General features: G+C 46.8%; 57 protein-coding genes (1 of these 57 running past the window's edge). 36 read left to right on the top strand and 21 right to left on the bottom strand.

The features are described from left to right. The first annotated feature begins 568 nt into the window (after positions 1-568). On the top strand, positions 569-1,117 hold the full coding sequence (locus tag TW81_RS12820) for a gamma carbonic anhydrase family protein (protein WP_045956127.1): 549 nt from the start codon (positions 569-571) through the stop codon (positions 1,115-1,117). Here TW81_RS12820 and TW81_RS12825 read toward each other — a convergent pair. From TW81_RS12825 to tsaC, 4 genes are all read right to left on the bottom strand, one after another. Then, complete coding sequence (locus tag TW81_RS12825) at positions 1,110-1,376, bottom strand: DUF1488 family protein (protein ID WP_045956128.1); 267 nt, start codon at positions 1,374-1,376, stop codon at positions 1,110-1,112. The two genes, TW81_RS12820 and TW81_RS12825, sit on opposite strands and share 8 nt — an antisense overlap. Then, entirely contained in the window at positions 1,373-2,209 is an 837-nt protein-coding gene (gene aroE / locus TW81_RS12830; protein WP_045956129.1) for a shikimate dehydrogenase, read from the bottom strand. The genes TW81_RS12825 and aroE overlap by 4 nt, the downstream gene beginning before the upstream one ends. 75 nt (positions 2,210-2,284) lie before the next feature. Further along, positions 2,285-3,202 carry an oxygen-dependent coproporphyrinogen oxidase gene (hemF, locus tag TW81_RS12835; protein WP_045956130.1) on the bottom strand — a complete coding sequence of 306 codons (918 nt, stop codon included), beginning with the start codon at positions 3,200-3,202 and terminating at the stop codon, positions 2,285-2,287. A 21-nt stretch (positions 3,203-3,223) separates the two neighbouring features. After that, the gene (tsaC, locus tag TW81_RS12840; RefSeq protein ID WP_045956131.1) at positions 3,224-3,781 is read right to left on the bottom strand and encodes an L-threonylcarbamoyladenylate synthase type 1 TsaC; all 558 of its coding nucleotides are present in this window, start codon (positions 3,779-3,781) and stop codon (positions 3,224-3,226) included. A gap of 194 nt (positions 3,782-3,975) precedes the next feature. On the opposite strand from tsaC, the gene purE reads away from it, so the two are divergent. Beyond that, positions 3,976-4,461, top strand: coding sequence for a 5-(carboxyamino)imidazole ribonucleotide mutase (gene purE / locus TW81_RS12845; protein ID WP_045956132.1), 486 nt, complete (start codon positions 3,976-3,978; stop codon positions 4,459-4,461). Between the two features lie 4 nt (positions 4,462-4,465). After that, positions 4,466-5,599 carry a 5-(carboxyamino)imidazole ribonucleotide synthase gene (locus TW81_RS12850; protein WP_045956133.1) on the top strand — a complete coding sequence of 378 codons (1,134 nt, stop codon included), beginning with the start codon at positions 4,466-4,468 and terminating at the stop codon, positions 5,597-5,599. 48 nt (positions 5,600-5,647) lie between these two features. Here TW81_RS12850 and TW81_RS12855 read toward each other — a convergent pair whose 3' ends face one another. From TW81_RS12855 to TW81_RS12870, 4 genes are read right to left on the bottom strand one after another with little or no spacing between them, the layout of a single operon-like run. Next, positions 5,648-6,229: a DNA topoisomerase family protein gene (locus TW81_RS12855; RefSeq protein WP_045956134.1), complete on the bottom strand. Its 582-nt coding sequence runs from the start codon at positions 6,227-6,229 to the stop codon at positions 5,648-5,650. 15 nt (positions 6,230-6,244) lie between these two features. Beyond that, a complete protein-coding gene (locus TW81_RS12860; protein WP_045956135.1) occupies positions 6,245-6,724 on the bottom strand; it encodes a DUF494 family protein in 480 nt (159 codons plus the stop codon). 2 nt (positions 6,725-6,726) lie between these two features. After that, complete coding sequence (gene dprA / locus TW81_RS12865) at positions 6,727-7,845, bottom strand: DNA-processing protein DprA (protein ID WP_045956136.1); 1,119 nt, start codon at positions 7,843-7,845, stop codon at positions 6,727-6,729. After that, entirely contained in the window at positions 7,842-8,648 is an 807-nt protein-coding gene (locus TW81_RS12870) for a hypothetical protein (protein WP_052706218.1), read from the bottom strand. The genes dprA and TW81_RS12870 overlap by 4 nt, the downstream gene beginning before the upstream one ends. 176 nt (positions 8,649-8,824) lie before the next feature. Between TW81_RS12870 and def the strand changes: the two genes are divergently transcribed. The 6 genes from def to TW81_RS12900 all read left to right on the top strand — a co-directional run bounded on the left by def (position 8,825) and on the right by TW81_RS12900 (position 15,131). Next, positions 8,825-9,346, top strand: coding sequence for a peptide deformylase (gene def, locus TW81_RS12875; protein ID WP_045956137.1), 522 nt, complete (start codon positions 8,825-8,827; stop codon positions 9,344-9,346). A 27-nt stretch (positions 9,347-9,373) separates the two neighbouring features. After that, a complete protein-coding gene (fmt, locus tag TW81_RS12880) occupies positions 9,374-10,321 on the top strand; it encodes a methionyl-tRNA formyltransferase (protein ID WP_045956138.1) in 948 nt (315 codons plus the stop codon). A gap of 72 nt (positions 10,322-10,393) precedes the next feature. Then, positions 10,394-11,674 (top strand): 16S rRNA (cytosine(967)-C(5))-methyltransferase RsmB, encoded by a 1,281-nt coding sequence (rsmB, locus tag TW81_RS12885; RefSeq protein WP_045956139.1) that lies wholly within the window; start codon positions 10,394-10,396, stop codon positions 11,672-11,674. Between the two features lie 55 nt (positions 11,675-11,729). Then, positions 11,730-13,106: a Trk system potassium transporter TrkA gene (gene trkA, locus TW81_RS12890; protein ID WP_045956140.1), complete on the top strand. Its 1,377-nt coding sequence runs from the start codon at positions 11,730-11,732 to the stop codon at positions 13,104-13,106. Between the two features lie 9 nt (positions 13,107-13,115). Continuing rightward, positions 13,116-14,561, top strand: a complete 1,446-nt coding sequence (locus tag TW81_RS12895) for a TrkH family potassium uptake protein (RefSeq protein WP_045956141.1) — start codon at positions 13,116-13,118, stop codon at positions 14,559-14,561. 9 nt (positions 14,562-14,570) lie between these two features. Beyond that, positions 14,571-15,131, top strand: coding sequence for a DUF3157 family protein (locus TW81_RS12900; protein WP_045956142.1), 561 nt, complete (start codon positions 14,571-14,573; stop codon positions 15,129-15,131). Here the strand turns inward: TW81_RS12900 and trhA are convergent. Further along, positions 15,128-15,781: a PAQR family membrane homeostasis protein TrhA gene (trhA, locus tag TW81_RS12905; protein WP_045956143.1), complete on the bottom strand. Its 654-nt coding sequence runs from the start codon at positions 15,779-15,781 to the stop codon at positions 15,128-15,130. The two genes, TW81_RS12900 and trhA, sit on opposite strands and share 4 nt — an antisense overlap. Before the next feature lie 90 nt (positions 15,782-15,871). After that, positions 15,872-16,669: a sporulation protein gene (locus TW81_RS12910; RefSeq protein ID WP_045956144.1), complete on the bottom strand. Its 798-nt coding sequence runs from the start codon at positions 16,667-16,669 to the stop codon at positions 15,872-15,874. A gap of 570 nt (positions 16,670-17,239) precedes the next feature. Between TW81_RS12910 and TW81_RS12915 the strand changes: the two genes are divergently transcribed. The 4 genes from TW81_RS12915 (at position 17,240) to TW81_RS12930 (ending at position 20,857) form a co-directional block, all read left to right on the top strand. After that, positions 17,240-17,506, top strand: a complete 267-nt coding sequence (locus TW81_RS12915) for a YihD family protein (protein WP_045956145.1) — start codon at positions 17,240-17,242, stop codon at positions 17,504-17,506. Positions 17,507-17,770: 264 nt separating this feature from the next. Then, a complete protein-coding gene (gene ccoG / locus TW81_RS12920; protein WP_045956146.1) occupies positions 17,771-19,189 on the top strand; it encodes a cytochrome c oxidase accessory protein CcoG in 1,419 nt (472 codons plus the stop codon). A 53-nt stretch (positions 19,190-19,242) separates the two neighbouring features. After that, a complete protein-coding gene (locus tag TW81_RS12925; protein WP_045956199.1) occupies positions 19,243-20,229 on the top strand; it encodes a serine/threonine protein kinase in 987 nt (328 codons plus the stop codon). Between the two features lie 25 nt (positions 20,230-20,254). Then, a complete protein-coding gene (locus tag TW81_RS12930; RefSeq protein WP_045956147.1) occupies positions 20,255-20,857 on the top strand; it encodes a thiol:disulfide interchange protein DsbA/DsbL in 603 nt (200 codons plus the stop codon). 52 nt (positions 20,858-20,909) lie between these two features. Here TW81_RS12930 and TW81_RS12935 read toward each other — a convergent pair whose 3' ends face one another. Further along, positions 20,910-21,794, bottom strand: a complete 885-nt coding sequence (locus TW81_RS12935; protein ID WP_045956148.1) for an acyltransferase — start codon at positions 21,792-21,794, stop codon at positions 20,910-20,912. Between the two features lie 180 nt (positions 21,795-21,974). Here TW81_RS12935 and TW81_RS12940 point away from each other — a divergent pair, with 180 nt between their 5' ends. Then, positions 21,975-22,955, top strand: coding sequence for a DUF2860 domain-containing protein (locus TW81_RS12940; protein WP_045956149.1), 981 nt, complete (start codon positions 21,975-21,977; stop codon positions 22,953-22,955). A gap of 28 nt (positions 22,956-22,983) precedes the next feature. Here the strand turns inward: TW81_RS12940 and TW81_RS12945 are convergent, their stop codons facing one another. Next, positions 22,984-24,507, bottom strand: a complete 1,524-nt coding sequence (locus TW81_RS12945; protein WP_045956150.1) for a YifB family Mg chelatase-like AAA ATPase — start codon at positions 24,505-24,507, stop codon at positions 22,984-22,986. 470 nt (positions 24,508-24,977) lie between these two features. Here TW81_RS12945 and ilvG point away from each other — a divergent pair, with 470 nt between their 5' ends. The 6 genes from ilvG (at position 24,978) to acuI (ending at position 32,444) form a co-directional block, all read left to right on the top strand. After that, entirely contained in the window at positions 24,978-26,624 is a 1,647-nt protein-coding gene (gene ilvG / locus TW81_RS12950) for an acetolactate synthase 2 catalytic subunit (protein ID WP_045956151.1), read from the top strand. Position 26,625: 1 nt separating this feature from the next. Further along, positions 26,626-26,910: an acetolactate synthase 2 small subunit gene (gene ilvM / locus TW81_RS12955; protein ID WP_045956152.1), complete on the top strand. Its 285-nt coding sequence runs from the start codon at positions 26,626-26,628 to the stop codon at positions 26,908-26,910. Between the two features lie 11 nt (positions 26,911-26,921). After that, positions 26,922-27,866, top strand: a complete 945-nt coding sequence (ilvE, locus tag TW81_RS12960) for a branched-chain-amino-acid transaminase (RefSeq protein WP_045956153.1) — start codon at positions 26,922-26,924, stop codon at positions 27,864-27,866. Positions 27,867-27,895: 29 nt separating this feature from the next. Continuing rightward, positions 27,896-29,737 (top strand): dihydroxy-acid dehydratase, encoded by a 1,842-nt coding sequence (gene ilvD, locus TW81_RS12965; protein ID WP_045956154.1) that lies wholly within the window; start codon positions 27,896-27,898, stop codon positions 29,735-29,737. 3 nt (positions 29,738-29,740) lie between these two features. Further along, positions 29,741-31,270 (top strand): threonine ammonia-lyase, biosynthetic, encoded by a 1,530-nt coding sequence (ilvA, locus tag TW81_RS12970; RefSeq protein ID WP_045956155.1) that lies wholly within the window; start codon positions 29,741-29,743, stop codon positions 31,268-31,270. Positions 31,271-31,463: 193 nt separating this feature from the next. Then, complete coding sequence (acuI, locus tag TW81_RS12975) at positions 31,464-32,444, top strand: acrylyl-CoA reductase (NADPH) (RefSeq protein ID WP_045956156.1); 981 nt, start codon at positions 31,464-31,466, stop codon at positions 32,442-32,444. Positions 32,445-32,510: 66 nt separating this feature from the next. On the opposite strand, the gene TW81_RS12980 is transcribed toward acuI, so the two are convergent. Then, entirely contained in the window at positions 32,511-33,452 is a 942-nt protein-coding gene (locus TW81_RS12980) for a LysR family transcriptional regulator (RefSeq protein ID WP_045956157.1), read from the bottom strand. A gap of 152 nt (positions 33,453-33,604) precedes the next feature. Continuing rightward, positions 33,605-33,799 (bottom strand): hypothetical protein, encoded by a 195-nt coding sequence (locus tag TW81_RS12985; RefSeq protein WP_045956158.1) that lies wholly within the window; start codon positions 33,797-33,799, stop codon positions 33,605-33,607. 135 nt (positions 33,800-33,934) lie between these two features. On the opposite strand from TW81_RS12985, the gene tusA reads away from it, so the two are divergent. Continuing rightward, positions 33,935-34,183 carry a sulfurtransferase TusA gene (tusA, locus tag TW81_RS12990; RefSeq protein WP_045956159.1) on the top strand — a complete coding sequence of 83 codons (249 nt, stop codon included), beginning with the start codon at positions 33,935-33,937 and terminating at the stop codon, positions 34,181-34,183. Positions 34,184-34,229: 46 nt separating this feature from the next. Here the strand turns inward: tusA and TW81_RS12995 are convergent, their stop codons facing one another. Both TW81_RS12995 and TW81_RS13000 read right to left on the bottom strand, forming a co-directional pair. Then, positions 34,230-34,490 carry a hypothetical protein gene (locus tag TW81_RS12995; protein ID WP_045956160.1) on the bottom strand — a complete coding sequence of 87 codons (261 nt, stop codon included), beginning with the start codon at positions 34,488-34,490 and terminating at the stop codon, positions 34,230-34,232. A gap of 160 nt (positions 34,491-34,650) precedes the next feature. Next, the gene (locus TW81_RS13000; RefSeq protein ID WP_045956161.1) at positions 34,651-35,205 is read right to left on the bottom strand and encodes a TMEM165/GDT1 family protein; all 555 of its coding nucleotides are present in this window, start codon (positions 35,203-35,205) and stop codon (positions 34,651-34,653) included. Between the two features lie 450 nt (positions 35,206-35,655). Here TW81_RS13000 and glyQ point away from each other — a divergent pair, with 450 nt between their 5' ends. The 3 genes from glyQ (at position 35,656) to TW81_RS13015 (ending at position 40,118) form a co-directional block, all read left to right on the top strand. After that, positions 35,656-36,588 carry a glycine--tRNA ligase subunit alpha gene (gene glyQ, locus TW81_RS13005; protein ID WP_045956162.1) on the top strand — a complete coding sequence of 311 codons (933 nt, stop codon included), beginning with the start codon at positions 35,656-35,658 and terminating at the stop codon, positions 36,586-36,588. Positions 36,589-36,590: 2 nt separating this feature from the next. Beyond that, positions 36,591-38,657: a glycine--tRNA ligase subunit beta gene (gene glyS, locus TW81_RS13010; protein ID WP_045956163.1), complete on the top strand. Its 2,067-nt coding sequence runs from the start codon at positions 36,591-36,593 to the stop codon at positions 38,655-38,657. A 210-nt stretch (positions 38,658-38,867) separates the two neighbouring features. Further along, the gene (locus TW81_RS13015; protein ID WP_045956164.1) at positions 38,868-40,118 is read left to right on the top strand and encodes a valine--pyruvate transaminase; all 1,251 of its coding nucleotides are present in this window, start codon (positions 38,868-38,870) and stop codon (positions 40,116-40,118) included. A gap of 215 nt (positions 40,119-40,333) precedes the next feature. On the opposite strand, the gene TW81_RS13020 is transcribed toward TW81_RS13015, so the two are convergent. The 5 genes from TW81_RS13020 to dnaA form a co-directional block, all read right to left on the bottom strand. Further along, entirely contained in the window at positions 40,334-40,768 is a 435-nt protein-coding gene (locus tag TW81_RS13020; protein ID WP_045956200.1) for an Hsp20 family protein, read from the bottom strand. A 496-nt stretch (positions 40,769-41,264) separates the two neighbouring features. Next, positions 41,265-43,682 carry a DNA topoisomerase (ATP-hydrolyzing) subunit B gene (gene gyrB / locus TW81_RS13025; protein WP_045956165.1) on the bottom strand — a complete coding sequence of 806 codons (2,418 nt, stop codon included), beginning with the start codon at positions 43,680-43,682 and terminating at the stop codon, positions 41,265-41,267. Between the two features lie 13 nt (positions 43,683-43,695). Further along, positions 43,696-44,778 carry a DNA replication/repair protein RecF gene (gene recF, locus TW81_RS13030; protein WP_045956166.1) on the bottom strand — a complete coding sequence of 361 codons (1,083 nt, stop codon included), beginning with the start codon at positions 44,776-44,778 and terminating at the stop codon, positions 43,696-43,698. 1 nt (position 44,779) lies between these two features. After that, on the bottom strand, positions 44,780-45,880 hold the full coding sequence (gene dnaN, locus TW81_RS13035) for a DNA polymerase III subunit beta (protein WP_045956167.1): 1,101 nt from the start codon (positions 45,878-45,880) through the stop codon (positions 44,780-44,782). Between the two features lie 71 nt (positions 45,881-45,951). Continuing rightward, on the bottom strand, positions 45,952-47,358 hold the full coding sequence (dnaA, locus tag TW81_RS13040) for a chromosomal replication initiator protein DnaA (RefSeq protein WP_045956168.1): 1,407 nt from the start codon (positions 47,356-47,358) through the stop codon (positions 45,952-45,954). A 397-nt stretch (positions 47,359-47,755) separates the two neighbouring features. On the opposite strand from dnaA, the gene TW81_RS13045 reads away from it, so the two are divergent. From TW81_RS13045 to TW81_RS13095, 12 genes are all read left to right on the top strand, one after another. Continuing rightward, positions 47,756-48,502, top strand: coding sequence for an amino acid ABC transporter substrate-binding protein (locus TW81_RS13045; protein ID WP_045956169.1), 747 nt, complete (start codon positions 47,756-47,758; stop codon positions 48,500-48,502). A gap of 110 nt (positions 48,503-48,612) precedes the next feature. Further along, a complete protein-coding gene (locus tag TW81_RS13050) occupies positions 48,613-49,284 on the top strand; it encodes an amino acid ABC transporter permease (protein WP_045956170.1) in 672 nt (223 codons plus the stop codon). Then, positions 49,281-50,018, top strand: coding sequence for an amino acid ABC transporter ATP-binding protein (locus tag TW81_RS13055; protein WP_045956171.1), 738 nt, complete (start codon positions 49,281-49,283; stop codon positions 50,016-50,018). Before TW81_RS13050 ends, TW81_RS13055 begins: the two co-directional genes overlap by 4 nt. Before the next feature lie 230 nt (positions 50,019-50,248). Next, complete coding sequence (rpmH, locus tag TW81_RS13060; RefSeq protein ID WP_004735800.1) at positions 50,249-50,383, top strand: 50S ribosomal protein L34; 135 nt, start codon at positions 50,249-50,251, stop codon at positions 50,381-50,383. A 45-nt stretch (positions 50,384-50,428) separates the two neighbouring features. Continuing rightward, positions 50,429-50,752 carry a ribonuclease P protein component gene (gene rnpA, locus TW81_RS13065; RefSeq protein WP_045956172.1) on the top strand — a complete coding sequence of 108 codons (324 nt, stop codon included), beginning with the start codon at positions 50,429-50,431 and terminating at the stop codon, positions 50,750-50,752. Next, positions 50,719-50,976, top strand: a complete 258-nt coding sequence (yidD, locus tag TW81_RS19080; RefSeq protein WP_084715903.1) for a membrane protein insertion efficiency factor YidD — start codon at positions 50,719-50,721, stop codon at positions 50,974-50,976. Before rnpA ends, yidD begins: the two co-directional genes overlap by 34 nt. A 2-nt stretch (positions 50,977-50,978) precedes the next feature. Then, positions 50,979-52,598: a membrane protein insertase YidC gene (yidC, locus tag TW81_RS13070; RefSeq protein WP_045956173.1), complete on the top strand. Its 1,620-nt coding sequence runs from the start codon at positions 50,979-50,981 to the stop codon at positions 52,596-52,598. A 119-nt stretch (positions 52,599-52,717) separates the two neighbouring features. Continuing rightward, entirely contained in the window at positions 52,718-54,079 is a 1,362-nt protein-coding gene (mnmE, locus tag TW81_RS13075; protein ID WP_045956174.1) for a tRNA uridine-5-carboxymethylaminomethyl(34) synthesis GTPase MnmE, read from the top strand. A gap of 53 nt (positions 54,080-54,132) precedes the next feature. After that, positions 54,133-54,567 carry an FMN-binding protein MioC gene (gene mioC, locus TW81_RS13080; RefSeq protein ID WP_045956175.1) on the top strand — a complete coding sequence of 145 codons (435 nt, stop codon included), beginning with the start codon at positions 54,133-54,135 and terminating at the stop codon, positions 54,565-54,567. Positions 54,568-55,042: 475 nt separating this feature from the next. Beyond that, on the top strand, positions 55,043-56,938 hold the full coding sequence (gene mnmG / locus TW81_RS13085) for a tRNA uridine-5-carboxymethylaminomethyl(34) synthesis enzyme MnmG (protein WP_045956176.1): 1,896 nt from the start codon (positions 55,043-55,045) through the stop codon (positions 56,936-56,938). Continuing rightward, entirely contained in the window at positions 56,938-57,570 is a 633-nt protein-coding gene (gene rsmG, locus TW81_RS13090) for a 16S rRNA (guanine(527)-N(7))-methyltransferase RsmG (RefSeq protein WP_045956177.1), read from the top strand. Before mnmG ends, rsmG begins: the two co-directional genes overlap by 1 nt. 14 nt (positions 57,571-57,584) lie before the next feature. Beyond that, positions 57,585-57,671: the 5' portion of a ParA family protein gene (locus tag TW81_RS13095; protein ID WP_045956178.1), read on the top strand. Its footprint extends 687 nt past the window's final position; only the first 87 of its 774 coding nucleotides appear in the window; the start codon lies at positions 57,585-57,587; its stop codon lies off the right edge, out of view.

Below are 57,671 nucleotides of genomic sequence, written 5' to 3' on the forward strand. Positions count from 1 at the left end.
TGCATCTGAGCCATGATCAAACTCTTCAATTTAAGATTTTGTTCGGCTCAATGAATACTGACTTCAAAACTACTAATGTAATTTTAAAGCTTATTATCGTTCCAACAGAACGATAATGAATTGACTGTGCCAAGACTAAGTAAACTTAATCTCGATTGGTCACTCAGTTCATTGAAACCTAAATTGTTTCCGAAGAAACGATTTGGATTATCATCAACGAGTGCCCACACAGATTGATAGGTTTATATTGTTAAAGAGCTTTCCGATTGAGTCCAGCTCAAATCGGACGGCCATTTTAGCGAGATAAAGTTTAGTGTCAACCACTTTTTTCAAACTTTTTCCTAGCGTTTCCGCTGGGCTAATTGACCGTGCTAACTGGGCTGCGACTCTTACGAAGCGTTCCCGTGTCAGCGAGGGGGCATTATAGAGATCGCCATCACATTGGCAAGCCCTTTTTTCAGTTTTTTTTGATTTTTTTATTGTTTGGGTATTTTCTATTCAAAACGACCTGTTTTTGCCACTTTTCTACCCGTCAAATGGCAAAATCCCCTCTAGATAAGGAGAAGAAATGAGCGCTCTACGCAGTTATAAAGGTATAAAGCCCCAACTTGGTAAACGTGTCTATATAGATAGCAGCTCTGTTTTGGTTGGCGAAATACGTATCGGAGACGACTCTAGTGTCTGGCCACTCGTTGCCGCTCGTGGAGATGTCAACCACATCCACATTGGTGAACGAACCAATATTCAGGATGGCAGCGTGCTACACGTCACCCATAAGAACGAAGAGAACCCTCACGGCTATCCCCTTATCATAGGCAATGATGTCACTGTCGGCCACAAAGTGATGCTTCATGGCTGCACAATTAAAGATCGAGTGCTGGTGGGAATGGGGGCAATTGTTTTGGACGGCGCAGTCATAGAGCAAGAAGTAATGATCGGTGCGGGCAGTTTGGTTCCACCAGGTAAAGTTTTAGAAAGTGGTTTCCTTTACGTAGGCAGCCCAGTGAAACAAGCACGTCCACTGAATGATAAGGAACGTGCTTTCTTACAAAAATCTGCTGATAACTATGTGCAGAACAAAGAGGACTTCCTACACGAGGTAAAAGAGGTTAACTAACCACCTCTATTATTCCTTCTGTATTGAACTCTTCATCTTCTATGAGCTGTTCCGCAAGCTCTTCAAGATCGAATCGATACTGAACGAATACTTCTAGAGCTTGCTGCTGATTACTAATCACTTGCCCTGATAGCTTTTCTAACTCAGTTTTACTGACCAAGCAGTGAATAAGTGCACCGGCTTGCTGTGCTGAAAACAGTACTGCTTGCTTATCCGGTACCCAGGATTGGATATCAGGGAATAAGATCGATTGGTTCATTGCAAGCCCTCTAAATTTTTTCTTAACTCGCGCAAAATCTGTTTAGTACCGGGCCTGATACCACGCCAGAGCATAAAGCTTTCTGCGGCCTGACCAACCAGCATGCCTAGGCCGTCATAGACCTTATACGCACCATGGTCTGCAGCCCACTGGTTGAAAATCGTTTTTCCCGAACCATACATCATGTCATAAACGAAGGTTTGGGGAGAAAAAATTGCCGCTGAAATTGCTGGCAGCTCACCACTTAGGCTGGATGAGGTTGAGTTAATGACCACATCAAAACTCTCGTCGACCGATGTCATCTCATGCGCGGCGACGGGACCATAAGCTTGGAACAATTCAGCCAATTGCTTCGCTTTAGAGTAAGTACGGTTGGTAATGACAATCTTAGCTGGCTGCTGATCAAGTAGTGGCTTAATCACGCCACGCGCCGCACCCCCAGCACCAATCAAAAGAATACGCGTCCCTTTGAGAGGGACCTGATATTGAAGCAAGTCTTGAACCAGTCCTTCTCCATCGGTGTTATCACCAAGGATTTCACCATCATCAAGCTTTTTCAGTGTATTGACCGCTCCCGCTAACTGGGCTCGCTCAGTCACACGGTGAGCAAAACGGTAGGCGTCTTCTTTAAAAGGCACAGTGACATTGCATCCCTTACCGCCTTGAGCAAAAAAGTCGCTCGCCGCTTGGTCAAACGCATTCTTCTCCGGACATTGCGTAATGTATGTCAGTGACTGATTGGTTTGACGAGCAAATAGTGTATGGATAAAAGGTGATTTACTTTGAGAGATTGGGTTACCAAAAACGACGTAGTTATCGACTTGCTGAGTCATTTCCTTACCTGCCACAACGAAAAAGGGTCAATGCGAGCCATTGACCCTATCACTATCTATAATATGAGGAAAGTCTTACCACTCTCTGGGTTTGAGGTAGTGAGCGTATAACTCTGCTTCAGGAGAGTTAGGTTCCACTTGGTAGCTATATTCCCATCGAGCGAGCGGTGGCATAGACATTAGAATAGATTCCGTTCTCCCGCCACTTTGCAAGCCAAATAAGGTGCCACGGTCAAACACTAAATTGAATTCGACGTAACGGCCACGGCGGTATAGTTGGAACTGACGCTCACGCTCACCGTATTCGGTATTTTTACGTCGCTCAACAATTGGCAAGTACGCTTGGGTGTAACCTTCTCCGACCGCTTTTATATAGTCAAAGCACTTATCAAATGGCCAATGATTGAGATCATCAAAAAAGAGGCCACCCACACCACGTGTTTCATCTCGGTGGGGTAGATAGAAATATTTGTCGCACCAAGCTTTATGCTCTGCGTATACCTCTCGACCAAATGGAGCACAGATATCTTTTGCTGTGTTATGCCAATAGCGCACATCCTCTTCGTAAGGATAAAAGGGGGTGAGATCAAAACCACCACCAAACCACCAAATCGGCTCTTCTCCCTCTTTCTCGGCAATAAAGAAACGCACATTAGCGTGCGAGGTTGGCACATAAGGATTGTTTGGGTGCATAACCAAAGAAACCCCCATAGCCTCAAATCGACGTCCTGCCAGTTCAGGTCGATGTGCAGTAGCAGAGGCGGGCATTTCTTTGCCTTCAACATGAGAGAAGTTAACCCCGCCCTGTTCAAAAACGGCGCCATCTTTCATTACCCGAGTGCGACCACCGCCACCGAGCTTTTCTCCAGGCTCACGATGCCATGCATCTTCAACAAAAACAGCTTTTCCATCCGCCTGTTCTAGTTGCTGACAAATTGAATCTTGCAGATCCATTAAGAACTGCTTCACCGCTTGTTTATCTATGGCTGACATACGACTTCCTATACTGCAGGGTTATCCCTGTCTTAATACTTGTAATGTTTTGGCATCACGAATTTCGCTCGGCTTTTCTCTGCCGCCAGTCTGCCCTTCTAGCACAGCAATGCGATAATGACCAAACTGTAGGTAGACTTCCTCACTTGTTCGACAAGGAGGCTGACCAGACAGATTTGCGCTGGTAGAGGTTAGCGGCTTTCCAAACGCATTACACATCTTTTGCACCAAAGGATGATCCGTCACACGAACCGCAATTGAATCATATTGACCCGTGATCCAATGAGAAGCTCGTTCGCTGCTCGGCATGATCCAAGTAACTGGACCGGGCCAGCTCTGTTTAACTCGCTGCAACTGCTCTTGAGTCAACTGCGACTCATCAATATATGGTATGAGCTGCTCATAACTCGCGGCGATGAGGATTAAGCCCTTTTCAGCAGGTCGCTGCTTTAGTGCTAGTAACTGATTTACCGCTTGAGCATCATCCGGATCGCAGCCAACACCAAACACGCCTTCCGTTGGGTAAGCAATCACTTGCCCAGCTATCAAAGCATTCAGTGCTTGATTAAAGTTGTCCACCACGTCAAACCCTATAAACTCATTGTTGCACTAAGTGTACAAAGATTCTTATCTAGAGACTAAGGCAATTTGTTGAGAAATGTATTAGCTATTCCTTTCAACCCTGCGCAAACGTTTGCTTGATATAAAAATCCCCGTATAATGCGCTCAAATTGTTTGCTCACTAATTGTAAGTAGCTTTGAAGGAGTTTGAGATGAAAGTCGGTATCATTATGGGTTCTAAATCCGATTGGCCAACCATGAAACTTGCAGCAGAAATGCTCGATAGATTCGGCGTTGAGTACGAAACCAGAGTCGTGTCTGCACACCGCACCCCTCAACTTCTTGCTGATTACGCAACCAGCGCCAAAGAGCGTGGCTTAAAGGTCATTATTGCCGGAGCTGGCGGTGCAGCGCATCTACCTGGTATGGCGGCGGCATTCACATCTTTGCCAGTACTTGGCGTCCCAGTACAATCTCGCGCACTCAGCGGAATTGACTCGCTTTACTCCATTGTGCAAATGCCGAAAGGTATTGCCGTTGGCACTTTGGCGATTGGTGAAGCTGGTGCCGCCAATGCGGGGATTCTGGCCGCGCAAATTCTCGGCACACATGATGAGACTGTGATGGCGAAAGTTGAAGCCTTCCGCGCCGAGCAAACTGAAACGGTTCTAGCTAACCCAAACCCTGCCGAGGATTAGTGCAATGCAGGTTTTAGTTTTAGGTGCAGGTCAGTTAGCTCGCATGATGTCCTTAGCGGGCGCACCACTGAATATTGAGATCTCTGCCTACGATGTCGGAAGTCAGAATATCGTTCATCCGCTCACTCAAGCGGTACTAGGTCATGGCCTAGACAATGCGATTGAACAAGCGGATGTGATTACTGCCGAGTTTGAACACATTCCGCACGATATCCTCGAAGTATGCGAGCAAAGCGGAAAGTTCCTCCCATCTTCTTCCGCGATAAAAGCCGGTGGCGATCGCCGTATCGAAAAACAACTGCTTGATGACGCTGGCGTTCGCAACGCCAAGTACTTTGTTATTCAGTCACGTGAAGACTTTGATCAAGCGATAGAACACGTGGGCATGCCTATGGTGCTAAAAAGTGCTTTAGGTGGTTACGATGGCAAAGGTCAGTGGCGCTTGAAAGAAGCCAGCCAAGTAGAAACAATTTGGGCAGAAATGGCTGAGTGCATGACTGCAAGCGACTCTCAAGCCATTGTTGCTGAAGAGTTTGTGCCATTTAAACGTGAAGTCTCCTTGGTTGGTGCGCGTGGTCAAGATGGCGCGATTGCCGTCTACCCATTAGCAGAAAATGTCCATACCAATGGTGTGTTAACTCTTTCAACCGCGATCGCTGACATCGAGCTTCAACAGCAGGCCAAACAGATGTTCACCGCCGTCGCACAGAAGCTTAACTATGTCGGCGTGCTTGCGTTGGAATTTTTCGACGTCGATGGAACGCTGTTGGTCAACGAAATTGCGCCACGTGTGCACAATTCTGGGCACTGGACTCAGCAAGGTGCAGAAACCTGTCAGTTTGAAAACCACTTACGTGCTGTATGCGGTCTAGCTCTGGGTAGCACTAAGCTCATTCGTGAAACTTCGATGATCAATATCTTAGGTGAAGACACTTTACCTGATGAGCTACTTGCTATGGATGGCGTACATATTCACTGGTACGGCAAAGAGAAGCGCACAGGACGTAAGATGGGCCACATCAACGTGTGTGGCGATTACAGCGGCGAGTTGCAACGTAAACTATGCGCTCTTGCAGACGTACTCGACAAAGACACGTTCCCTGCCGTGCACGAATTTGCTGCCAGCTTCAATCAGTAGCCTCCGCAGGTTGGATGTAAAAACGGCGCATCGAGCGCCGTTTTTTGTTTAATCTTGCTGGATATGGTGACACTTTCTGTCAGCACACTGCCGTTTATTACCGCTAGCCAGTTTCTTCTCAACCAGCAATGGGTAACCACATTTTTCGCAAACCCCGGCAATCGGAGGCTGATTCACAGCAAACTTACACTTGGGGTAGTTATCACAGGCGTAGAACAGCTTACCAAAGCGTGTTTTCCTTTCGACTAACTGACCTTTATCGCATTCGGGACAAGAAAGGCTGACGGGTTGCTGATCTTGTTTAGGCTGATCAAATGATTCGATATGGTGACATCGTGGATAATGGCTACAGCCGATAAACATGCCATAACGGCCCTGACGCAGAACCAGCTCATTACCGCACTCAGGGCAAGCGACACCGAGCTCCTTAATCACGTGGCCATCATTTTGATGCAAAGGCTTGATGTAATCGCAGACGGGATACTGATCACAACCCAGAAACGGGCCATGCTTGCCGTGGCGAAGGTGCAGCTCACCTTCGCGCTGTTCACTTTGGCATTTAGGACAAGCTTGATGCTCTAACGCCTGTTCATGGGCTGAAAACAGTTGGTGATCGATTTTGTTGCTCATATCAACTCGTGGAAATTAGTGCAGAATACCTTGCTCTTTGGTATACAACAGCTCTTCCATAAGTGTGTATTCATTCTCGTTCCCAGGCACATTAAACAGCACCATCAGAACAATCCATTTAAGATCGTCGAGTTCGAACTCGTCGGTCTCTAAACCCATAATACGGTCAATCACCATCTCACGAGTTTCTGTGGTCAGCACACTCACCTGCTCTAAGAAAGTCAAAAAACCGCGACATTCTAGGCTTAGGCGCTCACACTCTTTATTGGTGTAAATACGAGTCGAGTTCGAAGTGCTGCACACTGAAATTGCAGAGTGAGTTTCACTTTGCTGCAGTGCCGCTAGCTCTTCTAGCCAGATAAGGGCTTTATAAATGTCTTTTTGATGAAAGCCAGCACGAAGAAGTTCGTCTTCTAGCTCATCTTGATTGACTTGTAACTCTGCATCGCTATGGATGTAGGTTTCGAACAGATACATTAGGATATCCATCATCATAGCTAGCCCCTCCCCTTTCGAATATAGCCACCGGAAACTGCAACAACATGCCCTAAAAGCTCAAGCTCCAAGAGCTGCATCATGACTTCCTGTACAGGTATATTGGTCCTGTTTGCAAGAATATCAACTGGTGTAGCCTTACTTCCTACGTTAGCTAACAGCAGAGGAAATGGCAATTCTTCTTTACTATCTATTTCAGCAAACAGTTCATTTTGAATTGGTGGCTTACTCTCACTAGACCAACGCAATAGGACTTCTACTTCATCAATGATGTCCTGAACCCGCATCACCAGACAAGCCCCTTGCTTAATCAACAGGTTACATCCACGAGCATTGGGGTCATGAATCGAGCCCGGGATGGCAAATACCTCACGCCCCTGCTCCACGGCATACCGGGCGGTAATTAACGAACCACTTTTCTCGGCTGCCTCAACCACCAACACACCTAGCGAGAGCCCACTAATTATCCGATTTCGGCGTGGAAAGTGATCGGCTTTCGGCTTAGCGCTGGGGTGAAACTCAGACACTAAAGCGCCGTTTTCCGCTACTATCCGATCCGCTAGCTGGCGATGACGTGCGGGGTAAACCGTATCTAGGCCACAGCCAAGCACAGCTAAGGTGCGTCCTTTGCCTTGCAACGCTCCATCGTGCGCATAGCCATCTACCCCTAGAGCGAGGCCACTGGTCACGACAATACCGTGCTCCACTAGCGCATGAGCAAAACGGCGTGCATTGCTTAGCGCGTCGACACTGGCATTGCGGCTACCAACCAGAGCTATTTGGGGTTCAGATAGGCATGTTAGAGAGCCGCGGATAAATAGAATTGGCGGAGAGCCTACCGCTTGGTCCAATAATTGTGGGTAACAAGCGTCTTGTTTAGTCACAAGGTGATGGTGGTCACTTTGCTGCTGCCAATCCAAACAATGGGCAACGTCGCTGGAGGCCTCGGTTTTAAGATAGCGAATTTGCCGCTCATTAAAGCCAAGCGCAACTAATGCGGCCTGATTAGATTCAACGATATTGAGTGGCGAATCTCGCTCAACAAGGCGAGCAAAGGTTTTAGGGCCAACCCTAGGCGTGAAACTGAGTGCGATCCAAGCTTCAAGCTCATGATTATTCATGACCGATCACTTTTTACCGGGCGGAGTTGTGTGTCAGTCGTGATTGCATCTTGGCTATGAGTCACCACTGCTAGGCTAAAATGTGGATAGACGCGCATGACCACCAATTGGCCAATTCGACGTTGTGGTAATGGCTGCCCACTTTCTTGCAGCGCTGAAAAATCTAACAAGTCGAAGATATTTCCCCGCTCTATACCATCAAGCAGACCACGATTGAGCACCACAGTTTGGTTTTCGCCAATAAAGTGCGTCCCCTTAACGGAACCTAATATATTAACACCTATACTGGTTATTGATGTGGGCTCCAAAGGTGCAGCAATAGAGCCTGAAGATAAATTCGGCAATGCAATATCGCCGAGCAAAATCTCTTGCTGCTGAGTCACAACCTCAAGCTTAGTCAACGCATCTTGATGTGCGCCCAACTGTGCGTGGGCGATTTTTCTCACCGCCTGAACAGAATGCTCTCCGCGCGAAAATTCCGCCATCACTCGATATATTGCCCATTCCTGCTCATTATGTGTGCCCGAAATATAGATAGACTCTTGCGCATCGATTAACTGGCGACCAAGACCATTGCCCAATACGCGACTGCTCAGTCGCAATTGCTCACTGGTGAGTAACCGATCATGGTTAGGATAAGCGGGCACAATCGGTATTGGGTTCAGCTCAACAACTGGCGTTTTCTCCCGCACATGGATTGCAGGACTGAGGCTAACCACTGGCTTGCTTGGTGCAGATTGAGCATACCCGTTCACCGTCAGTAATAACGCAGCAACCACTAAAGGTTTCCAAAGGCGCAACATAGTTTCACTCCAAATAAGCTATCTATCACAGCGACTTTTCTGGCGACTCAGCGCAGTAACAACTATGAGATGGTGCTTAAAAAGCGCATTGATGCTGTCATTTGGGGTGTAAAATGTCTAGAATTGAGCCAACGAGGTTTATCCTGATTCGGCACAGTTCAACATTTCGAGTGTATATGTCTGTATTACAAGTATTAACATTTCCGGATGATCGCCTTCGCACCGTGGCTAAGCCAGTGGAAAAGGTGACTCCTGAAATTCAAAAGTTCGTTGATGACATGATTGAAACCATGTACGACGAAGAAGGTATTGGCTTGGCAGCAACCCAAGTTGATTTCCACCAACGTATTGTTGTTATCGATGTTTCTGACAACCGCGACGAGCCTATGGTTCTGATTAACCCAGAAATCATTGAAAAGCGTGGTGAAGATGGCATTGAAGAAGGCTGTCTATCGGTACCTGGTGCGCGAGCACTCGTACCTCGCGCAGCAGAAGTGACCGTGAAAGCCCTTAACCGTGATGGTCAAGAGTTCACATTTGAAGCGGATGACCTACTCGCGATTTGTGTTCAACACGAACTTGATCACTTAGAAGGCAAACTGTTTGTTGATTACCTTTCACCGCTAAAGCGTAAGCGTATTCAAGACAAACTGGCTAAGATCAAACGCTTCAATGAGAAGAACACAAGCAAAGCCTAAACTGCTAAACCATAGAAGGAAGGTACTTTGAGCAAACCTTTGAAAATAGTTTTTGCTGGTACTCCGGATTTCGCCGCCCGTCACTTGGCGGCGTTGTTGTCTTCGGAGCATGAAGTTATTGCGGTTTACACCCAGCCAGACCGCCCAGCAGGCCGCGGTAAAAAGCTGACAGCAAGCCCAGTCAAGCACATTGCCTTAGAACACGATATTCCAGTTTACCAACCAGAAAACTTTAAATCCGACCAAGCAAAACAACAGTTGGTTGATTTAAACGCCGATATCATGGTTGTGGTCGCTTACGGCCTGTTACTTCCGCAGGCCGTATTAGATACACCAAAACTGGGCTGTATCAACGTACACGGTTCAATTCTACCGCGCTGGCGTGGTGCGGCGCCGATTCAACGTTCAATTTGGGCCGGTGATGCTGAAACTGGCGTAACCATCATGCAGATGGATATCGGTCTAGATACGGGTGATATGCTCAAGATAGCTACCTTGCCCATTGAGGCGACAGATACCAGCGCGTCAATGTATGAGAAGTTGGCTGAACTTGGCCCTGATGCACTGGTAGATTGCCTCGCAGATATCGCTGACGGCAATGCAGTGCCTGAGAAACAAGATGACGAGCAGGCCAACTACGCGAAAAAACTGAGCAAAGAAGAAGCTCGTATTAACTGGAGCGACGATGCCGCTCACATTGAACGCTGTGTGCGCGCTTTCAACCCTTGGCCTATGAGCCATTTTGATGCGGCAGGCAATAGCATTAAAGTGTGGCAAAGCCGTGTCGATGAGCAATCAACCACCCAGCCTGTCGGTACTATCCTCCAAGCGGACAAAACCGGTATCTATGTTGCCACTGGCAATGGTGTGCTGGTACTTGAACAGCTCCAAGTTCCAGGTAAGAAGGCCATGCCGGTGCAAGATATTCTCAACTCACGCGCTAGCTGGTTTGAAGTCGGTACTCAACTGGTTTAAACATACTCTCCCATATGGGAAAAAGTACATTTTGAGGGTGGAGACACCCTCCCTTAATTTAAGGTATTCACCATGAATGTTCGCGCTGCTGCAGCCAACGTCCTATTCCAAGTAGTCGATAAAGGCCAATCTCTTTCACACGCCTTACCTGCGGCGCAAAAGACCATCAGACCAAGAGACCATGCGCTATTACAAGAGATCTGTTACGGCGCACTACGTTACTTGCCACGTTTAGAGTCTATCGCTAATGAGCTGATGGACAATCCATTGAAAGGGAAAAAACGTGTTTTCCACCACTTAATTCTGGTCGGTATTTACCAATTAAGTTTCATGCGCATTCCAGCTCACGCTGCGGTAGCCGAAACGGTCGAAGGCACCAAGACGTTGAAAGGCCCAAGCCTACGCGGCCTTATTAACGCCGTGTTACGTAGCTACCTGCGCGATCAAGAAGCGCTAGATGAAAAAGCCGTCAGCCACAATGCGGGTAAATATGGTCACCCAAATTGGCTACTGAACATGTTGCGTGAAAGCTATCCAGAGCAGTGGGATCAAGTGGTCGAAGCCAACAACAGCAAAGCGCCAATGTGGCTGCGCGTCAATCGCCAGCACCATACTCGTGATGAATATCTTGAGCTGCTTAAAGATGCAAACATTGAATTCAGCATCCACCCTGAAGCTGCTGATGCCATAAAACTGGCCTCTCCTTGTGATGTGACACTTCTGCCCGGCTTCGAACGCGGCTGGGTATCGGTACAAGATGCCGCCGCTCAGCTATCAGTCAACTACTTGCAGCCGCAAAATGGCGAACTGATTCTCGATTGCTGCGCCGCGCCGGGAGGTAAGACTGCGCATATTCTTGAACACACGGAAGATACCGAAGTAGTTGCCATTGATAGTGATGCCAAGCGTCTTGACCGCGTCTACGACAACTTAGAGCGCTTACAATTGCGTGCCGATGTGATTTGCGGTGACGCACGAAATCCACAAGAGTGGTGGCAAGGTGAGCAATTTGATCGCATTCTACTCGATGCGCCATGTTCGGCCACGGGTGTGATTCGTCGTCACCCAGATATCAAGTGGTTACGTCGCGCTGACGATATTAATGCGCTGGCACAACTGCAAAGCGAGATATTGGATGCGATGTGGCAACAACTAAAGCCGGGTGGAACCTTAGTTTACGCGACATGTTCAATCACCCCTCAAGAGAATAAAGAGCAAGTCAAAGCCTTTTTAGCGCGTACTGAGGATGCTCAGTTACAAGGCTCAGAGACCGAGAATCCAGGTCGTCAAATTTTGCCTGGTGAAGAAGATATGGATGGCTTCTATTACGCTGTCCTCACCAAGCAAGTGTAATTATCATGGCGACAACTGACGTTGCGCCATTTGAGTAGTTAAACGAGATTAATGTATGAAAATCATCATCCTTGGTGCAGGTCAGGTTGGCGGCACATTGGCAGAAAACCTAGTTGGCGAAAACAATGACATCACCATTGTCGACAGCAACTCGGATCGTCTGCGCGAAATGCAAGACAAATATGATCTGCGAGTCGTCAATGGTCACGCCAGTCACCCAGACGTGCTGCGTGAAGCGGGTGCTCAGGATGCTGATATGTTGGTCGCCGTGACAAACATGGATGAAACCAATATGGCGGCCTGTCAGGTCGCTTTTACTCTATTTAACACACCTAACCGTATTGCGCGTATTCGCTCACCGCAATACTTAGCAGAAAAAGAAGCGCTGTTTCAATCTGGCGCCGTCCCCGTCGATCACCTTATCGCTCCTGAAGAGCTGGTGACCAGCTATATCGAACGTCTGATTCAATACCCTGGCGCACTACAAGTGGTTAGCTTTGCTGAGCAAAAAGTCAGCCTAGTGGCAGTAAAAGCCTACTATGGCGGCCCATTGGTCGGCAATGCGTTGTCTGCTCTGCGCGAACATATGCCGCATATTGATACTCGCGTTGCGGCCATTTTCCGTCAAGGTCGCCCAATCAGACCTCAAGGTACTACCATCATTGAAGCCGATGATGAAGTATTCTTTGTTGCCGCCAGCAACCACATTCGTTCGGTCATGAGTGAGCTTCAGCGTCTTGAGAAACCTTATCGCCGCATCATGATTGTTGGTGGGGGTAACATTGGTGCGAGCCTAGCACGTCGCCTTGAACATATTTACAGCGTTAAATTAATCGAGCACAGTTACCAACGTGCGGAGAAGCTCTCCGAAGAACTCGAAAACACCATCGTTTTCTGTGGCGATGCCGCTGACCAAGAGCTTTTAGCCGAAGAGAATATCGACCAGGTCGACGTATTTATCGCCCTGACCAACGAAGATGAAACCAACATCATGTCTGCGATGCTCGCCAAACGGATGGGCGCGAAAAAAGTGATGGTGCTGATCCAACGTGGTGCTTATGTTGACTTAGTGCAGGGCGGCGCAATAGATGTCGCAATTTCACCGCAACAAGCCACGATTTCTGCGCTGCTCACTCACGTTCGTCGCGCTGACATTGTCAACGTATCATCGCTGCGTCGCGGTGCAGCAGAGGCCATCGAAGCGATCGCTCACGGTGACGAAAGTACCTCAAAAGTAGTCGGCCGAGCTGTTGGTGACATCAAGCTGCCACCGGGCACAACCATAGGAGCCATTGTGCGCGGAGAAGAAGTATTAATTGCTCACGATCGCACTGTCATTGAGCAGGACGACCACGTGGTGATGTTCTTAGTCGACAAGAAGTACGTGCCAGATGTCGAAGCACTGTTCCAACCGAGCCCATTTTTCCTTTAGGTACTGGTTATGGTCAATTTCCGCCCTGTCCTATTTGTTATTGGGCTCGTGTTATCCAAAATTGCCCTATTTATGTATGTCCCAACTATCGTGGCATTTATCACGGGTACTGCGGGATTTTTGGAGTTTGGCCAGGCGGTGTTAATTACTCACCTCGCCGCATTTATCTGCTTAACCATAGGTCGAACCAAGCAATTTAAGCTCAGCGTGCGCGATATGTTCCTCATCACTAGTTTGGTATGGACTATCGCCAGCGCCTTTGCCGCATTGCCGTTTGTATTTATCAACCATATTAGCTTTACCGATGCCTACTTTGAGACCATGTCAGGTATTACCACCACAGGATCAACCGTCCTGAGTGGATTAGATGATATGGCACCAAGCATTTTACTCTGGCGTTCAATTCTGCAATGGCTTGGCGGGATTGGCTTTATTGTTATGGCAGTCGCGGTACTGCCAATGCTTAACGTCGGCGGTATGAAATTGTTCCACACAGAATCTTCCGACTGGTCAGATAAAAGTAGCCCCAGAGCCAAAACGGTGGCGAAAAACATCGTTGCTGTCTATTTGTCACTGACCGGTCTGTGTTTCGGCGGCTATATGCTGACAGGCATGAATCTGTTTGAAGCCATAAACCACGCCTTCACAACGCTTTCTACCGGCGGTTACTCCACTTCCGATGGCTCAATGAATCACTTCCCTAAAGGCGCACATTGGATCGCAACCCTATTTATGTTCTTAGGTGGGCTGCCCTTCTTACTGTTTGTCGCTGCCCTACGAAAACGGCGCATTAATGAGCTGGCTAACGATGCTCAGGTGCGCGGGTTTAGTTATCTGTTCATTGTGAGTAGCCTGATTATTGCTACTTGGCTAGTGATCCGTGACGATTACACCATTTTAGATGCACTGCGCGTATCCATGTTCAACATAGTCTCTGTGGTCACGACGACCGGTTTTGGTTTAGAAGACTTTACCGCATGGGGTGCACTGCCAACGACATTATTTGCCTTTCTGATGATGGCGGGTGCATGCTCAGGTTCAACCTCCGGCGGGATAAAAATCTTCCGTTTCCAAATCGCACTGACTCTGCTCAATAAACAAATGATGAAGCTGATTCATCCTTCCGGTGTATTCGTTCAGCGCTACAACCAACGCCCTGTTAACGACGACATCGTCCGCTCAGTGGTGGCGTTTGGCCTGACATTTTTTATCACCATTATTGTCATTGCTGGCGGGTTGAGTGCGATGGGGCTCGACCCTATCACCAGTATCTCGGGATCGATTACCGCAGTAGCCAATGTCGGCCCGGGTATGGGTACAGTTATTGGCCCGACGGGAAACTTTGCGCCATTGCCAGACGCCGCAAAATGGCTGCTCAGTCTCGGCATGTTAATGGGAAGGCTAGAAATTTTGACTTTGCTGGTGCTGTTTTTCCCCGCTTTTTGGCGACGTTAAGGAATAAAAATGAAATCAACGCTTGGGCTACTCTGTTTATTCGCAAGTACTATTAGTTACGCAGCGCAAACCGTCACACTTGATGATGGACGCCAAATCCAACTCAATGACGACTTCACTTGGCATTACATTAGCCAGCTAGAAACGTCTAATGATCAACAAATTGCCGCTGCGGTGATCGCTACGCCGAGCATTCCTGTGATTGATAGGAAAGTCGCTACTGTGGTGGAGCTGAACAGTTCAAAGCCAGTTATGCAATTGTCAGATTCAGGAGTGGATGTTTTGTTGGGCGCTGCTCAATATGACTCGGGCCAGCTAATCATTCCAACCTCCATTACCAACCAAAGCTCACAATCTGTCGTACTGGTTGAACTAGAAGTTGAAATTCTTGATGAGTCTGGAAAAGTGATTGTCAAACAACCATATAAGATTTGGTCTGCGATCAAGCGGTTAGCCGACACCTACCTTCGACCACAGCAAGCAATTCAAGCAAAACCAATCGTGATTGATGTAGAGCAAGCAGAGCAATATCAACTGAACGCTCGAATCGTCACTATCGAGACTCGCTAAATCGGCTCAACGTACAGGTAAATCGCAAAGAAATGACAGGCACATCCCGCTAGTACGAAACCATGCCAGATCGCATGGTTGTACGGGATACGCTTTGCAACATAGAAGATAACCCCAAGCGAGTAAATCACCCCGCCTACTGCCAATAACGTCAATCCACCTAACGACAAATTCAGCGCCAATTGATAGATAACAATTAACGACAGCCAACCCATCGCCAAATACGTCACCAACGAAAGTCGTTTAAAGCGATAAACAAAGGCGAGCTTCATAATGATGCCGAACAGAGCAATACTCCAGATCACCACCATCAAACCGATCGCTAAAGGGGTGCGTAAACTCACGAGTAAGAAAGGGGTATAACTGCCTGCAATCAGCAAATAAATGGCACAATGGTCGAAGGTTTTTAACGCCCGCTTGGCGCGTTGGTGAGGGATTGCATGATAGAGGGTAGAAGCCAAAAACAGCACGATCATACTACTACCATAAATCGCCATACTGGTGATGGTCATCGCATCAGCATTACTTCGTGCCGATTTCATTAGCAGTAAAACCAAGCCAACAATACTTAACACCATTCCCAACGCGTGGGTCAGCGTATTAGCGAACTCTTCTTTCGCGCTGTATTCAGCAACAGGATTTGCAGACATGCGTGCCCTACTCTGGGTAAAAGTGGAATATTTACTCGAGAGTATGGCACATTAAGCTTACACTTGTAAGCTGAAAGTTTTAAATTTTAGTTAAGAGTGCGCATCCAAATAAGCAATCACTCGCTTACCAGCTTCTTGCGCTGATGTATGGAGAGGAATGTCCATCTGACGTTTGAGATCACCTATCCCCAACAAGCTTGCGAGCATGCCTTTTGCCCCTTCACGGTGACGATCGATCTCAAACCACATCTGCAGCTTATCATCGGTACGATACGCAACCACTTCTAACTCTCGCCAGCGACCGTGGAACGGCCCTGTTGTTGGGACAAATTCAAACTCTTGCACGAACGGCATCGCGAACCCGTCGACCTCTTCACATTCGACCTGACGAATACGCAAACCTTGTTCTTCAAGCGCAGTAAAAATACCGTCAAGCAAAGGATCAGGGCGGACAGTGAGAATATCTTTATCGGTTGGATCTTTCGCCATTGCAATATCCAGCCCGGTTTCTAACCAGACTTTGGAATCGCCGATAGTCACGGGCGTATTCCACGGCACATCAAGTTCAATTTCAAAATCACGTGTTTCGCCCGGGCTGATCGTAAAGGCATAAGGCAAAGACCACTTAGCCAAAACATAACTTTCAGGGACGCGGCGCATACGGTTCGCGTTGTGTTGGTCTTTATCGTGATTCGCTGGTACCTCTTTGATATAACGGCAATAGAGCTTGAGATCGATATTATCTATCTCTTGCGCTGTCGAACCGCCATAAACATGGATGGTGATATTAACTTTCTTCCCTGGGTGAAGAACTTCTTGCTGTAAAACGGAATCCACCTTTGCGGAGCCAATACCAAAACTGGCCAGGGTTTTCTTAAATAACGACATCAACTCCTCCTTGGCACATACAACACCATTACCGAACCATTCGATTACTTTCATACTAATCTGGTTTAGTGTCTCACTACTACAGACATCTTCACATAATTGTAGCGAATCTTAATCGATCAGATATCGACCAATTCAAATCATAATGCTAATCTGTTTATTGATATGCGTGCATATCAAAATTCCTAGTTAATTATTTGGATAGGCGTGAGCCAGAAGAGCCAAACTTCAGCGATGAAGCGCAACTCATAGTTAATTAGGCCATTACATTGGCAATGGATATGCCTGACAGTTAGGTAACTGAATGCTCCCAACAACAGTCAGGTTCTCGCACACAAATCGTAGTGCGATGCGCCGCCGCAGTGGATTCGTTTCTTCTCCAGTGGCAAAAAACTCAGCTCCTGTAATGACTTTGGTAGAACAAGCCGCTCTCATGGCCACCACTCCTGCTAAAGTAACCAAGGCAGCCTAATGCAAAAGCGCAGCACTGACTGCGCTTTTTTCTTACCTTCACTTCGTCAATTTGATACCTTTAACAACAAATCAGTATAAATTGTGTGGAGAAAGCCGATGAAATGTCACCGTATTGAGGAGCTGATCGAACTGTTGGAGCCAGAGTGGCAAAAAGATCAGCAAATGAACCTAGTTGAATTTATTGTCAAACTGGCTCAAGAAGCAGGTTACCAAGGAAAACTAGAACAACTAACCGATGATGTGCTTATCTACCATCTAAAAATGCGCAACAGCAGCAAAGATGAAATGATTCCGGGTCTAAAGAAAGATCAAGAAGACGATTTTAAAACTGCCATTTTACGCGCACGCGGTATCATAGACTAATGTGCCAAGATTCAAACCAGCGACCTCAGGTCGCTTTTTTTATATCGTCGTAACGATAAAAGCCCAAACTGTTAGGTCATTTATTTATAAAACTGTCGTAATCTTTGTTGTTAAAGGTTGATAGCGTTAAAGAAATAAAAATGTTATTGCGTATATAATCGTCGTCCATAAGAATTTACTAAAATAGTAATAACCTATAAGTAGCAATGTTTTTTAGAGTGAGAACAGCAAAAATCTCACCTTTCAGCTCAAGAAGGAAGCGTAATGAGTCAGGATAAGATCGATATCAAAGATGTGACTCCCAAAACCTTTAACCCTAAAACCCACAAGACTAAAGGGGATAGGTTTAACCCAAGCAATCGAATCTATGTTCGTGAAAGTAAAGGGACGTTTCAAAAACTTCGTCGTTACGGCGGCTGGTTTTTATTGCTATTTTTTACCCTCATTCCGTGGATTCCTTATGGTGAACGTCAAGCTATTTTGCTTGATATCGGCAATCAACAATTTAACTTTTTTGGCACCACGCTTTATCCGCAAGATCTTACCTTGCTTGCCCTACTGTTCATGATCGCTGCTTTTGGCCTATTTTTCCTCACCACCTTCCTAGGTCGTGTTTGGTGTGGCTATCTTTGTCCGCAAACGGTGTGGACCTTCATGTATATCTGGTTTGAAGAAAAACTCGAAGGCAGCGCCAACAAACGCCGTAAGCAAGACTCTGGCAAGATCACTGGCAATCTCGCCATGCGCAAAGGCGCTAAACACCTTGCATGGTGGGCAATTGCACTGGCAACCGGATTTACCTTTACTGGCTACTTTGTGCCAATTAAAGACTTAGTGATCAGTTTCTTCACCTTTAACGCCGAATTCTGGCCCGTATTTTGGGTTCTGTTTTTCGCCATTTGTACCTACGCTAATGCTGGCTGGATGCGTTCCATCATGTGTATCCACATGTGCCCATACGCTCGTTTCCAGTCAGCGATGTTTGATAAAGATACCTTCATTGTTGGTTACGACAGCAAACGGGGTGAAACTCGCGGCCCACGCTCACGTAAAGCCGATCCGAAAGCACTTGGCTTAGGTGACTGTATCGACTGTGATCTCTGTGTTCAGGTTTGCCCGACGGGCATCGACATTCGTGATGGCTTGCAATACGAGTGTATCAACTGTGGCGCGTGTATTGATGCTTGTGACAAAACCATGGATCGCATGGGCTATGAAAAAGGCCTCATCAGCTACACCACTGAGCACCGTTTATCCGGGAAACATACTAAGGTCGCACGACCTAAACTGCTGGGTTATGGTGCGATATTGCTGGTGATGATTGGACTGTTTTTCGTTCAGCTTGCCAGTGTCGACCCTGCAGGTTTAAGTGTACTACGCGATCGCAATCAGTTGTTTAGAGTCAATGGCTTAGGCGAAGTCGAAAATACCTACACACTGAAAATTATCAACAAGACTCAGCAAGAGCAGCAGTATACACTCAGCGTTAAAGGACTCAGCGATGCCTCTTGGTATGGCAAACAAACAGTGCAGGTTGATCCGGGCGAGGTCCTAAACCTCCCAATGAGCTTAGGTGTAAACCCAGATAAACTCAGCTCTCCTGTTGCGACAATTCAGTTTATACTGTCCGATAGCGAAGACTTCACGATTGAAGTAGAAAGCCGCTTTATTAAAAAGCTTTAGGCGCTCTACTCACTAATATGGAAAGAGGCTCAGCAATGAGCCTCTTTTATTTTATGACACAACAAGCATTTAACTTTGACGCCCTGACTCCAGATTTTATGTGGTACGCACTCGAAAGTGTCGGGATTCGTGCCGAGTCTGGCTTCTTGGCTCTCAATAGTTACGAAAATCGCGTTTATCAGTTTAGTGATGAAGAGCGTCAGCGTTATGTGGTTAAGTTCTACCGCCCCGAACGTTGGAGCCAAGCACAAATCCAAGAAGAACATGATTTCACCCTCGAGTTACTTGAATCGGAGATCCCCGTAGCGCCGCCAGTGGTGATTAATGGTCAAACTCTGCACCAATATCAAGGTTACTTATTTGCGCTATTTGCCAGTGTTGGCGGACGACAGTTTGAAGTAGACAACCTAGAGCAACTCGAAGGTGTCGGACGCTTTTTAGGTCGAATTCACAAGGTTGGTTCAAAGCAAACCTTTCAGCATCGCCCTACGTTAGGGCTAGAAGAGTATCTCTATCAACCACGTAAATTGCTTGAGCAGTCGCAATTTATTCCGCTGCACCTTGAGAATGCTTTTTTCAATGATCTCGACCTACTGATCAAATCATTAGAGAACCATTGGCAAGGCAACGTAGCAATGCTGCGTCTTCATGGTGATTGTCACCCAGGCAATATTTTGTGGCGCGATGGGCCGATGTTTGTCGACCTTGATGATTCTCGCAACGGTCCGGCCATCCAAGACCTATGGATGCTATTGAGTGGCGAACGATCGGAAAAACTCATGCAGCTCGACATTATCTTAGAGGCCTACCAAGAGTTTAATGACTTCAACAGTAATGAATTGAAACTAATTGAGCCTTTGCGTGGTCTACGTATGGTGCACTATATGGCATGGTTAGCAAAAAGGTGGCAAGATCCTGCTTTTCCTCTCGCCTTCCCTTGGTTTAATGATCCAAAATACTGGGAGAGTCAAGTCCTCGCTTTCAAAGAGCAGATTTCTGCGCTGGACGAACCACCTCTTTCACTTATGCCGCAGTGGTAAATGAATCGACAACATGGAGTCAATAATGAAAAAGCTGTTTGCACTGGTCGCCACACTAATGTTGAGCCTGTCGGCTCACGCCGCTCAATTTTCTGAAGGTGAACACTACACAGTACTTAACCTAGAAGCTGCTAAAAAACCTATCGTGACAGAGTTTTTCTCTTTCTACTGTCCACACTGTAATGCTTTCGAACCTATCGTCCAGCAGCTCAAAGCCCAATTACCTGAAGATGTCAAATTCCAAAAAAACCATGTCTCTTTTATGGGCGGTAATATGGGTGAATCGATGAGCAAAGCCTACGCGACTATGGTGGCTTTAAAAGTCGAGGACAAAATGACACCAGTGATGTTTAACCGTATTCACAATATGCGTAAAGCGCCTAAGGACGATGCAGAACTGCGTCAGATCTTTATTGATGAAGGTGTCGACGCGAAGAAATTCGATGCTGCATTTAAAGGCTTTGCGGTTGACTCTATGGTTCGCCGTTTCGACAAGCAGTTTAAAGACAGTGGCTTAAAAGGGGTTCCAGCCGTTGTTGTCAACAACAAGTACCTTGTCGAAGGAAGCAAACTACGCACGGTTGATGAATACTTTGCACTCGTCGACTACTTGCTGACATTGAAATAATCGTAACTAGAAGGGGGAGCAGAGGCTCCCCTTTGTGATCAATTGCTCCAAACTATTTAGCTTGATAGATGCGCTTTAAGCGCTCATCCTTTTGCTGCCAAATATCCCCCAACCATTGCTGGAACTGACGCTTATAAGGCTTGTCATTGAAGTAATCCCCTTGCACCTGATCGTCAACAGGCAACACTTGAGTGCGCACTACAATCTTAGTCATGCGCCCCATCAGCATATCTTTAAATGGCATATCCGTGTTACCAGGGTAAGCCAACGTGACATCAATGATATTTTCAAACTGATCCCCCATTGCCGCCAGCGTATACGCTATCCCACCCGTTTTAGGCTGAAGTAGGTATTGATAGTTGGCTTTGCTAGAGCGCTTTTTCTCTTCCGTAAAACGCGTCCCTTCAACATAGTTCACCACGGTTGTCGGAGCATGCTTAAACTTAGCGCACGAACGGCGAGTCGTTGCAAGATCTTGACCACGCTTCTCTGGGTGGCGAATAAGATATTCTCGCGAGTAGCGGCGCATAAATGGCATATCTAACGCCCAACAAGCCATACCAATAAACGGCACGTACAAAAGCTGTTGTTTGAGGAAAAACTTCGGCATAGGTATGCGATCTTTAAACACACAGCACAATACAACAATATCGGTCCAGCTTAAGTGGTTGCTGATCATTAAGTACCAACCATCCTTTTTAAGCTCTTCCCCACCTTGAATATCCCACTCAACGGGGTTGGAAATATTAAGAATCGCCGCGTTGACGGTTGCCCACAGCCACATAATTTTATTGGCAAGTTGGGTTCCCTTTGACTTAAGCACTGCGCTTGGCAGAACAAATTTAAAGACGGCAACAATACAGATCGCGATCGAACAGACGGCGGAGTTTAATATCACCAAACTAACATTTAGAACGAGCAGTAAATATGCCAACATACGCTTAATATTTGAGATCTAATTAAAAATTGATAACTATTCGTTTAGGAATAATAAAACGGCGTGTAATTATACAAGCCATTCGAAAGTTTGAAACTAATCTAGCTATGGTCAGAGTTGTTCGAAACACTTAGACCTTTTCCGCGTCAGTCGTTCGGCTTATGCCAAGGAGAAAACGCAATGAAGACCATCCCGACACTTGTTGCTTTCGCTGTGATGAGTTCAAGTTCTGTCAGCGCAAAACTCGCCAGTTCCGCCGGCTTGAGTGGTGAGATATCGCTCAGCGCTGGCTACATTTCGTCAACCTCTAGCTTTAACACCGATACCGATGCCAGGATCAGTGACAATACTCAAAAAGGCGCGAGTGATAGCAAGGTATTAGCTTTGCCGCTAGGAAAGCTTGCCTTTACCTTTGGCCGTCAGCTTGATAAACAGATTTACCTTGGAACGTCACGTGAAGATATTGCCATCGGTACATTAGCGCTAGAAGTGGGCTATAAGCAACAACTGGCCAATGGAACAGTGATTGATGCCTCTTTGCTGCCAACCATTATGTCGGGTGAAACTTGGGCCGATCCATTCCAAGAAGACACCGCCCGCAGTGTCACCAATGAGAAAGGCAACGCTTACCGACTTAAATTTAGCAACATTGCCAACTCGGGATTGAGTTTAGATACCGCTTACGCTGTCAAAGATATTGAGAATGAGCAGTCTGGCGGCTACAACGCGAATATCAATAACGACCTCCTTAAGCGCGACGCCAACTCTTTATATGTCAAAGGTAGCTTCCGTTTTCCGCTTAATCGCCGCACATTCCTCGTTCCTTCGCTAATCTATATCAACACCGACGCGGATGGGGAGGCAAACTCCCTGACATCTTGGGGTAGTGAACTGTCACTATTCACAGCCATTGAGCGCCACCAGCTTGCACTAACAGCAGGTTATAGCGGACAAAGCTACGATGCGTCTCACCCTGTTTACAACCAGACTCGTGAAGATGAACAATGGAAATTGTTCGCCGCGTATGAGTTTAACCAATTGATGGGATGGCAGAACTTGTCACTGATCTCATTTGCTGGCTACGGCCAAACGGATTCCAACATCGATTTTTACTACCAACAACAACTGATTTTATCCGCTGGTATCAATTACAAATTCTAACCCCATAGCCCGCAACGTGCGGGCTTATTTAGACCGCCTGCGCCGTTAGCTGACGCAGTAATCTATCCATCGCGCGATATCCGAGCGCTTCGGCAATATGACTGCGCTCGATCTGTTGTGCGCCCTCCAAATCGGCAATGGTTCTCGCCACCTTGATGATCCTATGATAAGCACGTATCGACAGACCAAGTTGATGCAGAGCCGTTTCCAAAAACTGCGCGTCTTGCTTATGTAACGGGCAATAACGCTCTATTTCTCGGCTCCCCAGTAATGCATTGACTTTGCTTGCTCGCGACAGCATTTTTTCTCGTGCAACGACTACGCGCTCGCGCACAACTTGAGTTGATTCACCTCGCTCACCTCCTTCAGCTAATGTCCCTTTAGGTAAAGCGGGGATTTCTAATGACATATCAAAGCGGTCTAACAGCGGGCCCGATAAACGGCTCAAATAACGCAAAATTGTTTGTGGGTTAACCCGAGAATGGTTACCTTCGTAGTACCCTGTCGGACTGGGATTCAACGCCCCAACTAACTGGAAACGTGCGGGAAAGCGTGTCTTTCCTTGCGCTCGTGAGATGATGATTTCACCAGACTCCAAAGGTTCGCGCAGCGAGTCGAGCACTTTGCGCTCAAATTCAGGCATTTCGTCAAGAAACAGTAAACCGTTATGTGCCAGTGAAATCTCTCCGGGACGAGGAATCGAACCACCACCAACTAACGCGGCCATTGAGCTAGAGTGATGTGGCGCGCGAAATGGGCGTTGTTTCCAGTTATGGGCATTGATCTCTTGCTGAGTCAATGAGGCAACCGAGGCTGACTCTAGCGCTTCCCTATCGGACATTTCTGGCAATAAATCGCACAAACGCGAGGCTAACATGGTTTTGCCGGTACCAGGTGGGCCAAGGAAAAGTAAGTTGTGATTCCCTGCGGCGGCTATCTCTAACGCTCTTTTGCCTTGCTGTTGGCCAATGATATCTTGCAAGTCACGCTTAAGTTCAGGCGTTGTTAGCTGATGAGCTGTTTGATGCAATGAGAGTGACTGTTGGCCACACAGGTCGGCGCACACCTCAAGCAGGCTTTGAGCTGACTTATGTTGTTCGGCGCCCACCAAAGCCGCTTGATCACCATTATTGTGTGGTACCACCAAGCTGCGTTTGGCTCGATTAGCGGCTAAGGCGGCAGGTAGAACCCCTTTAACTCGTCGCAACTCACCTGACAAAGCCAGCTCGCCAATGAACTCTTGATGGTTAAGATCATTGACAGGAATTTGCTCCGAAGCTGCAAGAATTCCCAAGGCAATCGGCAGATCGAAACGTCCACCCTCCTTAGGCAAATCCGCGGGGGCCAAATTGACCGTGATCCGTTTCGCCGGAAACTCAAAACGAGAGTTGATGATCGCGCTACGAACTCTGTCACGCGACTCTTTGACCGTCGTCTCTGGTAAACCCACCAGAGTAAACCCTGGCATACCATTACTAATATGCACCTCGACCGTCACTTGAGGCGCTTCGACTCCAACACACGCACGGCTATGTATTATGGCTAATCCCATCGCACGCTCTCTTTTTGCCTAGACATTATTTATCCCTCTGATAGTTGGCCTATTTCGTTATCAAGGATGTTATATAGCTTGGCGAGTTGCTGAGTGAATGTGAAAAAAGAATGAGTTTTTGCTTGTCATCTGGCGGAATTGTATGTTACCACTAGAGACGCAAACATTTTCGTGTCTAATTAGACACAAATAACTAAAGAAATAATAATGAACTTTAACGCCCGCTTTAACGCACTGATTTCCCTGATTATCGTGGTCATTATTGACACCGCGCGGGGTAGAGTGGGCGAAAGATAACCACAGATTCAAAAAAACCCCCGCACTGAAAAGTCCGGGGGTTTTTTACAATTAGTACGCTGAAAAATTGGCAGACAATAAATTAAAGCTCAAACCAGAGCCGTAGGAAGAATGGGAGCGCACATGACGTGCAACATAACACAACAGCAAATGATGCCTAGAGGGGGTTCACAATGACAGGTGCCGAGTTAGTCGTTGCCGCCCTTAAGCAGCAAGGAATTAAAACTGTATTTGGTTACCCCGGTGGAGCCATTATGCCAATCTATGATGCCCTGTATGATGGCGGTGTCGAACACATCCTCTGTCGTCATGAACAAGGCGCTGCTATGGCCGCGATCGGCATGGCACGTTCGACTCAAGACGTTGCCGTCTGTATGGCGACATCAGGGCCTGGCGCAACAAACTTAGTGACAGGTCTAGCAGACGCCTTCATGGATTCTATCCCACTCGTCGCGATTACCGGTCAGGTTGCCAGTTCACACATAGGTACTGATGCTTTCCAAGAGATCGACGTGATTGGTATGTCACTGGCATGTACTAAACACAGCTACCTAGTGACCGACATTAATGAACTCGCCCCAACCCTTGCCGAAGCATTTGAAGTAGCAAAAACCGGCCGCCCAGGCCCAGTCATTGTCGATATTGCAAAAGATGTTCAATTGGGCCAAGCCCCAGTAACCCTTCTTCCTCCATTTTCACCGCCAGCGATGCCTGTGGCGAGCCAAGATGACATTACCAAGGCGCAAACCCTGTTGTCGCAAAGTTCTCGCCCAGTATTTTACGTTGGTGGTGGTGTTCAGCTTGGTCATGCAACCGACGCAGTGCGTGAGTTCCTACGCTTAAATCCTATGCCTTCTGTAAGCACGCTGAAAGGGCTTGGCACAATTGAGCGTCATGACCCTCACTACTTAGGTATGCTAGGTATGCACGGCACAAAAGCAGCCAACCTAGTGGTGCAAGAGTGTGATTTGCTGATTGCTGTTGGCGCGCGCTTTGATGACCGTGTGACGGGTAAGCTGGACACCTTTGCCCCTAACGCCAAAGTGATTCATATCGATATCGATGCGGCAGAAATTCACAAGCTACGAACTGCTAATGCTCCGGTGCGCGGTGAGATCCCAGCAGTACTGCCACAGCTAGAACTAACCCAAGACATCACACCTTGGGTTAAGCACAGTGAAAGTTTACGTAGTGGATTTAAGTGGCGTTACGATCACCCAGGCGATCTTATCTATGCGCCGGGTCTGCTCAAACAGCTCTCTGATCTCATGCCTGACACATCGATTATCTCTACCGACGTTGGTCAACATCAGATGTGGGCCGCACAACACATTCAGCCGCGTGAGCCACAAAACTTCATTACCTCTGCAGGCTTAGGCACAATGGGCTTTGGTCTTCCGGCTGCCATGGGCGCATCTGTTGCTCGCCCAGATGACCAATCAATTCTAATTACTGGCGATGGTTCGTTTATGATGAACATCCAAGAATTAGGCACACTGAAACGTCGCCAAATTCCAGTCAAGGTCGTACTGCTAAACAACCAACGTTTGGGTATGGTACGCCAATGGCAATCGCTGTTTTTTGATGGTCGCCACAGTGAAACTATTTTGGATGACAACCCAGATTTTGTGATGCTAGCCAAAGCGTTCGATATTCCTGGTAAGACCATTACCAAGAAAGAAGAAGTTGAGCCTGCACTGAAAGAAATGCTAGAAAGTAAAACGTCATACCTACTTCATGTTTTAATCGACGAAGAAGAAAACGTATGGCCACTTGTACCACCTGGTGCATCAAACAATGACATGCTGGAGAACACCTAACATGGAAAGATATCTAATCGACATTAAAGCGGATGATAAACCTGTATTGTTAGAGCGTGTTCTTCGTGTGGTACGCCATCGCGGTTTTATTGTTAAGCAAGTTGCTGGAACACAGAACCACGAAAGCAAAGTCGCCAGTGTTGAAATCATCGTTGACAGTGATCGCCCAATTTCGTTTCTCACTAATCAAATCGAGAAACTGTGGGATGTACGCACTGTTGAAGTCACGCAAATTGCGAATGACGAACTCCCAAATAACAACCTACAACAAAAAATTTGTGCATAAGGAAGGCAATAATGGCTACAAAAACAGCAGATTACATTTGGTTTAACGGTGAAATGGTTCCTTGGGCTGAAGCCAATGTGCATGTTTTGACTCATGCGATGCACTACGGTACTTCTGTCTTTGAAGGCGTACGCTGCTACAACACACCAAACGGACCAATTGTCTTCCGCCATTTAGAGCACGCTAAGCGACTAAAAGATTCAGCGAAAATTTATCGCTTCCCAATCCCTTACACGATTGAAGAGATTATGGAAGCGACACGTGAGACTATCCGTCAGAATAAGCTCGACAGCGCTTATATTCGTCCACTGGGTTTTGTTGGCAATGTTGGCCTAGGCGTATGCCCACCAGTGGATACTGAAATGGATCTGATTATTGCCGCCTTCCCTTGGGGTTCTTACCTAGGTGAAGAAGCGCTTGAGAAAGGCGTTGATGCAATGATTTCAAGCTGGAACCGCGCAGCACCAAATACCATCCCAACCGCAGCGAAAGCAGGCGGCAACTACCTATCTTCACTACTGGTTGGTGGTGAAGCACGTCGCCACGGCTATGATGAAGGTATTGCCCTTAGCGTCGATGGTTACCTCTCTGAAGGTGCTGGCGAAAACATCTTTGTCATCAAAGATGGCGTGATCACAACACCACCAGCAACCAGTGCCATTCTTCCTGGTATTACTCGTGATTCAATCATGACTTTAGCGCGTGACAAAGGTTATGAAGTGCGTGAAGCCAACATTGCCCGTGAAGCGCTTTACCTCGCAGACGAAGTGTTTATGACAGGCACTGCAGCAGAAGTCGTTCCTGTTGCAACCGTTGATAAGATTGAAGTGGGTAGCGGCAAACGTGGCCCTATCACCAAAGAACTCCAAGAAACTTACTTCGGCCTATTCAATGGCACGACTGAAGACAAATGGGGTTGGTTGGATTACGTATACCCTCAAGATGCAAACCAATAACCGCACCGGCAAAATAAGGAAGTAAGCTAATGCCTAAATATAGATCCGCTACCACAACTCATGGCCGAAATATGGCCGGTGCTCGCGCGCTTTGGCGCGCAACGGGTGTTAAAGACGAAGATTTTGGTAAACCTATCATCGCCGTTGTTAACTCGTTCACGCAGTTTGTTCCAGGCCATGTCCATCTCAAAGATATGGGCCAATTGGTTGCGCGCGAAATCGAGAAAGCGGGCGGTATCGCCAAAGAATTCAACACCATTGCTGTCGATGACGGTATCGCAATGGGCCACGGTGGCATGCTCTACTCACTGCCATCACGTGAACTGATTGCCGATTCTGTCGAGTACATGGTCAACGCACACTGTGCCGATGCCATGGTATGTATCTCGAACTGTGACAAAATCACACCGGGAATGCTGATGGCATCAATGCGCCTTAACATTCCGGTCATTTTTGTCTCAGGCGGTCCAATGGAAGCAGGTAAAACTAAGCTTTCAGACCAAATTATCAAGCTTGACCTTGTTGATGCGATGATCCAAGGCGCCGATCCAAAAGTGTCTGACGAACAAAGTGAGCAAATTGAACGCAGTGCATGTCCAACTTGTGGCTCATGTTCGGGTATGTTTACCGCCAACTCAATGAACTGTCTAACAGAAGCGCTGGGGCTTTCTCAGCCAGGCAACGGTTCAATGCTGGCAACACACGCAGACCGTGAAGCGCTATTCATTAACGCGGGTAAACGTATCGTAGAGCTAACACGTCGTTACTACGAGCAAGATGACGAGTCAGCACTGCCGCGCAACATTGCGACCTTTGATGCGTTTGAAAACGCGATGGCACTCGATATCGCGATGGGCGGGTCAACCAACACCATTCTGCACTTACTCGCGGCTGCGCAAGAAGGTGAAATCGATTTCGATATGGAAGATATCGACCGACTATCTCGCCAAGTGCCTCATCTATGTAAAGTGGCACCATCGACGCAGAAATATCATATGGAAGACGTTCACCGTGCTGGCGGTGTTATGGCGATTCTGGGTGAACTAGACCGTGCAGGCCTGCTGCACAATCAAACTCGTACTGTTCTTGGCCTATCAATGAAAGAGCAACTGGCTCAGTACGACATCATGCAGACAGAAGATGAAGAAGTACTGAAGTTCTTCCGCGCTGGCCCTGCAGGTATCCGCACTACCAAGGCGTTCTCACAAGACTGTCGCTGGGACCGTCTTGATGATGACCGTAAAGAAGGTTGTATCCGCGCCAAAGACAACGCGTTCAGCCAAGAAGGTGGCCTAGCGGTACTGTCAGGCAACATAGCATTAGACGGTTGTATCGTTAAAACGGCAGGTGTCGATGAAAGCATCCATAAGTTCACTGGCCCAGCGGTGGTATTTGAAAGCCAAGAAGACGCTGTAGAAGGCATCTTGGGTGGCAAGGTAAAAGCGGGTGATGTGGTGGTAATTCGCTATGAAGGGCCGAAAGGTGGTCCGGGCATGCAAGAAATGCTTTACCCAACCACTTACCTAAAATCTATGGGCCTAGGCAAAGAGTGTGCACTGCTTACAGATGGCCGCTTCTCGGGTGGTACATCGGGCCTGTCTATTGGTCACGCTTCACCAGAAGCTGCTAACGGTGGCGCGATTGGTTTGGTAAAACAAGGCGACCTGATCGCGATTGATATTCCAAACCGTTCTATTTCTTTACAAGTTTCAGAGCAAGAGCTTGCAGAGCGCCGTGCAAAACAAGACGAGTTAGGCTGGAAACCAGTTGACCGTCAACGTGAAGTTTCATTTGCACTAAAAGCTTACGCAAGTATGGCGACCAGTGCTGACAAAGGTGCAGTACGAGACAAATCTAAGCTAGAGGGCTAGCTTATGACGGTGACGAAACAAACTGGCGCAGATTATCTGCGCCAGATCTTAAGAGCTCCGGTCTACGAAGTAGCTACGGTAACACCACTGCAAGATATGCCGCGCTTAACGGCACGCATTGGTAACAACGTGCAGATCAAGCGTGAAGATCGCCAGCCTGTCCACTCGTTTAAGTTGCGCGGCGCATACAACATGGTCGCCAGTCTTAACGAACAACAAAAAGCAGCAGGTGTCATTGCTGCGTCTGCGGGCAACCACGCCCAAGGTATGGCGCTCTCTGGCACTAAATTAGGCATCAAAACCACCATAGTGATGCCCAAAACCACGCCTGACATCAAGGTCGATGCTGTACGCGGATTTGGCGGCAACGTAGTCCTGCATGGCAGTAACTTTGATGAAGCAAAAGCCGAAGCTGAGCGTTTGTCACAAGAGTGCGGCTATACCTTTGTTCCGCCATTCGATCATCCATTGGTGATCGCGGGCCAAGGTACTATTGGTATGGAAATGCTGCAGCAAAATGGTCATTTGGACCATATTTTCGTTCCTGTTGGCGGTGGCGGACTCGCGGCTGGCGTTGCGGTGTTAGTCAAACAACTCATGCCAGAGATCAAAGTAATCGCTGTCGAGCCCGAAGATTCTGCCTGCCTAAAAGCGGCTTTAGATGCGGGTGAGCCTGTGGTGCTAGATCAAGTCAGCATGTTTGCCGATGGTGTTGCGGTTAAACGCATTGGTGAAGAGACTTTCCGTTTATGTCAAAAGTACATTGATGGTCACATCGCGGTATCCAGTGATGAAATCTGCGCGGCAGTCAAAGATATCTTCGAAGACACCCGAGCAATCGCAGAGCCTTCAGGTGCGTTGGCGCTCGCTGGACTTAAAAAGTACGCCGAGCAGCAGCAGCTTAAAGACTGCAACCTAGGCACCGTTCTCTCTGGGGCTAATACCAACTTCCACGGTTTACGTTACGTATCGGAACGTTGTGAATTAGGTGAAAAGCGCGAAGGTTTACTTGCGGTGACGATTCCTGAACGTCAAGGTGCATTCTTTGAGTTTTGTAACTTGATTGGAGGACGTGCCGTCACTGAGTTTAACTACCGCTATAACGACGACGCGCTGGCTAATATCTTTGTTGGTGTCCGCCTACAAGGAGGCCAAGAAGAACTGGAACACATCATTCATGACCTACGAGAAGGTGGCTACCCAGTGGTGGACTTGTCTGATGATGAAATGGCGAAACTGCACATACGCTACATGATTGGTGGGAAACCATCTAAGCCACTCAAGGAGCGCTTGTACAGCTTTGAGTTCCCAGAATACCCAGGCGCACTGCTTAAGTTCTTAAGCACACTCGGTACTCATTGGAATATTAGCTTGTTCAACTACCGCAATCACGGCGCTGATTATGGTCGTGTGCTGTGTGGTTTTGAGTTGGACGAGTCCGATTTATCGCGCTTCTCTGCTCATCTGCGCGAACTCGGCTATCAATGCAAGGATGAAACCGACAATCCGTCATACAAGTTCTTCCTTTCCTAATGCCATATAAGCCCTTAACTCGTTCGATTAAGGGCTTTTTATTTTCCCGCCACCCACAACTCATTCAACGACAACACTTTGGTAAAATGCGTGATATGCATAGATATAATGCTAAAGTTTCATTTTTGTCATACAGAATATCAGTCTACACTCTACTGAGTTTTTAATTTGCAGCCCTACCTCGGAGACCCGCATGTTTAACGCACTGATTCTAAATCAAGAAGACAAACGTACTATCGCAACCATCGAACAGATCGACGAAACACAGCTACCGCAAGGTGATGTATTGATTGATGTTGATTACTCATCATTGAACTATAAAGACGGGTTAGCGATTACGGGCAAAGGTAAAATCGTGCGTAACTTCCCTATGGTACCGGGCATCGACCTTGCGGGTACTGTCGTAAGCTCTGAAGATCAACGCTACCAGGCAGGCGATAAAGTGGTCCTAACTGGTTGGGGGGTCGGTGAAAACCACTGGGGCGGTATGGCACAACGTGCGCGTTTAAAAGCTGATTGGCTAGTCCCCCTACCAAAAGGGCTAGACAGTAAAAAAGCCATGATGATCGGCACTGCTGGTTTCACAGGTATGCTATGTGTACAGGCGCTGCTTGATGCAGGTGTAAAACCTCAAGATGGTGAAGTTGTGGTTACTGGCGCAAGTGGTGGTGTAGGTTCTGTCGCGGTAACTCTATTGGCTGCGCTTGGGTATAAGGTTGCGGCAGTGACTGGTCGTGTTGAACAAAATGGGCCGCTACTCGAAAAACTTGGCGCGAGTCGTATTATCGACCGCGTTGAATTTGAACAGCCAGCTCGCCCACTAGAAAAACAACTCTGGGCGGGCGCGGTAGACACTGTTGGTAGTAAGGTGCTGGCGAAAGTGCTAGCTCAAATGGATTACAACAGCGCGGTTGCCGCCTGTGGACTGGCTGGTGGATTTGACCTACCAACCACAGTAATGCCGTTCATTTTACGTAATGTTCGCTTACAAGGTGTTGACTCTGTGATGTGCCCAACCGAAAAACGTATCGCCGCATGGGAAAAATTGGTCGAATTGCTACCTGAAAGCTACTTTGAACAAGCGTGTACTGAAGTTGAACTCGCTCAAGCAGCGAAATACGCTGAAGACATCACTAACGGCCAAGTAACTGGTCGTGTGGTGATCAAACTTTAATTCTATTGAGCAATAAAAAGAGTCGGCGCCTGTAATGCTGACTCTTTTGTTTTTGTCATTCAGATTCTAATTCAAGCCAATATCTTCAATCCGCTTGGCAATCAAACGCCCACACTCTTCCTTAACGATTGATCTCAGCCACTCTTGTGCTGGTGAGTGCTCACAGCGTGGATGCCAAATCATCGAGTAATCAAACGGGGTGAACTGGAAAGGCAATGGCTTGATGACTAAGTCATACCGTTCAGCCACCAAGTAAGCTAAGTCCGCTGGAACGGTGATAATTAATGGCATGGTATCAACTATCGCTAGCGCCGCTTCTAAGTGATAAGCACGCAACACCATCTTACGTTGAGGTTGATCAACCAGCGCCCCTTCAATAAGTGCTTTGACACCATCACTGATCGCTATCATCGCATGGGGATAGTTTAAGTAGTCTTGCAAACTAAGCTCACTATCCGCTAATGGGTGCTGCTTTGAGAGTAAACATAGTACCCCGACCCGCCCGAGAATCTCACTGCGCAGCGGTTCAACTGGGCCACTAGGGCGGCATATCGCCAAGTCGGCTCCTTCATAAGTCAGTTGAACCGCCAATCTATCATGCTGAAGCGGCAAAAAATTAAACGCCACATTAGGCGCTTCTTGGTAAATACGTGGCAACGCAAACGGCAAAATGGTTTGCATCGCGTAATCTGTGGTAGCGATATTAAACGTCTGTGCACAACTGAGTGGTTCAAATTCTAGCGGCGATAACACCTGACGCAAAGACTCCAGAGGGTCACCTAAACTGCGATCAATTTCGAGCGCTTTTTCTGTCGGTATCAGTTGTTGACCTTGACGAGTAAACAAGGGATCACCGAGCATATCGCGCAAGCGCCCCAATACCCGACTCATGGCAGATTGACTGAGATTAAGACGACTGGCGGCTTTACTGACACTGCACTCTTCAATCAGTACACGCAGCGCAACGAACAAATTGAGATCGCGTCGATAAATGTCTTCTAATTCCACGCTTTAACCAGATAAATTAGATGGGATTGTTTCATTGTAGCTTTTTCAGGCAAAAAAAATCCCGCTTTTCAGCGGGGAAGCCCAAGAAAACTGGGGATAGTGTCGGAATGTAGTTGAGCGTAGTGATAAATAACGAATTGCAGTTGGAAGGGCTACAGTTCGTTTTCTTGTTCTTCAGATGCGCTCGGCCAGCGATGCATCTCAAGCCAGATCCCTACCACCGTCGCACCCATACCAAGCAATGGCATAAACGACGACGATTCTGTTGGTGACCGCAAAACAAGAGCACAGAAAGAGATAAAACACAGCACGGAATAGATAGTAAGACGATCTAACGCTGTCAGCATATTTGCTCTCCCGCTTTAAATGTTACCAACTTGTTAACTAAGTTAAAACAAAATGATCGCTTTGCCAAGGGGTTATTGAATATTTTTTCTTCACTAGTATTATCTAGGCCAAACTGAGTAACCAAAGATACGACCATGACATTCAATCCAGAACAGGCAACCAAAACATTAGAGGCACAAGGATTACGCTGCCCAGAGCCAGTGATGATGGTCAGGAAGACAATTCGTACTATGCAAGATGGTGAGGTGCTATTGGTGAAAGCCGATGACCCATCAACCACACGTGACATCCCAAGCTTTTGCCGCTTTATGGACCACCAGCTAATTGATTCGCAAACCGAACAATTGCCTTATCAGTACTTGATTAAGAAAGGGATGGCGTAATCACTCGCCACAAAAGAGAAACGGCAGCCATATCGGCTGCCGTTTTTTATTCATCATATTCTAAAGTGCGCACTTCAGATTGAAGTTGAGTGATCTGCTTTTTCATCGCTCGCATCTCTTCATGCATCGGGATGATATGCGCGACGCGAATCCAAGCTTCGACAGTCAAACCAGTTAAGATAAACGAACCTGCCACTATAGGTAACCACATATCCGTGAGCACCATGGCTAACAAACATAATGCTAAGCCAAAGGTGAACATGTAACTCTGACTTTGTGGCGTCATTCCCATATAACGTGTAAGCATAACTTTGCCCTCTCGCTATCATTGATAAAGTTAAATTACCATGACAAGTGTGACACGAATATGTCAGCGATCACGACTTAGGACAAACTTTAGTCACGACAAACTGTCCACACATTCGTGGTTATTTAATGATAGTTAAGCTCATATTCGCGACATTTTGTTAGAAAACCATCGCGCCAACCGCTAAGGCAACAAACAGTAATGCGGTAATTTTTCGGATCAGATTCAGTGGCATCTTATCTGCCGACAATTTACCTATCAGCACCACTGGCACGTTAGCAAGCAACATCCCAATCGTCGTACCTAAGATTACCCAAGAAAGCGCATCTGGGTATTGCGCACCAAGAATGGACGTTGCGATCTGAGTTTTATCGCCCACCTCAGCAATAAAAAATGCAATAAAGCTGGCGATAAATGGGCCTCGATTCGAGATCTGCTCATCTTCGTCAAGTTTGTCTGGGATCAGAACCCAGCCTGCCATGGCAAGAAAGCTTACCACCAGCACCCATTTCAATATCTCGGGCGATAGATAATCGGCAACCACCACGCCTAGCCACGCCGCCAAAGCATGATTGGCAATGGTTGCCAGAAAGATGGCAGCAATAATAGGTACCGGCTTGCGGTATCGGCTTGCTAGAAGAAGAGATAATAATTGAGTTTTATCACCGATTTCCGCCAATGCGACGGTGGTGATAGAAATTGCTAAAACGCTCACGACATGCTCTTACGGGGCGAGGATAATAATTTTAACCAAAGACAAACCTCATGCCCCACCCCGGTTCATGATGATTTGTCTAAGGTCTTGCTAAACGCGATCACCATTATTGTGATTGATTTGATCCCGTCTCGAACGCCATGATGATTTTGCATCAATTATGTTGACGAACGAACCTAACACCCCAGTGTTGGTGATTAGGTAAGCTACTCCCCAAAGACGGCGGAATTCTAACCATCTCTGCAGCGATTCTCAAGCGCAAAACTGCAAATAAACTCCCTTTTAGGAAAATTGAGACGTATAAGCCAATAAAATTCCACTAAAGGAGAATTTTGCTGAGGAATTAATCTAGATTAGCTCTACTCCCGTGCTCAATATCTCGCTATACTTGATTGTTATTTTTTCTCAATTTTAGACACAACTTTCACTTAAAGAATTGCGCGAATTACTATGCAAAAATACGATATCAAAACCTTCCAGGGAATGATCCTCGCGCTGCAGGATTACTGGGCACAGAACGGTTGTACTATTGTACAGCCTCTAGATATGGAAGTAGGTGCTGGCACCTCTCACCCAATGACATGTCTACGTGCACTTGGCCCAGAGCCAATGTCGACAGCTTACGTTCAACCTTCACGTCGTCCGACCGATGGTCGTTACGGTGAAAACCCGAACCGTCTGCAGCACTATTATCAGTTCCAAGTAGCTCTAAAGCCTTCTCCAGACAATATTCAGGAGTTGTACCTAGGCTCGCTTGAAGTTCTTGGTATCGACCCGCTAGTTCACGATATTCGTTTCGTTGAAGACAACTGGGAAAACCCAACTCTAGGCGCATGGGGTCTTGGTTGGGAAGTATGGCTAAACGGTATGGAAGTGACTCAGTTTACTTACTTCCAGCAAGTTGGCGGCCTTGAGTGTAAGCCAGTTACTGGTGAGATCACTTACGGTATCGAACGTCTAGCAATGTACATCCAAGAAGTGGACTCTGTTTACGATCTTGTATGGAACGTGGCACCAGACGGCTCTAACGTAACTTACGGTGATATTTTCCACCAAAACGAAGTTGAGCAATCCACCTACAACTTTGAGCACGCTGACGTTGATTTCCTATTTAGCTTCTTCGACCAGTGTGAAAAAGAATCAAAAGAACTACTAGAGCTAGAGAAACCTCTACCTCTACCTGCTTACGAGCGTATCCTGAAAGCGGCTCACGCCTTCAACTTGTTAGACGCACGTAAAGCTATCTCGGTAACAGAGCGCCAACGTTACATCCTTCGTATCCGCAACCTGACTAAGTCGGTTGCAGAAGCATACTACGCATCACGTGAAGCACTAGGCTTCCCAATGTGCCGTACTCAAGATGCAAAGAGCGAGGAGAAGTAATCATGGCTAAAGAATTTCTAATTGAACTCGGTACTGAAGAGCTACCACCAACGCAACTGCGCACTCTAGCCGAAGCATTCGCAGCAAACTTCGAAGCTGAGCTTAAAGGCGCAGATCTCGCACACCAAAGTGTGAAATGGTACGCGGCTCCTCGTCGCCTAGCACTAAAAGTATCCGCACTGGCAGAAGGCCAAGCTGACAAAATAGTCGAAAAACGCGGTCCTGCAGTTACTGCGGCTTTTGACGCAGAAGGCAATGCGACCAAAGCCGCTCAAGGCTGGGCTCGTGGCTGTGGCATCACAGTTGAACAAGCTGAACGCATGGTTACTGACAAGGGTGAGTGGCTCCTGTTCAAACAAGAAGTCAAAGGCCAAGCCACAACAGAAATCGTTGTTGATTTAGCGGCAAAAGCACTGGCAGGTCTGCCAATTGCTAAGCCAATGCGCTGGGGTGACAAGACGACGCAATTTATCCGTCCAGTGAAAACCCTCACTATGCTGATGGGCAACGATTTAATCGAAGGTGAAATCCTTGGTGTTGCATCAAGCCGCACTATCCGTGGTCACCGCTTTATGGGCGAACAAGAGTTCACCATTGACTCTGCCGAACAATACCCAGCGATCCTAGAAGAGCGCGGTAAAGTCATGGCGGATTACGAGGCGCGTAAAGCGATCATCCTAGCTGATGCTCAAAAAGCCGCAGCAGCCGTTGGCGGTATCGCTGACCTTGAAGATGACCTAGTTGAAGAAGTAACGTCTCTGGTTGAATGGCCAGTCGTACTAACAGCGAAATTCGAAGAAGAGTTCCTAAAAGTGCCTTCTGAAGCGCTGGTTTACACCATGAAAGGTGACCAAAAGTACTTCCCTGTCTACGACGACAACAAGCAGCTGCTGCCGAACTTCATCTTCGTTTCTAACATTGAATCGAAAGAGCCACGTTACGTAATTGAAGGTAATGAAAAGGTTGTTCGTCCACGTCTAGCGGATGCAGAATTCTTCTTCAACACCGACCGTAAGCGTCCACTGATTGACCGTCTGCCAGAGCTAGAACAAGCAATTTTCCAAAAGCAGCTTGGTACGATCAAAGACAAAACCGACCGCATTACCGCCCTGTCTGGCTACATTGCCAAACAGATCGATGCTGACGTTGAAAAAGCAACTCGCGCGGGCCTACTGGCTAAGTGTGACCTAATGACTTCTATGGTATTCGAATTTACCGATACTCAAGGTGTTATGGGTATGCACTACGCAAAACACGACGGTGAAGACGAACAAGTAGCCCTAGCGCTTTACGAGCAGTACATGCCTCGTTTTGCTGGTGATGACCTACCAAGCACAGGTATCTCTTCAGCCGTCGCTATGGCTGACAAGCTAGACACTATCGTTGGTATCTTCGGTATTGGTCAAGCTCCTAAAGGGTCAGACCCATTTGCCCTTCGCCGTGCTTCTCTTGGCGTACTACGTATTATCGTAGAAAACGGTTACAATCTTGACCTCGTCGATCTGATCCGCGAAGCGAAAGTTCAGTTTGGTAACAAGCTAACCAATGACAACGTTGAGCAAGATGTTATCGAGTTCATGCTCGGTCGTTTCCGCGCTTGGTACCAAGATGCCGGCTTTAGCGTCGATATCATCCAAGCCGTACTGGCTCGTCGTCCAACTAAGCCAGCAGATTTTGACCAGCGCGTTAAAGCAGTGTCTCACTTCCGTGAGCTTGAAGCAGCAGAAGCACTGGCGGCGGCAAATAAACGTGTAGGTAACATCCTAGCTAAGTTTGATGGTGAACTGGCAGCAGAGATTGATTTGTCTCTGCTACAAGAAGACGCAGAAAAAGCTCTTGCTGAAAGCGTAGAAGTGATGACCGAAGCACTTGAACCTGCATTCGCTACAGGTAACTACCAACAAGCACTAAGCAAGCTTGCCGATCTGCGTGAACCTGTCGATGCCTTCTTTGACAACGTAATGGTAATGGCTGATGACGAGACTCTGAAGAAGAACCGTCTAACGCTACTCAACAACCTACGTAACCTGTTCTTGCAGATTGCCGATATCTCTCTATTACAAAAGTAATCACTAGATAAGACCTTGCTTTAATAAAGCGCTAAAGCCCAATTCCTCGGAGTTGGGCTTTTGTTTTGTCTCGAATCCGCATTTGCCCCAATTTAGTGCTTTTCGTCGTATTGCCATTGATGTATGTTCAAGGATTACTCTATTGGCTAGCCACGCACTAGCTGTTTTAAAACTAAAGCAATGACAACAATGAACTAGGTGCAGTAAGTAATGCAGTTTTCTAAATTTGGTGAAAAGTTTAATCAGTATTCAGGTATAACCCGGTTAATGGACGATTTAAATGATGGCCTACGTACGCCTGGAGCCATCATGCTTGGCGGGGGTAACCCAGCAGCCATCCCTGCCATGCTCGATTACTTCCGACTCGCCAGTGAAGAAATGCTGGAGAACGGTGATCTGATTTCAGCGATGACCAACTATGACGGACCGCAGGGTAAAGATGCGTTCGTCAAAGCATTAGCGGCGCTACTTAAACAGACCTATGGCTGGAATATCAGCGAAAAAAATATCAGCCTAACCAACGGCAGCCAAAGCGGTTTCTTCTACCTGTTCAACTTACTCGCAGGGCAACAGCCTGATGGCTCACACAAAAAAATTCTTCTGCCACTGGCGCCGGAATATATTGGCTATGGTGATGCGGGGATAGACGAAAATCTATTCGTTTCTTATCACCCCGAAATTGAGCTACTCGATAATGGTCTGTTTAAGTACCATGTCGACTTTGAACAACTTAAAGTGGATGAGTCTGTAGCGGCTATCTGTGCTTCGCGCCCAACCAATCCAACCGGTAACGTACTAACTGATGAAGAGATCCACAAGCTGGATAAACTCGCACGTGAAAACAACATTCCACTTATCATCGACAATGCCTATGGTTTGCCGTTCCCGAATATTATTTTTGAAGATGTTGAACCCTTCTGGAACGAGAACACCATCCTATGTATGAGCCTTTCTAAACTGGGTTTACCGGGTGTTCGTTGCGGAATCGTGATTGCCAGCGAAGAAATTACCCAAGCCATGACCAACATGAACGGTATTATCAGCCTTGCCCCAGGGAGCTTAGGGCCAGCCATTGCCAATCACATTATTGCTAAAGGTGACCTACTCAAGCTCAGCTCTGATGTAATCAAACCTTTTTACCAACAGAAATCACAACGTGCTGTCGAGTTACTACAAACCGCCATTAGCGATCCTCGTTTTCGCATTCATAAGCCTGAAGGGGCCATTTTCTTATGGTTATGGTTTGATGAGTTACCCATTACTACTATGGAGTTATATAACCGCTTAAAAGCACGAGGGGTTTTGATTGTACCTGGCGAGTATTTCTTTATCGGCCAAGAAGACGATTGGCAACATGCTCATCAATGTTTGCGTATGAACTATGTTCAAGATGACGAGATGATGCAGAAAGGCATCGCGATTATCGCTGAAGAAGTAGAGAAGGCGTACCAAAAGCAGTAATACCTGACTAACGATTGCTTTCCAAGTCGCTTAAGCAAGGTTCATTACTAGGGATAAGCACTGAAGCAATATCTGCGCATACTTGACGCAATCGCTATAAAGCTCATGCATACCCTATCAAGCTAGATACAAAAAAGAGCACCGCCTTTTTCAAGGCAATAGTGCTCTTTCACTCTTCTTACCGAATATAATCAGCTAGTTAAAGCTAATGACAATTAACCTTCAATCAGGTTTTTGCCATTTATCGCAATCTTACGTGGCTGCATCGCTTCTGGAATCTCACGCTCTAAGTCGACGTGAAGCAGACCGTTTTCCATACTCGCCCCCACGACTTTCACGTAGTCAGCCAATTGGAATTTACGCTCGAAATCGCGCTCTGCGATACCTTGATAAACGTATTGCTTCTCTTCTTCGCTTTTACGTTCACCTTTGACAATCAACATATTATCTTTTTGCGTCAGATCGAGCTGGTCTTCAGCAAAGCCAGCCACCGCCATCGTAATGCGATAGTGGTTTTCATCTTTTTGCTCGATATTGTATGGAGGGTAACCGCCAGAAGAGTTCTTTGATGAATTGGCTTCCATCATGTTGAACAGGCGATCGAAACCAATTGCGTTGCGGTAAAGTGGAGTGAAATCTACAGTTCTCATCATGCTATCCTCTTAAATAAGCAATAGTCTTAGCCGTGAGTTTACGCGGATCGACGGTGTATTCGAACCTGCCGGCTAAGGGATTTATCCTCTACTCCTCGGGCCTCAAAACTTATGTTTACAAGCACAGGGACGCAGTAATAAATCAGTTCAATTGTGTGCCTCTGAAGTTATCCTCTCGTGAGCGATACTTCGTTGGCGAGTCCAGAGGCTCTGTTTCTTCTCTCTTGAGCAAGACAGATTTCCTCTTCACCAATAGATATGTGGATTGAGCAAAATAGTTTCAAGGGAATATTTTCAATTATTTTTCAAATCAATATTTATCAATCACTTAAAAGCAAAAAAGACCACCATTTAGGGCAGTCTTTTAAAGAAGATATTTAGTTTTTTGAGACGAAGCTATTTCGTTTGAGTTCAAGAAGGAGGCGCGGAGCATACGAAGGTATGTGAGCACCTCTGACATAGAAATTAAGCGAAAGAGCGAAGTATCAAAGCTCTAAACGTCTAGGTTTGCTACTTTAAGAGCGTTCTCTTCGATAAAGTTACGACGTGGCTCAACCTGATCACCCATTAGAGTGGTGAACAGTTGGTCAGCACCTACCGCATCTTCAATCGTTACTTGCATCATGCGGCGTGTTTCTGGATCCATCGTGGTTTCCCAAAGCTGATCTGGGTTCATCTCACCTAGACCTTTGTATCGCTGTAGGCTAAGACCACGACGAGACTCTTTAATAAGCCACTCAAGTGCGTCAACAAAGCTAACTACTGGCTGTGTACGCTCACCACGTTTAATATACGCGCCATCTTCAATCAACCCATCGAGTGCTTGTGATAGCTCGGCAAGTTTGGCGTACTCTTTCGAGTTAATCAGATCAATGCTTAGTGCGTACTCGTGAGTCACACCATGTGTACGAACAATAATCTTAGGCAGGTTGAGGCCTAACTCAGCGTGTTGTTCTACTTCGTAGCTGTACTGGCTTGCGCCCACTTCTTTGGCATTCAGTTGCTCAACAAGCTGCTTAGTCCAAGCTTCTACCGCTGCGGCATCGTGACACTGCTCGGCCGTTAAGCGCGGCGTGTAAATGAACTCATGCACGAGTGCTCGTGGGTAACGACGACTCATGCGATCCACCAGCTTGATACCAGAGTTATATTGCTTAACTAAGGTTTCCAACGCTTCGCCAGATAGTGCTGGAGCTTCAGCGTTAACATGCAGGGCTGCATTATCAAGCGCTAATGAAACCTGGTATTGGTTCATTGCGTCTTCATCTTTAATGTACTGCTCTTGCTTGCCTTTCTTCACTTTGTACAGTGGTGGCTGAGCAATGTAGACATAGCCACGCTCGATAAGCTCTGGCATTTGACGGTAAAAGAAAGTCAACAGTAGCGTACGGATGTGCGAACCATCGACATCCGCATCGGTCATGATGATGATGTTGTGGTAACGCAGTTTGTCTGGGTTGTACTCGTCACGACCAATACCACAGCCAAGTGCGGTAATCAGCGTTGCGACCTCTTGCGAAGAAAGCATCTTGTCAAAACGTGCTTTCTCGACGTTGAGGATCTTACCTTTCAGCGGCAGAATCGCTTGGTTCTTACGGTTACGGCCTTGTTTTGCGGAGCCGCCTGCCGAATCACCCTCCACTATGTAGAGTTCAGACAGCGCTGGATCTTTTTCCTGACAGTCTGCCAGCTTACCTGGTAGACCTGCGAGGTCGAGCGCGCCTTTACGGCGTGTCATTTCACGTGCTTTACGCGCTGCATCACGCGCGCGGGCTGCATCGATGATCTTAGTACAAACTATTTTTGCTTCTGTCGGGTGCTCAACAAGGAACTCAGATAGCTTCTCGCCCATTGCTGACTCAACCGCAGATTTCACTTCCGATGAGACCAGTTTGTCTTTGGTTTGGCTCGAGAATTTAGGATCTGGAACCTTAACCGAAATAACGGCTGTTAGACCTTCACGCGCATCATCGCCCGACGTGGCGGTTTTCGCTTTCTTCGAGAAGCCTTCTTTGTCCATGAACGAATTCAAGGTACGAGTTAGAGCGGCACGGAAGCCCGCAAGGTGAGTACCACCATCGCGCTGAGGAATATTGTTGGTGAAACAGAAGATGTTTTCTTGGTAACCATCGTTCCACTGCATCGCAACTTCGACTGCAATACCATCTTCACGCTCTGAGTTGAAGTGGAAGACTTTCTCGATGATCGGAGTCTTGTTGGTGTTGAGGTGATCAACAAACGCTTGAATACCACCTTCGTACATGAAATGATCATGTTTGTCTTCTTCACGCTCGTCACGTAGCTTGATGGACACGCCTGAGTTTAGGAAAGAAAGCTCGCGTAGACGTTTGGCAAGGATGTCGTAATGAAATTCCGTGTTAGAGAAGGTCTCTTCACTTGGCCAAAAGCGAATTTCTGTCCCTGTTTGATCAGTTTCACCAATCACAGACAGTGGTGCCTGTGGCTCACCATGATGATAGGTTTGAGTGTGAATCTGGCCACCACGATGGATAGTCAGTGTCACTTGCTTAGATAGTGCGTTAACAACTGAAACACCTACCCCGTGCAGACCACCGGATACCTTGTATGAGTTATCATCAAATTTACCACCCGCGTGAAGCACCGTCATGATAACTTCGGCAGCAGAAACTTTCTCTTCAGGGTGCATTTCAGTTGGGATACCACGACCATCATCGCGTACCGATACTGAGTTGTCCTCATGAATTGTCACAACGATGTCTTTACAGTGACCCGCTAACGCTTCATCAATTGAGTTATCCACCACCTCAAAAACCATGTGGTGCAGACCGGTGCCGTCGTCCGTGTCGCCGATGTACATACCAGGACGCTTACGAACCGCATCCAGACCCTTTAGTACTTTAATACTCGATGAATCGTAATTTTCAGACATGAGTTATCTTCCACTATATATTTTGCTCTATTGTGCCATGTTCCACATGGAACATCTTGCCATTTTCATCACGCATATCCGCGATCTGGCTATCGGTAATAGAACTTACAAAAACTTGAGCCCCCGTCTCTTTTAAGCAATCCGCTAGGCGCTTACGACGTTGGCTATCTAATTCAGAAGCAAAGTCATCAATCAAGTAGATGCATTGCTTACCAGTCATCTCAGTCAGGTGCTGGCCTTGCGCAACACGCAGAGCACAGACCATCAACTTGAGCTGGCCTCGTGAAAGAACATCCTCGACCGGAGTTCCATTCACTTTAATGCGTAAATCCGCTTTGTTAGGCCCACTGAAGGTGTAACCTAATGCTTGATCACGCTCAAAATTGTTCTCAAGGATATCTTGATACGGCGTATCCTTGTCCCAGCCACGATAATATTTAAGCTGGATATCAAACTCAGGCAAAAAAGCATGACATATCTCTTCTGCCTTCACTTTCAACTGCTCGACATAGCTTGCACGCCACTGACTGATGCTTTCGGCTAAACGCGCCATTTCTTGGTCCCAGTAACTCAGTTCACGATAACTGGTTGCTGTTTTCAGTAACGCATTTCGCTGCTTGTTGAGGCGCTTAAACCGGCCCCATGCATCGTAAAAAGCAGACTCAGTATGAAACACACCCCAGTCGATAAACGAGCGGCGATGTTTCGGCCCATCGGTTAATAAATCAAACCCTTCCGGGTGAATTAACTGGAGAGGTAAAACCTGTGCCAATTGCGCCAGCTTTTGTTCAGATTGACCGCCTATTTTAACCTCTGTTGAGCCATCACGCTGCTTATTAATGCCAATTGGTAGCTCAAATTGATCCGAGTTCAAAAAACGTCCATGAACAAACAGTTCATGGCAGTCATTTTGAATCACTCGCCCCGTCAAAGAGCTCTTAAATGAACGACCATGACCAAGCAGATAAATCGCCTCTAAGACACTGGTTTTGCCACTGCCGTTGGGGCCAATAAGAAAGTTAAAGCCTGCTGACAGTTCAATATCACAGGCTTTAATATTTCGAAATTGCTGAATAATAAGACGAGAAAGCGGCATGCTAGAGTCGAATCGGCATCACCACGTACATTGCGCTGTCATCATCGGCATTCTCAATCAGCGCACTGGCGTTGGCATCTGACATCGAAACTCGAACTTTTTCGCAGCGCAGTGTGTTCAACACATCGAGTACGTAGCTTACGTTGAAGCCAATCTCAATCGGCTCCCCTTCAAAGCTCACATCCAGCATCTCTTCGGCTTCTTCCTGTTCTGGGTTGTTTGCCGTGATACGCATATCGGTATCAGCCAGATTGACGCGTACACCACGGAATTTTTCGTTGGATAGAATCGCAGCACGTGAGAAAGCCTGACGCAATTCATCACAACCCGCTTCGAGTGTTTTATTGGTGCTTTGTGGCATAACACGGCGGTAGTCAGGGAATCGACCATCAACCAGCTTAGAAGTAAACACATAGTTGTTCACTTCCGCACGCACGTTCGAGCTGCCAATTTGCAACACAACTGGTTGCTCTGGCGCGTCAAGTAACTTAACTAATTCCAGGACACCTTTACGTGGCACAATAATCTGCTTTTGCGCAAAATCAGCACCTAGCTCAGTTTGAGCAACGGCCATACGGTGACCATCAGTCGCGACACTGCGCAGCGTAGTGCCATCAATTTCAAACAACATGCCATTCAGGTAATAACGCACATCTTGGTTAGCCATAGAGAATTGGGTCTTCTCCACTAAGCCACGTAGCTCAGCTTGGGTCAAAGAGACTTCAACTTCACTCTGCCAATCTTCAATATTCGGAAAGTCATTGGCTGGCAGCGTTGATAGCGAGAAACGGCTGCGTCCTGAGCGAACCTGAACCCGATCGCCTTCTAGAACAAAGGTGATCACTGAGTCATCTGGTAGACCGCGACAAATGTCTAAAAACTTACGCGAAGGTACAGTAATGCTACCCGCTTCAAATTCGCCTTCTAGGTCAACGCGGCTAATCAGCTCAACCTCAAGGTCAGTGGCCGTCATTGAGAGTACATTGTCTTCAACTTTAAGCAGTAAGTTACCAAGGATAGGTAATGTAGGACGACCGCCTAGTGCCCCAGACACTTGCTGCAGTGGCTTAAGCAGGTGGCTACGCTCAATGGAAAATTTCATAGGATGCTCTTATCCGAATTCGTTATTGTTGCTCGATGCTTAGAATACTGTGAATCTAGAAATTGTGCGAATTATGAAGAGAGTGTACGAATCAAGTTCGAGTAATCTTCTTTAATATCGTGGCTTTCTTCACGTAGCTGTTCGATTTTACGACAGGCATGCAGCACAGTGGTATGGTCGCGGCCACCAAAGGCGTCACCAATCTCTGGTAAGCTGTGGTTGGTTAGCTCTTTAGCCAAGGCCATCGCCAACTGGCGAGGACGAGCCACTGAACGAGAACGACGTTTTGATAGCAGATCAGCGACCTTAATCTTGTAGTATTCGGCAACGGTTTTCTGAATATTATCAATCGTAACCAGCTTTTCTTGCAGAGCTAACAGGTCACGGAGCGCCTCACGAACAAAATCGATGGTAATCGGACGACCAGTAAAGTTGGCGTTAGCGATAACGCGGTTCAATGCGCCTTCTAACTCACGTACATTGGAACGTAATCGCTTAGCAATAAAGAACGCCACTTCATCAGCAAGGTGTATTTGGTGATCTTCCGCTTTTTTCATCAGGATCGCGACGCGCGTTTCTAGCTCTGGAGGCTCGATCGCAACGGTCAATCCCCAACCAAAACGAGATTTTAGACGATCTTCTACGCCATTAATCTCTTTAGGATAACGGTCTGAAGTCAAAATGATCTGTTGGTTACCTTCAAGTAATGCGTTGAAGGTATGGAAGAATTCTTCTTGTGAACGTTCTTTATTAGCAAAGAATTGGATGTCATCAATAAGCAGTGCATCAACACTGCGGTAATAGCGTTTAAACTCTTCGATCGCGTTATTTTGCAGCGCCTTCACCATATCTTGAACAAAACGTTCAGAATGCATGTAGACGACTTTGGCGTTCGGCTTATTGTCAACGATCGCATTACCCACAGCATGCAACAAGTGGGTTTTACCTAAGCCGGTACCACCGTACAAAAACAGTGGGTTATAAGCAGAGCCAGGGTTATCCGATACCTGACGCGCCGCAGCCAAACCAAGTTGGTTCGATTTACCTTCAACAAAGTTATTAAATTTGTGTTTAGGGTTTACGTTGGAGCGATGATTGATGTCGGCGATCGCTTGAGCGTCGTCATCCCACGTTTTGTGGACAGGTTTTCTCGCTTGAAGCTGCGCAGGTGCAGAGGACTCTGCCGCAACATCAGCAGGCGTACGTTTAGGTGCAGGCTTTGGTGCCGCAACTGGGCGACTACCCACTTCAAAGCGTAAACTTGGCACATCATTACCGCAATATTCTTGTAGTAGTCGGTTAATGCTATTGAGGTACTTGTCGCGTACCCAGTCCAAAACAAAACGGTTTGGGGCAAATAGAGTGAGTGTATTGTCATTGAGTTCAGCTTGTAACGGACGAACCCACATACTGAATTCTGTTGCTGGTAGCTCTTCTTGAAGCTGTTGCAAACATTGCAACCAAAGCGAAGATGACACAGTGCCCCCACTCGAAGTAATTGATCGGAAAAGATTGGCAATTTTACCTGTTGATAACCAAGATCGCCAGCAAATGATCGACGATCCAGTGAATAAGATCTAAGTTATTCACAATATTTTCGACATTATTCGCTAGATCCACACATGGTGCCCCATTTTTACTCACACTTTGATCCACATTGAGGCAGTTTGGCCAAGATCCACGTTCTGGTGATAACTCTGTGAATGAAAATGTTTCCAAGAGATCATTTTGAAGGGAATTTTGCGCGCATCGACTTTTCTTTATCCAATATCGCCAAGCTTATTACTCTAGTGTCTAGGTTATTTCTCTTGGTTATTTATCTAAACAACTAAAGTAACAGTAGTATTCCATCCCATAATTATATGGAGTTGTACTATGAAAAACTGGATTAAAGCTGCCATTGCAGCGATCGCGCTGTCAGCAGCCACTGTTCAAGCGGCAACAGAAGTCAAAGTCGGCATGTCTGGCCGTTACTACCCATTCACCTTTGTTGAACAAGATAAGCTACAAGGCTTCGAGGTTGACCTATGGGACGAGATTGGTAAGCGCAACGACTACCAAGTTGAGTACGTAACAGCAAACTTTTCTGGTCTATTTGGTCTACTAGAAACTGGCCGTATTGATACAATTTCAAACCAAATCACCATGACAGACGCTCGCAAAGCGAAATACCTATTTGCTGACCCATATGTGGTCGACGGTGCACAAGTCACTGTTCGTAAAGGTAACGACAGCATTCAAGGTGTTGCCGATCTTGCAGGCAAAACGGTCGCAGTTAACCTAGGTTCAAACTTCGAGCAACTGCTGCGTGACTACGATAAAGACGGCAAAATCACCATCAAAACTTACGACACAGGTATTGAACACGATGTTGCACTAGGTCGTGTCGACGCATTTGTTATGGACCGTCTATCAGCACTTGAGTTGATCAAAAAAACAGGCCTACCATTGCAACTTGCTGGTCAACCATTTGAAACGATTCAAAACGCTTGGCCTTTCGTAAACAACGATAACGGCAAGAAGCTACAAGCTGAGGTTAACCAAGCGCTAGCCGCAATGCGCGCTGATGGTACGCTAAAAACAATCTCTGAAAAATGGTTTGGCGCAGACATTACTGAGTAAACCGTTACACATTTCTATCTCATTTTAGATAGAATGCTCAAACCCACTGCTTACTTTCCTTTGCAGTGGGTTTTGCTTTTTATGCCGTTATTGAATGATTGGGATGCGTTATGGGATTCGATTTTAACTACATGCTGGATCTAATGCCGATACTGCTAAAGTATTTAGGCACGACCATGGAGATGGCGACCTGGGGTTTGCTGTTTTCACTGATCTTATCCGTAATATTGGCCAATATTCGCGTTTTTCGCGTTCCTGTACTTGATCAACTCAGTCAGCTTTACATCAGTTTTTTCCGTGGCACACCGCTGCTGGTGCAATTATTCCTACTCTATTATGGTCTACCACAGATTTTTCCTTGGTTAGTTGGACTGGATGCCTTTGGCGCCGCCGTGATCGGTTTAACCCTACACTTCGCCGCTTATATGGCAGAAAGTATTCGTGCTGCGATTATTGGTATTGACCGCAGCCAGATGGAAGCCAGTCTTTCTGTCGGTATGACAACACCACAAGCGATGCGCCGTGTCATATTGCCTCAGGCCACTCGTGTCGCTTTGCCATCGTTGATGAACTATTTCATCGATATGATCAAATCAACCTCCCTTGCCTTTACGCTGGGCGTGGCAGAAATTATGGCCAAAGCACAAATGGAGGCCTCTTCCAGCTTCCGCTTTTTTGAAGCATTCCTCGCGGTGGCATTAATTTACTGGGGAGTGGTCGTGATACTGACGAGAGTGCAAATCTGGGCTGAAGAAAAACTCAATAAGGCGTACGTAAGATGATCAAACTAGATAACATTCATAAACGCTTTGGTGACACTGAGGTTCTGAAGGGGATCGATCTCGAGATTAACCAAGGCGAAATTATCGTCATTATCGGCTCTAGTGGCACCGGAAAATCGACCCTGCTGCGTACCGTCAACTTTCTTGAAAATGCCGATAAAGGTGTGATCACCATTGATGACGTTAGCGTTGATACCGAAAAACACACCAAAGCGGAAGTATTAGCCTTACGCCGCAAAACAGGTTTTGTGTTTCAAAACTACGCGTTATTCGCCCATATGACCGCGAGACAAAATATTGCTGAAGGGTTAATAACCGTGCGTGGTTGGAAAAAATCCGACGCTCTGCAGCGCGCCCAGCAAATTCTCGATGACATAGGTCTAGGCGATAAAGGCGATAGTTATCCAGCGGCGCTATCCGGTGGTCAACAGCAACGTGTCGGCATTGGCCGCGCTATGGCTCTTCAACCGGAACTGCTGTTGTTTGATGAACCAACATCAGCGCTAGACCCAGAATGGGTGGGAGAAGTTCTTAATTTAATGAAGGACTTAGCGACCAAACATCAAACCATGCTGGTGGTTACCCATGAAATGCAATTTGCCAAAGAGGTGGCCGATCGGGTGATCTTTATGGCGGAAGGAAACATTGTTGAGCAAGGTTCCCCACAGGATATCTTTGGTAATCCACAGGATCCTCGCTTACAAAAATTCCTTCGACAAGTCGGTGCTGAATAAAGATCTTCAATCTAGATCGAACGATCCTTGAGATTTTGCTCACACTACGTATAATCGCCCGGTCGGAATTTTGCGCTTGCACAAAGATTGACACTTTGTGTGACTGTGATTACAATTCCGCCTCTTTGTTGAGAGGCGTCGGTTTGTCCCTCTTTATATATAAAGAAGACGTTATTGCCCACGCCGGGTTAACATTGACCTAAAACTACTGATCAGTAAAGGTAATTATCATGAAACGCACTTTTCAACCTACAGTTCTAAAGCGCAAGCGTACTCACGGTTTCCGTGCACGTATGGCTACTAAGAACGGTCGTGCTACAATCAATGCACGTCGTGCAAAAGGCCGTAAGCGTCTTTCTAAGTAATCTTAGATTATTTTGAAAGCGTACGCGTTCAATCGGGAGTTACGTTTGTTAACTCCCGAGCATTATCAAAATGTCTTTCAGCAAGCTCATAGAGCTGGCTCACCTCATTTCACCATCATTGCTCGTAACAATAGCCTATCTCATCCTCGACTAGGTTTAGCCGTTCCCAAGAAACAGATCAAAACCGCTGTCGGTCGTAACCGTTTTAAGCGCCTTGCACGTGAAAGCTTTCGTAACAATCAACATCAGCTTGCTAACAAAGATTTTGTTGTTATTGCCAAGAAAAGCGCGCAAGATTTAAGCAATGAAGATATTTTCAAACTGTTTGATAAATTATGGCATCGCCTGTCTCGCCCTTCGCGTGGTTAGCAATCGGATTCGTCCGTCTCTATCAAGGTCTTATTAGTCCGCTTATCGGACCACGTTGCCGTTTTACTCCAACTTGCTCTACTTATGCCATTGAAGCGTTAAAAGCTCACGGTTTTGTAAAAGGGTGTTGGTTATCAAGCAAACGTCTATTAAAATGCCATCCTTTGAATGAAGGGGGGTATGACCCCGTTCCACCAGTCCAAAAACAAGACAGAGATAAATAACGATGGATTCTCAACGTAATATCCTGTTAATCGCGCTAGCACTGGTTTCTTTCCTATTGTTCCAACAATGGCAAGTTGCAAAGAATCCAGCACCTCAAGCGGTTGAACAGGCTCAATCAAGCAGTACTCTACCTGCACCATCTTTTGCCGACGAGCTAGATCCAGCTCCGGCGCAGCAAGCGTCTGCTAAAACCGTTACCGTGACAACTGATGTATTGACTCTGTCGATTGATACGGTTGGTGGTGATGTGATTAACGCCGATTTAAATCAATACTCAAACGAGCTTGATTCTGCCGACCCATTTGTTCTGCTTAAGAACGAATCGGGCCACCAGTTTATTGCTCAAAGTGGTCTTGTTGGCCCTCAAGGTATCGACCTAAGCAGCACCAACCGTCCAGCCTACTCTGTTAGCGCAGATAGCTTTACATTGGCAGACGGTCAAGACGAACTGCGTATTCCAATGACATTCACTGCTAATGGTCTTGAATACACTAAGACTTTCATCGTAAAACGTGGCAGCTATGCACTTGACGTTGAATACGACATCGTCAATAAGTCAGGCAACAACGCAACGCTAGGTATGTATGCACACCTTCGTCAAAACCTAATGGACGCAGGCGGCAGCATCACCATGCCAACTTACCGTGGTGGTGCGTACTCGACCGAAGATACGCGCTACAAAAAGTACAGCTTCGATGATATGCAAGATCGCAACCTATCTCTCAACTTAGTTGATGGTCAGGGTTGGGCAGCGATGATCCAGCACTATTTCGCGACAGCGTGGATTCCACGTGATGAACCAGGTACAAGCCTATACACTCGAGTGATTGGTAACCTGGGCGATATCGGTGTGCGTATGCCAAACAAAACCATCGCTAACGGTGATAGCACACACTTCAAAGCAACACTTTGGGTTGGTCCTAAACTACAAGATCAGATGGCGGAAGTCGCACCAAACCTAGATCTCGTGGTTGACTACGGCTGGTTATGGTTTATCGCTAAACCGCTTCACAGCTTGCTATCTTTCATCCAGAGCTTTGTTAGCAACTGGGGTGTGGCAATTATCTGTCTAACGTTCATCGTTCGTGGTGCTATGTACCCATTAACGAAAGCACAGTACACCTCAATGGCTAAAATGCGCATGCTGCAACCTAAACTGCAAGCGATGCGTGAGCGCATTGGCGACGACCGCCAACGTATGAGCCAAGAGATGATGGAACTGTACAAGAAAGAGAAAGTGAACCCACTGGGTGGTTGTTTACCTCTAGTTCTACAGATGCCAATCTTTATCGCACTGTACTGGGCACTGATGGAATCGGTTGAGCTACGTCATTCGCCGTTCTTCGGTTGGATTGCTGACCTGTCAGCGCAAGATCCATACTACATCTTGCCGCTACTAATGGGGGCGTCTATGTTCATGATTCAGAAGATGAGCCCGACCACAGTGACCGATCCAATGCAGCAGAAGATCATGACCTTTATGCCGGTTATGTTTACCTTCTTCTTCCTGTTCTTCCCATCAGGTTTGGTTCTGTACTGGCTAGTATCGAACATTGTGACGCTTATCCAGCAAACGCTAATTTACAAGGCGCTGGAGAAAAAAGGCTTACATAGCAAGTAACCTTAAGTGGAAATAACAGCGAAAGGCGGCCAAAAGGTCGCCTTTTTTATTGGAGCTGATTACAATTCAGCTATTCCTATTTTTGCCCTGCTCGGCATTTTGATAACACAGGCACATTTATGACAACTGATACCATAGTTGCTCAAGCAACAGCCCCCGGTCGTGGTGGCGTCGGCATTATTCGCGTATCTGGTCCGCTTGCGGCGCAAGTCGCTGTTGAAGTGACCGGTAAAGAGCTGCGTCCGCGTTATGCTGAGTATTTGCCATTTAACTCACAAGATGCTCTTCAGATTGACCAAGGTATCGCGCTCTACTTCCCTAACCCACACTCATTCACGGGGGAAGACGTGCTTGAGCTGCAAGGCCACGGTGGGCCCGTCGTCATGGATATGCTGATCAAACGGATTCTGCAAATTCCTGGCATTCGCACCGCCAGACCGGGAGAGTTTTCTGAACGTGCTTTCCTCAATGACAAACTCGACCTCGCACAAGCAGAAGCGATCGCAGACTTAATTGATGCCAGCTCTGAAGAAGCGGCAAAATCGGCGCTACAATCTCTGCAAGGTGCCTTTTCTGGCCGTATTAACACCTTAGTTGAATCACTGATTCACTTGCGCATCTATGTTGAAGCCGCAATCGACTTCCCAGAAGAAGAAATCGACTTTTTGGCGGACGGAAAAGTCGCTGCAGACTTACAGACCATCATTGATAACCTTGCCGCAGTGCGCAAAGAAGCAACCCAGGGCGCAATCATGCGTGAAGGGATGAAAGTCGTGATAGCCGGACGCCCGAACGCAGGGAAATCGAGCCTACTTAACGCGCTGTCAGGCAAAGAGTCAGCGATTGTGACTGATATCGCAGGCACCACGCGTGACGTGCTGCGCGAACATATCCATATTGATGGCATGCCGCTACATATCATAGATACAGCAGGTCTGCGCGATGCATCAGACGAAGTAGAAAAAATCGGTATCGAACGAGCTTGGGATGAAATTTCTCAAGCCGATCGAGTGCTGTTTATGGTCGATGGCACCACCACAGATGCCACCGATCCGAAAGAAATCTGGCCTGACTTTGTTGATCGTCTACCAGAAAATATTGGCATGACAGTGATCCGCAACAAAGCAGATCAAACAGGCGAAGATCTCGGTATCTGCCATGTTAACGATCCCACTTTAATTCGTCTGTCAGCCAAAACAGGGGCTGGTGTTGAGTCACTCCGCACTCACTTAAAAGAGTGCATGGGGTTTGCTGGTGGTAACGAAGGGGGCTTTATGGCTCGCCGTCGTCACTTAGAAGCGTTAGAGCGAGCCGCAGAGCACCTCGATATCGGTCAACAGCAACTTGAAGGCTATATGGCGGGAGAGATTCTGGCTGAGGAGCTGCGAATTACGCAACAACACTTGAGTGAAATCACCGGTGAGTTTAGCTCTGATGACCTTCTCGGACGCATTTTCTCCTCTTTCTGTATTGGTAAATAACATTCAACGCGGCATATTGGCCGCGTTTTTTCATCGTGTATAAAGGAACAGCTATGATCCACATTATTACGGGTAGCACACTAGGCGGTGCTGAGTATGTAGGAGACCACCTCAGCGACCTGTTGATTGAAAAAGGCTTTCAAACCACCATCCACAACCAACCAAATTTAGCCGAAATCGACCCAAGTGGTACTTGGCTAATCATCACCTCCACCCATGGCGCGGGGGAGTATCCAGACAACATCCAGCCTTTTATACAAGCGCTGCAAGACACCCCGCCGAGAATGAGCGAAGTCAAATACGCCACGATTGCTATTGGTGATTCAAGCTATGACACCTTCTGTGCTGCTGGCCAACATGCACATCATTTACTCAGCGACATCGGTGCGACAGCTCTGACTGAGTGTCTTACTATCGATGTGCTCAGCCATGATGTTCCAGAAGATGCAGCAGAAGCTTGGCTTTGTGAACATATCGATCTCTTCTAACACTCTTTAAGTGGTCATTTCTATGGCCACTTAACTCAACTTCCCTTCCTTGTGAATAAAATCTTTTCGATCACACTAAACTGTTTGCTGCTTTTCCGACCACTCTCTCTGTGGATAAAGTTAGATCTTTCCGGTGATTAACCTATAGTTATCCAAGTAATAACTCTTATCCGTTTTCCCCCTTGTGCATAAGTGTCAATTTTGATCCCAACTAATCCTCGATCTGATCAAGGTAAGATCACATGATATGATCCAAAAAAGATCCATGATCTTGTTGATCATTTTTCACTTATCCACAGAAATGGGTGATCTTAATAATAGATCTAATAAAAGATCATATATATAGATCTTATATATATAAGGATTTGGTGACTTGAATGAAAAGAATCAAAAGCGTTTTCTCTCTCGTTGAAAGAAGGTAGAATAACGCTCTTTTTCTCTATCCAACTCTCTATTGAATATCTGAGGTCGGTTCATGCTTTATCACGAAAAATTTGATGTCATCGTCGTTGGTGGCGGTCACGCAGGAACGGAAGCCGCACTCGCATCTGCTCGTACTGGGCAAAAGACGTTATTACTGACTCATAACATTGACACTCTGGGTCAAATGTCATGTAACCCTGCTATCGGTGGTATCGGTAAAGGACATCTCGTAAAAGAAGTCGATGCTATGGGTGGCCTAATGGCGCAAGCAATCGATCATGCAGGTATTCAATTTAGAACGTTAAACGCATCAAAAGGTCCAGCGGTTCGCGCGACTCGAGCTCAGGCAGACCGAGCCTTGTACAAAGCGTATGTTCGCCATGCATTGGAAAATGCACCAAATCTGACCTTGTTCCAGCAATCGGTTGATGATCTGATTGTCGAAAATGATCGAGCGGTCGGTGTCGTAACCCAAATGGGATTGCGTTTCCATGCCAAAGCGGTTGTCCTAACAGTCGGGACCTTCCTCGGTGGAAAGATCCATATTGGTATGGAAAGTTCATCAGGTGGCCGTGCTGGCGATCCACCATCGATCGCGTTGGCGGATCGTCTACGTGAATTGCCATTTAGGGTTGATCGTTTAAAAACCGGCACACCACCACGCATTGATGCTCGCAGTGTTGATCTCTCTGTACTTGAAGAGCAGCACGGCGACACGCCTGCTCCAGTATTTTCGTTTATTGGTAAACGTGAACAACATCCACGTCAAATTCCGTGTTTTATCACGCATACTAACGAGCAAACACACGAAGTGATTCGTAATAACCTTGATCGCAGCCCTATGTATGCCGGTGTAATCGAAGGTATTGGACCGCGTTATTGCCCTTCGATTGAAGATAAGGTGATGCGTTTTGCGGATAAAAATAGCCACCAAATCTTTATTGAGCCGGAAGGCTTGAATACCCATGAGCTCTATCCAAATGGTATCTCCACCAGCTTACCATTTGACGTTCAGGTGCAAATTGTTCGTTCAATGAAAGGGTTTGAAAACGCCCATATTGTGCGTCCAGGCTACGCAATCGAATATGATTTCTTTGACCCACGTGATTTGAAACAAACCTATGAGACCAAATTTATCCGCGGTCTATTCTTTGCTGGTCAAATCAATGGTACGACTGGCTACGAAGAAGCCGCAGCACAAGGTTTGATGGCGGGTCTAAATGCGAGCTTGTTTAGCCAAGACAAAGAAGGTTGGAGTCCACGTCGAGATCAAGCCTACATGGGCGTTTTGATTGATGACTTGTCGACCATGGGTACCAAAGAGCCGTACCGTATGTTCACTTCTCGCGCGGAATATCGATTACTGCTGCGTGAAGACAACGCAGATTTACGCTTAACAGAACAAGCGCGCCAATTAGGTTTGGTTGATGATGTTCGTTGGGCTCGCTTTAATGAAAAAATCAACAATATCGAAACAGAGCGTCAGCGTTTGAAAGATATTTGGATGAATCCAAAATCAGATGGTGTGGATGCACTGAATAACCTGCTCAAAACACCAATGGCGCGTGAAGCCAGTGGTGAAGATCTATTGCGTCGTCCAGAGATGACTTATGATCAATTGACTCAGCTCGCCGCCTTCTCACCTGCGATGGATGATCAGCAAGCAACAGAGCAGGTTGAAATTCAAGTTAAGTACGAAGGTTACATCAAGCGTCAGCAAGATGAGATCGAAAAATCACTTCGTCACGAACACACTAAGTTGCCTGTTGATCTGGATTACGCCAAAGTGAGCGGCTTGTCGAACGAAGTGGTGGCCAAATTGGGCGATGCTAAGCCAGAGTCAATTGGTATTGCTTCACGTATCTCAGGTATTACCCCAGCAGCGATTTCTATTTTGCTGGTTCACCTGAAGAAACACGGTTTGCTGAAAAAAGGCGAGGAAGCATAATGTCCCTACTTCGAACGCAACTGGATGCTTTAATCGCGCAAACCGATCTCGAGGTTTCATCTCATCAACGCGAACAGTTGGTGGGCTATGTTGAAATGCTCAATAAATGGAACAAGGCATACAACCTAACTTCTGTCCGCGATCCACAAGAAATGTTAGTGAAACATATCATGGACAGTATTATTGTTAGTACTCACTTACAAGGTGGGCGTTTTATTGATGTCGGTACTGGACCTGGATTACCCGGTATTCCGTTATCGATCATGAATCCAGATAAAACGTTTGTCTTGCTTGATAGCTTGGGTAAGCGCATCCGCTTTATCAAGCAGGTCCTACATGAGCTGAAAATTGCCAATGTTACGCCGATCCAGAGTCGCGTCGAAGAGTACCAACCGGAAGATAAATTTGACGCAGTGCTCAGTCGCGCTTTTGCTTCAATGACAGACATGGTGGAATGGTGCCATCATTTGCCAAAATCCGGCTCAGGTCGTTTCTTCGCGCTGAAAGGTCAATTACCACAGGATGAGATTGAACAATTGCCTGAGTGGTGTTCTGTGACCGACATCAAAGCTTTGAACGTTCCCCAATTGGAAGGTGAGCGTCATCTAGTAATCTTATCGCGCAAGGAATAAAAGCGAGGTTCATTGTGGGAAAAATCGTAGCCATTGCCAACCAGAAAGGTGGGGTTGGGAAAACAACAACGTGCATTAACTTAGCCGCTTCTATGGCTGCA

This window comes from Vibrio galatheae (assembly GCF_000967545.1).
GTDB classification, from domain to species: Bacteria; Pseudomonadota; Gammaproteobacteria; order Enterobacterales; family Vibrionaceae; genus Vibrio; species Vibrio galatheae.

Coding starts and splice junctions, on each gene's coding strand:
- glyQ (WP_045956162.1), top strand. CDS start 35,656: ATGCAAAAATACGATATCAAAACCTTCCAGGGAATGATCCTCGCGCTG.
- trkA (WP_045956140.1), top strand. CDS start 11,730: ATGAAAATCATCATCCTTGGTGCAGGTCAGGTTGGCGGCACATTGGCA.
- TW81_RS12820 (WP_045956127.1), top strand. CDS start 569: ATGAGCGCTCTACGCAGTTATAAAGGTATAAAGCCCCAACTTGGTAAA.
- TW81_RS12940 (WP_045956149.1), top strand. CDS start 21,975: ATGAAGACCATCCCGACACTTGTTGCTTTCGCTGTGATGAGTTCAAGT.
- ilvM (WP_045956152.1), top strand. CDS start 26,626: ATGGAAAGATATCTAATCGACATTAAAGCGGATGATAAACCTGTATTG.
- TW81_RS12900 (WP_045956142.1), top strand. CDS start 14,571: ATGAAATCAACGCTTGGGCTACTCTGTTTATTCGCAAGTACTATTAGT.
- ilvD (WP_045956154.1), top strand. CDS start 27,896: ATGCCTAAATATAGATCCGCTACCACAACTCATGGCCGAAATATGGCC.
- yidD (WP_084715903.1), top strand. CDS start 50,719: ATGGCATCGCCTGTCTCGCCCTTCGCGTGGTTAGCAATCGGATTCGTC.
- dnaN (WP_045956167.1), bottom strand. CDS start 45,880: ATGAAATTTTCCATTGAGCGTAGCCACCTGCTTAAGCCACTGCAGCAA.
- rsmG (WP_045956177.1), top strand. CDS start 56,938: ATGTCCCTACTTCGAACGCAACTGGATGCTTTAATCGCGCAAACCGAT.
- TW81_RS12870 (WP_052706218.1), bottom strand. CDS start 8,648: ATGTTGCGCCTTTGGAAACCTTTAGTGGTTGCTGCGTTATTACTGACG.
- TW81_RS12995 (WP_045956160.1), bottom strand. CDS start 34,490: ATGCTTACACGTTATATGGGAATGACGCCACAAAGTCAGAGTTACATG.
- TW81_RS12945 (WP_045956150.1), bottom strand. CDS start 24,507: ATGGGATTAGCCATAATACATAGCCGTGCGTGTGTTGGAGTCGAAGCG.
- rsmB (WP_045956139.1), top strand. CDS start 10,394: ATGAATGTTCGCGCTGCTGCAGCCAACGTCCTATTCCAAGTAGTCGAT.
- TW81_RS13045 (WP_045956169.1), top strand. CDS start 47,756: ATGAAAAACTGGATTAAAGCTGCCATTGCAGCGATCGCGCTGTCAGCA.
- TW81_RS12910 (WP_045956144.1), bottom strand. CDS start 16,669: ATGTCGTTATTTAAGAAAACCCTGGCCAGTTTTGGTATTGGCTCCGCA.
- yidC (WP_045956173.1), top strand. CDS start 50,979: ATGGATTCTCAACGTAATATCCTGTTAATCGCGCTAGCACTGGTTTCT.
- mnmE (WP_045956174.1), top strand. CDS start 52,718: ATGACAACTGATACCATAGTTGCTCAAGCAACAGCCCCCGGTCGTGGT.
- def (WP_045956137.1), top strand. CDS start 8,825: ATGTCTGTATTACAAGTATTAACATTTCCGGATGATCGCCTTCGCACC.
- TW81_RS12825 (WP_045956128.1), bottom strand. CDS start 1,376: ATGAACCAATCGATCTTATTCCCTGATATCCAATCCTGGGTACCGGAT.
- mnmG (WP_045956176.1), top strand. CDS start 55,043: ATGCTTTATCACGAAAAATTTGATGTCATCGTCGTTGGTGGCGGTCAC.
- TW81_RS13050 (WP_045956170.1), top strand. CDS start 48,613: ATGGGATTCGATTTTAACTACATGCTGGATCTAATGCCGATACTGCTA.
- ilvA (WP_045956155.1), top strand. CDS start 29,741: ATGACGGTGACGAAACAAACTGGCGCAGATTATCTGCGCCAGATCTTA.
- TW81_RS13055 (WP_045956171.1), top strand. CDS start 49,281: ATGATCAAACTAGATAACATTCATAAACGCTTTGGTGACACTGAGGTT.
- TW81_RS12930 (WP_045956147.1), top strand. CDS start 20,255: ATGAAAAAGCTGTTTGCACTGGTCGCCACACTAATGTTGAGCCTGTCG.
- ccoG (WP_045956146.1), top strand. CDS start 17,771: ATGAGTCAGGATAAGATCGATATCAAAGATGTGACTCCCAAAACCTTT.
- purE (WP_045956132.1), top strand. CDS start 3,976: ATGAAAGTCGGTATCATTATGGGTTCTAAATCCGATTGGCCAACCATG.
- ilvG (WP_045956151.1), top strand. CDS start 24,978: ATGACAGGTGCCGAGTTAGTCGTTGCCGCCCTTAAGCAGCAAGGAATT.
- TW81_RS12860 (WP_045956135.1), bottom strand. CDS start 6,724: ATGATGATGGATATCCTAATGTATCTGTTCGAAACCTACATCCATAGC.
- TW81_RS12915 (WP_045956145.1), top strand. CDS start 17,240: ATGAAATGTCACCGTATTGAGGAGCTGATCGAACTGTTGGAGCCAGAG.
- TW81_RS12895 (WP_045956141.1), top strand. CDS start 13,116: ATGGTCAATTTCCGCCCTGTCCTATTTGTTATTGGGCTCGTGTTATCC.
- TW81_RS12925 (WP_045956199.1), top strand. CDS start 19,243: ATGACACAACAAGCATTTAACTTTGACGCCCTGACTCCAGATTTTATG.
- rpmH (WP_004735800.1), top strand. CDS start 50,249: ATGAAACGCACTTTTCAACCTACAGTTCTAAAGCGCAAGCGTACTCAC.
- dprA (WP_045956136.1), bottom strand. CDS start 7,845: ATGAATAATCATGAGCTTGAAGCTTGGATCGCACTCAGTTTCACGCCT.
- trhA (WP_045956143.1), bottom strand. CDS start 15,781: ATGTCTGCAAATCCTGTTGCTGAATACAGCGCGAAAGAAGAGTTCGCT.
- hemF (WP_045956130.1), bottom strand. CDS start 3,202: ATGTCAGCCATAGATAAACAAGCGGTGAAGCAGTTCTTAATGGATCTG.
- TW81_RS13020 (WP_045956200.1), bottom strand. CDS start 40,768: ATGAGAACTGTAGATTTCACTCCACTTTACCGCAACGCAATTGGTTTC.
- acuI (WP_045956156.1), top strand. CDS start 31,464: ATGTTTAACGCACTGATTCTAAATCAAGAAGACAAACGTACTATCGCA.
- recF (WP_045956166.1), bottom strand. CDS start 44,778: ATGCCGCTTTCTCGTCTTATTATTCAGCAATTTCGAAATATTAAAGCC.
- aroE (WP_045956129.1), bottom strand. CDS start 2,209: ATGACTCAGCAAGTCGATAACTACGTCGTTTTTGGTAACCCAATCTCT.
- TW81_RS12855 (WP_045956134.1), bottom strand. CDS start 6,229: ATGAGCAACAAAATCGATCACCAACTGTTTTCAGCCCATGAACAGGCG.
- ilvE (WP_045956153.1), top strand. CDS start 26,922: ATGGCTACAAAAACAGCAGATTACATTTGGTTTAACGGTGAAATGGTT.
- mioC (WP_045956175.1), top strand. CDS start 54,133: ATGATCCACATTATTACGGGTAGCACACTAGGCGGTGCTGAGTATGTA.
- TW81_RS13015 (WP_045956164.1), top strand. CDS start 38,868: ATGCAGTTTTCTAAATTTGGTGAAAAGTTTAATCAGTATTCAGGTATA.
- tusA (WP_045956159.1), top strand. CDS start 33,935: ATGACATTCAATCCAGAACAGGCAACCAAAACATTAGAGGCACAAGGA.
- gyrB (WP_045956165.1), bottom strand. CDS start 43,682: ATGTCTGAAAATTACGATTCATCGAGTATTAAAGTACTAAAGGGTCTG.
- glyS (WP_045956163.1), top strand. CDS start 36,591: ATGGCTAAAGAATTTCTAATTGAACTCGGTACTGAAGAGCTACCACCA.
- TW81_RS12935 (WP_045956148.1), bottom strand. CDS start 21,794: ATGTTGGCATATTTACTGCTCGTTCTAAATGTTAGTTTGGTGATATTA.
- TW81_RS12850 (WP_045956133.1), top strand. CDS start 4,466: ATGCAGGTTTTAGTTTTAGGTGCAGGTCAGTTAGCTCGCATGATGTCC.
- TW81_RS12985 (WP_045956158.1), bottom strand. CDS start 33,799: ATGCTGACAGCGTTAGATCGTCTTACTATCTATTCCGTGCTGTGTTTT.